This is a genomic window from Amycolatopsis sp. NPDC051071, assembly GCF_040682875.1.
Lineage (GTDB): Bacteria > Actinomycetota > Actinomycetes > Mycobacteriales > Pseudonocardiaceae > Amycolatopsis.
Map to the genome: position 1 here is coordinate 1 of NZ_JBFBBY010000025.1, position 56,790 is coordinate 56,790.

The 56,790-nt window shown below is 67.3% G+C and carries 60 protein-coding genes (1 of these 60 only partly in view); 16 read left to right on the forward strand and 44 right to left on the reverse strand.

The genetic code is table 11. The annotated features are described in order from the left end of the window. Positions 1-122 precede the first annotated feature (122 nt). From AB0M65_RS11310 to ggt, 4 genes are all read right to left on the reverse strand, one after another. A complete protein-coding gene (locus tag AB0M65_RS11310; RefSeq protein ID WP_364025051.1) occupies positions 123-638 on the reverse strand; it encodes a flavoprotein in 516 nt (171 codons plus the stop codon). Next, entirely contained in the window at positions 635-2,074 is a 1,440-nt protein-coding gene (locus tag AB0M65_RS11315; RefSeq protein WP_364025054.1) for an RsmB/NOP family class I SAM-dependent RNA methyltransferase, read from the reverse strand. Before AB0M65_RS11315 ends, AB0M65_RS11310 begins: the two co-directional genes overlap by 4 nt. Beyond that, positions 2,071-2,997: a methionyl-tRNA formyltransferase gene (gene fmt, locus AB0M65_RS11320; RefSeq protein ID WP_364025057.1), complete on the reverse strand. Its 927-nt coding sequence runs from the start codon at positions 2,995-2,997 to the stop codon at positions 2,071-2,073. Before fmt ends, AB0M65_RS11315 begins: the two co-directional genes overlap by 4 nt. Before the next feature lie 319 nt (positions 2,998-3,316). Next, positions 3,317-5,128 (reverse strand): gamma-glutamyltransferase, encoded by a 1,812-nt coding sequence (ggt, locus tag AB0M65_RS11325; protein WP_364025060.1) that lies wholly within the window; start codon positions 5,126-5,128, stop codon positions 3,317-3,319. A gap of 97 nt (positions 5,129-5,225) precedes the next feature. Between ggt and AB0M65_RS11330 the strand changes: the two genes are divergently transcribed. Together AB0M65_RS11330 and AB0M65_RS11335 are read left to right on the forward strand one after the other, a co-directional pair. Then, positions 5,226-6,614: a hypothetical protein gene (locus AB0M65_RS11330; RefSeq protein ID WP_364025063.1), complete on the forward strand. Its 1,389-nt coding sequence runs from the start codon at positions 5,226-5,228 to the stop codon at positions 6,612-6,614. Positions 6,615-6,952: 338 nt separating this feature from the next. Next, on the forward strand, positions 6,953-8,656 hold the full coding sequence (locus AB0M65_RS11335) for a recombinase family protein (RefSeq protein ID WP_364025065.1): 1,704 nt from the start codon (positions 6,953-6,955) through the stop codon (positions 8,654-8,656). A gap of 54 nt (positions 8,657-8,710) precedes the next feature. Here the strand turns inward: AB0M65_RS11335 and AB0M65_RS11340 are convergent, their stop codons facing one another. The 8 genes from AB0M65_RS11340 to AB0M65_RS11375 are packed head-to-tail and all read right to left on the reverse strand — an operon-like array spanning position 8,711 to position 16,662. Continuing rightward, on the reverse strand, positions 8,711-8,896 hold the full coding sequence (locus tag AB0M65_RS11340) for a hypothetical protein (protein ID WP_364025068.1): 186 nt from the start codon (positions 8,894-8,896) through the stop codon (positions 8,711-8,713). Next, the gene (locus AB0M65_RS11345) at positions 8,889-9,182 is read right to left on the reverse strand and encodes a hypothetical protein (protein WP_364025071.1); all 294 of its coding nucleotides are present in this window, start codon (positions 9,180-9,182) and stop codon (positions 8,889-8,891) included. The genes AB0M65_RS11340 and AB0M65_RS11345 overlap by 8 nt, the downstream gene beginning before the upstream one ends. Before the next feature lie 5 nt (positions 9,183-9,187). Then, on the reverse strand, positions 9,188-9,331 hold the full coding sequence (locus tag AB0M65_RS11350) for a hypothetical protein (protein WP_364025074.1): 144 nt from the start codon (positions 9,329-9,331) through the stop codon (positions 9,188-9,190). After that, positions 9,313-10,281, reverse strand: coding sequence for a LysM peptidoglycan-binding domain-containing protein (locus tag AB0M65_RS11355; RefSeq protein WP_364025077.1), 969 nt, complete (start codon positions 10,279-10,281; stop codon positions 9,313-9,315). The genes AB0M65_RS11350 and AB0M65_RS11355 overlap by 19 nt, the downstream gene beginning before the upstream one ends. Next, positions 10,278-10,595: a hypothetical protein gene (locus tag AB0M65_RS11360; RefSeq protein WP_364025080.1), complete on the reverse strand. Its 318-nt coding sequence runs from the start codon at positions 10,593-10,595 to the stop codon at positions 10,278-10,280. Before AB0M65_RS11360 ends, AB0M65_RS11355 begins: the two co-directional genes overlap by 4 nt. 15 nt (positions 10,596-10,610) lie before the next feature. Next, positions 10,611-12,872, reverse strand: a complete 2,262-nt coding sequence (locus AB0M65_RS11365; RefSeq protein WP_364025083.1) for a hypothetical protein — start codon at positions 12,870-12,872, stop codon at positions 10,611-10,613. 3 nt (positions 12,873-12,875) lie between these two features. After that, the gene (locus tag AB0M65_RS11370; protein WP_364025086.1) at positions 12,876-13,718 is read right to left on the reverse strand and encodes a hypothetical protein; all 843 of its coding nucleotides are present in this window, start codon (positions 13,716-13,718) and stop codon (positions 12,876-12,878) included. 22 nt (positions 13,719-13,740) lie between these two features. Beyond that, the gene (locus tag AB0M65_RS11375) at positions 13,741-16,662 is read right to left on the reverse strand and encodes a hypothetical protein (protein WP_364025089.1); all 2,922 of its coding nucleotides are present in this window, start codon (positions 16,660-16,662) and stop codon (positions 13,741-13,743) included. Positions 16,663-16,774: 112 nt separating this feature from the next. On the opposite strand from AB0M65_RS11375, the gene AB0M65_RS11380 reads away from it, so the two are divergent. Genes AB0M65_RS11380 through AB0M65_RS11395 form a run of 4 tightly spaced genes read left to right on the forward strand, consistent with a single transcriptional unit; the run spans position 16,775 to position 19,102 of the window. Then, on the forward strand, positions 16,775-17,176 hold the full coding sequence (locus AB0M65_RS11380; RefSeq protein WP_364025092.1) for an SseB family protein: 402 nt from the start codon (positions 16,775-16,777) through the stop codon (positions 17,174-17,176). 34 nt (positions 17,177-17,210) lie between these two features. Next, positions 17,211-17,555 carry a hypothetical protein gene (locus tag AB0M65_RS11385; RefSeq protein WP_364025095.1) on the forward strand — a complete coding sequence of 115 codons (345 nt, stop codon included), beginning with the start codon at positions 17,211-17,213 and terminating at the stop codon, positions 17,553-17,555. Then, complete coding sequence (locus AB0M65_RS11390) at positions 17,555-18,763, forward strand: putative T7SS-secreted protein (RefSeq protein WP_364025098.1); 1,209 nt, start codon at positions 17,555-17,557, stop codon at positions 18,761-18,763. The genes AB0M65_RS11385 and AB0M65_RS11390 overlap by 1 nt, the downstream gene beginning before the upstream one ends. A 3-nt stretch (positions 18,764-18,766) precedes the next feature. Further along, on the forward strand, positions 18,767-19,102 hold the full coding sequence (locus AB0M65_RS11395) for a hypothetical protein (protein WP_364025101.1): 336 nt from the start codon (positions 18,767-18,769) through the stop codon (positions 19,100-19,102). Between the two features lie 49 nt (positions 19,103-19,151). Here the strand turns inward: AB0M65_RS11395 and AB0M65_RS11400 are convergent, their stop codons facing one another. The 16 genes from AB0M65_RS11400 to AB0M65_RS11475 form a co-directional block, all read right to left on the reverse strand. After that, a complete protein-coding gene (locus AB0M65_RS11400) occupies positions 19,152-19,433 on the reverse strand; it encodes a hypothetical protein (protein ID WP_364025104.1) in 282 nt (93 codons plus the stop codon). Positions 19,434-19,558: 125 nt separating this feature from the next. Beyond that, positions 19,559-19,837 (reverse strand): hypothetical protein, encoded by a 279-nt coding sequence (locus AB0M65_RS11405; protein WP_364025107.1) that lies wholly within the window; start codon positions 19,835-19,837, stop codon positions 19,559-19,561. A gap of 76 nt (positions 19,838-19,913) precedes the next feature. Then, positions 19,914-20,564 carry a hypothetical protein gene (locus AB0M65_RS11410; RefSeq protein WP_364025110.1) on the reverse strand — a complete coding sequence of 217 codons (651 nt, stop codon included), beginning with the start codon at positions 20,562-20,564 and terminating at the stop codon, positions 19,914-19,916. Between the two features lie 12 nt (positions 20,565-20,576). After that, positions 20,577-20,999: a hypothetical protein gene (locus AB0M65_RS11415; protein ID WP_364025113.1), complete on the reverse strand. Its 423-nt coding sequence runs from the start codon at positions 20,997-20,999 to the stop codon at positions 20,577-20,579. Further along, a complete protein-coding gene (locus AB0M65_RS11420; RefSeq protein ID WP_364025116.1) occupies positions 20,996-21,307 on the reverse strand; it encodes a hypothetical protein in 312 nt (103 codons plus the stop codon). Before AB0M65_RS11420 ends, AB0M65_RS11415 begins: the two co-directional genes overlap by 4 nt. A gap of 3 nt (positions 21,308-21,310) precedes the next feature. Beyond that, on the reverse strand, positions 21,311-21,640 hold the full coding sequence (locus tag AB0M65_RS11425; RefSeq protein ID WP_364025119.1) for a hypothetical protein: 330 nt from the start codon (positions 21,638-21,640) through the stop codon (positions 21,311-21,313). A gap of 15 nt (positions 21,641-21,655) precedes the next feature. Beyond that, the gene (locus AB0M65_RS11430; protein WP_364025122.1) at positions 21,656-21,925 is read right to left on the reverse strand and encodes a hypothetical protein; all 270 of its coding nucleotides are present in this window, start codon (positions 21,923-21,925) and stop codon (positions 21,656-21,658) included. A gap of 557 nt (positions 21,926-22,482) precedes the next feature. Then, positions 22,483-22,662: a hypothetical protein gene (locus AB0M65_RS11435; protein ID WP_364025124.1), complete on the reverse strand. Its 180-nt coding sequence runs from the start codon at positions 22,660-22,662 to the stop codon at positions 22,483-22,485. Beyond that, on the reverse strand, positions 22,662-23,645 hold the full coding sequence (locus tag AB0M65_RS11440; protein ID WP_364025127.1) for a DUF5309 family protein: 984 nt from the start codon (positions 23,643-23,645) through the stop codon (positions 22,662-22,664). The genes AB0M65_RS11435 and AB0M65_RS11440 overlap by 1 nt, the downstream gene beginning before the upstream one ends. A 60-nt stretch (positions 23,646-23,705) precedes the next feature. Continuing rightward, positions 23,706-24,377, reverse strand: a complete 672-nt coding sequence (locus AB0M65_RS11445) for a hypothetical protein (RefSeq protein ID WP_364025130.1) — start codon at positions 24,375-24,377, stop codon at positions 23,706-23,708. A gap of 666 nt (positions 24,378-25,043) precedes the next feature. Further along, complete coding sequence (locus AB0M65_RS11450) at positions 25,044-26,561, reverse strand: phage portal protein (protein ID WP_364025133.1); 1,518 nt, start codon at positions 26,559-26,561, stop codon at positions 25,044-25,046. An 18-nt stretch (positions 26,562-26,579) separates the two neighbouring features. Further along, on the reverse strand, positions 26,580-28,325 hold the full coding sequence (locus AB0M65_RS11455; RefSeq protein ID WP_364025136.1) for a terminase TerL endonuclease subunit: 1,746 nt from the start codon (positions 28,323-28,325) through the stop codon (positions 26,580-26,582). Continuing rightward, entirely contained in the window at positions 28,285-28,746 is a 462-nt protein-coding gene (locus tag AB0M65_RS11460; protein WP_364025139.1) for a phage terminase small subunit P27 family, read from the reverse strand. Before AB0M65_RS11460 ends, AB0M65_RS11455 begins: the two co-directional genes overlap by 41 nt. Before the next feature lie 896 nt (positions 28,747-29,642). Then, entirely contained in the window at positions 29,643-30,059 is a 417-nt protein-coding gene (locus AB0M65_RS11465; RefSeq protein WP_364025142.1) for a hypothetical protein, read from the reverse strand. After that, positions 30,043-30,747 (reverse strand): hypothetical protein, encoded by a 705-nt coding sequence (locus tag AB0M65_RS11470; RefSeq protein WP_364025145.1) that lies wholly within the window; start codon positions 30,745-30,747, stop codon positions 30,043-30,045. Before AB0M65_RS11470 ends, AB0M65_RS11465 begins: the two co-directional genes overlap by 17 nt. Positions 30,748-30,816: 69 nt before the next feature. Then, entirely contained in the window at positions 30,817-31,050 is a 234-nt protein-coding gene (locus AB0M65_RS11475) for a hypothetical protein (protein WP_364025148.1), read from the reverse strand. 791 nt (positions 31,051-31,841) lie between these two features. Here AB0M65_RS11475 and AB0M65_RS11480 point away from each other — a divergent pair. The 4 genes from AB0M65_RS11480 (at position 31,842) to AB0M65_RS11495 (ending at position 34,972) form a co-directional block, all read left to right on the forward strand. Then, entirely contained in the window at positions 31,842-32,189 is a 348-nt protein-coding gene (locus AB0M65_RS11480) for a hypothetical protein (protein ID WP_364025151.1), read from the forward strand. Positions 32,190-32,226: 37 nt separating this feature from the next. Next, positions 32,227-32,700 carry a hypothetical protein gene (locus AB0M65_RS11485; RefSeq protein WP_364025154.1) on the forward strand — a complete coding sequence of 158 codons (474 nt, stop codon included), beginning with the start codon at positions 32,227-32,229 and terminating at the stop codon, positions 32,698-32,700. 96 nt (positions 32,701-32,796) lie between these two features. Beyond that, positions 32,797-33,213, forward strand: coding sequence for a hypothetical protein (locus tag AB0M65_RS11490; RefSeq protein WP_364025157.1), 417 nt, complete (start codon positions 32,797-32,799; stop codon positions 33,211-33,213). Between the two features lie 691 nt (positions 33,214-33,904). Then, the gene (locus AB0M65_RS11495) at positions 33,905-34,972 is read left to right on the forward strand and encodes a DUF932 domain-containing protein (protein WP_364025159.1); all 1,068 of its coding nucleotides are present in this window, start codon (positions 33,905-33,907) and stop codon (positions 34,970-34,972) included. A 459-nt stretch (positions 34,973-35,431) separates the two neighbouring features. Here the strand turns inward: AB0M65_RS11495 and AB0M65_RS11500 are convergent, their stop codons facing one another. From AB0M65_RS11500 to AB0M65_RS11520, 5 genes are all read right to left on the reverse strand, one after another. After that, positions 35,432-36,139 (reverse strand): hypothetical protein, encoded by a 708-nt coding sequence (locus AB0M65_RS11500; RefSeq protein WP_364025162.1) that lies wholly within the window; start codon positions 36,137-36,139, stop codon positions 35,432-35,434. Further along, positions 36,136-36,687 (reverse strand): hypothetical protein, encoded by a 552-nt coding sequence (locus AB0M65_RS11505; protein WP_364025165.1) that lies wholly within the window; start codon positions 36,685-36,687, stop codon positions 36,136-36,138. Before AB0M65_RS11505 ends, AB0M65_RS11500 begins: the two co-directional genes overlap by 4 nt. After that, entirely contained in the window at positions 36,684-37,925 is a 1,242-nt protein-coding gene (locus AB0M65_RS11510; protein WP_364025168.1) for a hypothetical protein, read from the reverse strand. The genes AB0M65_RS11505 and AB0M65_RS11510 overlap by 4 nt, the downstream gene beginning before the upstream one ends. A gap of 78 nt (positions 37,926-38,003) precedes the next feature. After that, positions 38,004-38,441 carry a hypothetical protein gene (locus tag AB0M65_RS11515; protein WP_364025170.1) on the reverse strand — a complete coding sequence of 146 codons (438 nt, stop codon included), beginning with the start codon at positions 38,439-38,441 and terminating at the stop codon, positions 38,004-38,006. Then, positions 38,438-38,776, reverse strand: coding sequence for a hypothetical protein (locus AB0M65_RS11520; protein WP_364025173.1), 339 nt, complete (start codon positions 38,774-38,776; stop codon positions 38,438-38,440). The genes AB0M65_RS11515 and AB0M65_RS11520 overlap by 4 nt, the downstream gene beginning before the upstream one ends. Before the next feature lie 281 nt (positions 38,777-39,057). Between AB0M65_RS11520 and AB0M65_RS11525 the strand changes: the two genes are divergently transcribed. From AB0M65_RS11525 to AB0M65_RS11540, 4 genes are all read left to right on the forward strand, one after another. Continuing rightward, positions 39,058-39,495 carry a hypothetical protein gene (locus AB0M65_RS11525; protein WP_364025176.1) on the forward strand — a complete coding sequence of 146 codons (438 nt, stop codon included), beginning with the start codon at positions 39,058-39,060 and terminating at the stop codon, positions 39,493-39,495. A 68-nt stretch (positions 39,496-39,563) separates the two neighbouring features. Beyond that, entirely contained in the window at positions 39,564-40,082 is a 519-nt protein-coding gene (locus AB0M65_RS11530; RefSeq protein ID WP_364025179.1) for a hypothetical protein, read from the forward strand. Continuing rightward, the gene (locus AB0M65_RS11535; protein ID WP_364025182.1) at positions 40,082-41,272 is read left to right on the forward strand and encodes an MAB_1171c family putative transporter; all 1,191 of its coding nucleotides are present in this window, start codon (positions 40,082-40,084) and stop codon (positions 41,270-41,272) included. Before AB0M65_RS11530 ends, AB0M65_RS11535 begins: the two co-directional genes overlap by 1 nt. Further along, positions 41,253-41,888, forward strand: coding sequence for a hypothetical protein (locus tag AB0M65_RS11540; protein ID WP_364025185.1), 636 nt, complete (start codon positions 41,253-41,255; stop codon positions 41,886-41,888). The genes AB0M65_RS11535 and AB0M65_RS11540 overlap by 20 nt, the downstream gene beginning before the upstream one ends. 39 nt (positions 41,889-41,927) lie before the next feature. Here AB0M65_RS11540 and AB0M65_RS11545 read toward each other — a convergent pair whose 3' ends face one another. The 3 genes from AB0M65_RS11545 to AB0M65_RS11555 form a co-directional block, all read right to left on the reverse strand. Continuing rightward, positions 41,928-42,125: a hypothetical protein gene (locus AB0M65_RS11545; protein WP_364025187.1), complete on the reverse strand. Its 198-nt coding sequence runs from the start codon at positions 42,123-42,125 to the stop codon at positions 41,928-41,930. Positions 42,126-42,922: 797 nt separating this feature from the next. After that, positions 42,923-43,810 (reverse strand): SAM-dependent methyltransferase, encoded by an 888-nt coding sequence (locus tag AB0M65_RS11550; protein ID WP_364025190.1) that lies wholly within the window; start codon positions 43,808-43,810, stop codon positions 42,923-42,925. Then, positions 43,797-44,060 (reverse strand): hypothetical protein, encoded by a 264-nt coding sequence (locus tag AB0M65_RS11555; protein ID WP_364025192.1) that lies wholly within the window; start codon positions 44,058-44,060, stop codon positions 43,797-43,799. The genes AB0M65_RS11550 and AB0M65_RS11555 overlap by 14 nt, the downstream gene beginning before the upstream one ends. Positions 44,061-44,777: 717 nt before the next feature. Here AB0M65_RS11555 and AB0M65_RS11560 point away from each other — a divergent pair. Together AB0M65_RS11560 and AB0M65_RS11565 are read left to right on the forward strand one after the other, a co-directional pair. After that, positions 44,778-46,094, forward strand: a complete 1,317-nt coding sequence (locus tag AB0M65_RS11560; protein ID WP_364025195.1) for a hypothetical protein — start codon at positions 44,778-44,780, stop codon at positions 46,092-46,094. A gap of 29 nt (positions 46,095-46,123) precedes the next feature. Then, on the forward strand, positions 46,124-46,663 hold the full coding sequence (locus AB0M65_RS11565; protein ID WP_364025198.1) for a GNAT family protein: 540 nt from the start codon (positions 46,124-46,126) through the stop codon (positions 46,661-46,663). Between the two features lie 507 nt (positions 46,664-47,170). Here AB0M65_RS11565 and AB0M65_RS11570 read toward each other — a convergent pair. The 8 genes from AB0M65_RS11570 to carB all read right to left on the reverse strand — a co-directional run. Continuing rightward, positions 47,171-49,264 (reverse strand): primosomal protein N', encoded by a 2,094-nt coding sequence (locus AB0M65_RS11570; RefSeq protein ID WP_364025201.1) that lies wholly within the window; start codon positions 49,262-49,264, stop codon positions 47,171-47,173. Positions 49,265-49,380: 116 nt separating this feature from the next. Then, positions 49,381-50,583, reverse strand: a complete 1,203-nt coding sequence (gene metK / locus AB0M65_RS11575; protein WP_364025266.1) for a methionine adenosyltransferase — start codon at positions 50,581-50,583, stop codon at positions 49,381-49,383. A 95-nt stretch (positions 50,584-50,678) separates the two neighbouring features. After that, positions 50,679-51,899, reverse strand: coding sequence for a bifunctional phosphopantothenoylcysteine decarboxylase/phosphopantothenate--cysteine ligase CoaBC (gene coaBC, locus AB0M65_RS11580; RefSeq protein WP_364025204.1), 1,221 nt, complete (start codon positions 51,897-51,899; stop codon positions 50,679-50,681). A 59-nt stretch (positions 51,900-51,958) separates the two neighbouring features. Continuing rightward, complete coding sequence (gene rpoZ / locus AB0M65_RS11585; RefSeq protein WP_364025271.1) at positions 51,959-52,225, reverse strand: DNA-directed RNA polymerase subunit omega; 267 nt, start codon at positions 52,223-52,225, stop codon at positions 51,959-51,961. A 5-nt stretch (positions 52,226-52,230) separates the two neighbouring features. Continuing rightward, a complete protein-coding gene (gene gmk, locus AB0M65_RS11590) occupies positions 52,231-52,887 on the reverse strand; it encodes a guanylate kinase (RefSeq protein ID WP_364025206.1) in 657 nt (218 codons plus the stop codon). Beyond that, positions 52,884-53,201 (reverse strand): integration host factor, actinobacterial type, encoded by a 318-nt coding sequence (gene mihF, locus AB0M65_RS11595; RefSeq protein ID WP_364025209.1) that lies wholly within the window; start codon positions 53,199-53,201, stop codon positions 52,884-52,886. The genes gmk and mihF overlap by 4 nt, the downstream gene beginning before the upstream one ends. A 107-nt stretch (positions 53,202-53,308) precedes the next feature. After that, the gene (pyrF, locus tag AB0M65_RS11600) at positions 53,309-54,148 is read right to left on the reverse strand and encodes an orotidine-5'-phosphate decarboxylase (RefSeq protein WP_364025211.1); all 840 of its coding nucleotides are present in this window, start codon (positions 54,146-54,148) and stop codon (positions 53,309-53,311) included. Then, positions 54,145-56,790 carry the 3' portion of a carbamoyl-phosphate synthase large subunit gene (gene carB / locus AB0M65_RS11605; protein ID WP_364025214.1) on the reverse strand. The gene runs 669 nt beyond the window's last position, so 2,646 of the gene's 3,315 nt are visible here — the last part of the coding sequence; the start codon falls outside the window, past its right edge; the stop codon is at positions 54,145-54,147. Before carB ends, pyrF begins: the two co-directional genes overlap by 4 nt.

The following is a 56,790-nucleotide window of genomic DNA, read 5'->3' on the forward strand; positions in this document are numbered from 1 at the left end:
AGGCGCAAGGAAGGGGGCCTTCCTGTACTGGGGAAGGTGTGAAGGTCGAGTTTCTCCGGCTGAGCCGAGGGAAGGGGTCCTTCACGCGCCGCCGTGGTGACTGGAGGTGCGAACGGCCCAAATCACTCACGAGCCACCGCGGGAAGCAGGTCCAGCACGGACGTCCATGGCGCTTCCGGGGTGAGGCGCACGGTGGTGACTCCGGCGGAGGCGAGCGTGTCGAGATGCCGCTGCCAGGCCGGGTGGTGCACCCGGGTGTCCTGGATCTGGTAGCCCAGCACGATCGTGATACCCGGCGTGCCGAGGACGTCGCCGAGTAGGGTCAGCGCCTGGTTGTCGGCGATGCCGAGCGCGAGTTTCACCACGGAATTCGCGGACGCGGGCGCGAACAGGAACACCGTGGGATCCGGATGCGGGCGGGGTTCGCCGGGCAACCGGGAAGCGCTGCGGACCGGCAGATCGGTGACCTTCTCCAGGTCGCCGATCCCGCCGGTCGTCTCCAGCCAGCGGGCCGCGGTCGGGGTCAGCGTGATCGCGAGTTCCCAGCCCCGGTCCGCGGCCGGTTCCGCGAGCTGCGCGGCGAACCGGGTGTCCAGTCCACCGCACGAGCTCGCGACCAGGCCGAGCACCCTGCTCACCCGGCGGTGTCCGGCTTCCGCAGGACCGCGCAGAACATCGCGTCGGTGCCGTGGCGGTGCGGCCACAGCTGGACGTATGGGCCGTCGCCGAGCTGCGGGACACCGGGGAAGAACTCCCGCGCGTCGACGACCTCGGCACCGGCGCGGCGCGCGGTCTCCCCCACGACGCCTTCGGTCTCGGCCAGATGCGGCGAGCAGACGACGTAGGTGACGATGCCGCCGGGGCGGGCCAGGTCCAGCGCCGCGGTGATCAGCTGGCCCTGCAGTTTCGTCAGATCCGAGATGTCGCTGGGCTGACGGCGCCAGCGTGCCTCCGGACGGCGTCGCAGCGAGCCGAGGCCGCTGCACGGCGCGTCGACCAGGATCCGGTCGTAGCCCGGTTTCAGGTCGGTCTCGCGGCCGTCGGCGACGTGGATGGTCACCGGAAGCCCCTGGACGGCGTTCTCGATCAGCTTCGCGCGGTGCGGCGCCTTCTCGACGGCGTCGACGGTCGCGCCGCTGATCGACGCGAGCGCGCCCAGCAGCGCGGCCTTGCCGCCAGGGCCGGCGCACAGGTCGAGCCAGCGTTCGTCGGAGCCGGTGAGCGGGACCTTCGTGACGGCGACGGCGCACAGCTGGCTGCCCTCGTCCTGGACGGCGGCCAGCTTTTCCTTGATCGGCTCGACGTCACCGGGGTCACCGGAGCCCGCGGGCATCCGGACGCCGTAGGGCGAGTACGGGGCGACGTCACCGCCGGTGATGGCGGCCAGCTCGTCGGCGCTGATCTCGCCGGGCCGGGCGACCAGGTGGACGTCGGGCCGTTCGTCGTCGGCTTCCAGAGCCGCCTTCAGTTCGGCTCCCTTGTCCCCCAGCGCTTCCGCGAACGACCGCGCGACCCAGCGCGGATGCGCCGTCCGCAGCGCGTAGGCGCCGATCGGATCGACGGCCTCGTCCGGGGCCAGTTCGTTCAGCCAGGTCTCTTCGTCCTTTTCGGACACCGAACGCAGCACCGCGTTGACGAAACCCGCGATCCAGGAACCGACCTCGGCGCGAACGAGGTCCACAGTGGACCCGACGGCGGCGTGCTCGGGGATACGGGTGCGCAGCAGCTGGTACGCGCCGAGGCGCAGCCCGTCCAGCACGATGGCGTCCACCTTGGCCAGCGAGCGGTCGACGAGGCAGGCCTCGATGACGGCGTCCAGCATGCCGACCGCGCGGCAGGTCCCGTAGGTCAGTTCGGTGGCCAGCGCGGCGTCCCGGCCGGAGATCCGGCGGGTGCGCAGCAGTTGCGGCAGCACCAAGTTCGCGTACGCGTCGTCTTCCCGGACGGCGCGCAGGACGTCGAAGGCGACCTGACGGGCCGGGTCGATCTCCGGCGGGCGGCTGGGCCCTTCCTTACGCGGGCCCGGACGGCCTCGCTCCGGCCTCGACGGCCGGCGTTCCCTACGCTCGTTCACTGCAGGCGCTCTCCTTGTTCGATCCTCGTACCACGCGCCCAATCGGTGGCCGCCATCCGCTTCTTGCCCTGCGCCTGCACTTCACCCAGCCGCACCGGTTTCGACGCCGTGCCGACCAGGACCCGCTTGCGTTCCACGACCAGTTCGCCCGGCGGGGGCCCCGGCTCGTCGACGACCGTCACCGGGCCGAGCTTCAGCCGCTCGCCGCGGAACTCCGCCCACGCACCCGGCTCCGGGGTGACCGCGCGAATCTGCCGGTCGACCGCCGCGGCCGGGTCGGCGAACGACACACGCGCGTCCTCGACGGTCACCTTTGGCGCGTAACTCACGCCCTCCGGGGGCTGCTCGACAGCGCGCAGCGTGCCGTCGGCGATACCGTCCATCGTGGACACGAGCAGCTTCGCCCCGGACTCCGACAGCCTACCGAGCAGCTCGCCGGCGGTGTCGGTGACGGCGATCCGCTCGGTGATCACGCCGTAGACCGGGCCCGCGTCGAGTTCCTTGACGATCCGGAACGTCGAGGCGCCGGTGATCTCGTCACCGGCGCGGATCGCGGCCTGTACCGGCGCGGCGCCACGCCACGCGGGCAGCAGCGAGAAATGCAGGTTGACCCAGCCGTGCTCCGGGATGTCGAGCGCGGCCTGGGGCAGCAGCGCCCCATACGCGACGACAGGGCACGCGTCGGGGGCGATCTCCGTGAGCCGGGAGAGGAACGCGGGGTCGCTCGCCTTGGGCGGGGTCAGCACCTCGATCCCGTGCTCGTCGGCCAGCGCGCCGATCGGTGACCGGACGACCCGGCGGCCGCGGCCCGCCTGCGCGTCCGGACGGGTCACGACGGCGACGACCTCGTGCTGCTCGGACGCGAGAAGCGCACGCAGCGACGGGACGGCGGGTTCGGGGGTGCCGGCGAAGACGAGGCGCATCAACGCACCTCCGCCGGGGGGGACGGGTACCTCTGACTGGGCGAACATCGCCGCTCAGTCTAGAAGGGCCCCGGTGCCGGGGCGCGCTCGCTGTCCCCTACCCCGTCGCGGATGTCTTGAAAGGGTCTTTCAGGACGAATTCTGCCTTGAAAGACCCTTTCAAGACACGGACCTGACCCGTCGCCGAAGGCCGGCCAGTCAAGTACCGCTGCCTCACCTCGCGTGAGCTGAAAAGGCCTTCCCCACGTCTTAAGCGGCGAAGGGCGCTTTCCCCGCATCGCATGCGGGAAAAGTGCCCATCAGCCCCGCCCTGTCCGACCTACCCGCGTGGCCAGGGCAGCACGACGGCAGCCGAGCCCCCGCCTCGCCGGGTCGGTTCGGCCGCGGCGAGCCAGCGCCCGTCCCGCAGCCGCTCGACGCCGGTCGCGGCGCCGATCTCCGCGGGCGCCGTCGAGAAGCCCTGCTGCTTGGCCTTCAGGATCGCGAGCACGTCGGCCTGGTCGAGGAATGACTGCTCCACCTGCGCGGCCGCCGAGTTCCGCTGCGACGCGCGCGGTTCGGCGATCGCGTCGACCAGCTTCAGGCCGCGGTCGATGCGGCCGGTCAGGATCTGCAGGACGGTGGTGATGATCGACGCGCCACCGGGCGAGCCGACGGCGAGCAGCGGTTTGCCGTGGTCGAGCACGATGGTCGGCGCCATCGACGAACGCGGCCGCTTGGCCGGGCCCGGCAGGTTCGGGTCAGGCACGCCCGGCGTCACCGGGGTGAACGAGAAGTCGGTCAGTTCGTTGTTGAGCAGGAACCCGCGGCCCGGCACGACGATGCCGCTGCCGCCCTCCTGCTCGATGGTCAGCGTGTAGGCGACGACGTTGCCCCATTTGTCGGCGACGGTGAGGTGCGTGGTGTTCTCGCCCTCGTACGGCGTCGGCGCCGCGTTCGTCCCACCGGCGCACGGCACCGGGTTACGCGGATCGGCGGGCGCGACCGGGCTGACCCCGGCCCGCGCGGGATTGATCAGGCACGCGCGGCTGTCGGCGAACTTCTGGCTGATCAGTTCCTTCGCCGGGACGTCCACGAAGGCTGGGTCGCCGATCCACCGGTTGCGGTCGGCGAAGGCGTACCGCGTCGACTCCAGGAAGTAGTGCAGGTAGTCGGCCTTCTCCAGCTTGCTCAGCTTCTGGTTCTCGAGGATGTTCAGCGCCTCGCCGACGGTCAGCCCGCCGGACGACGGCGCGGGCATGCCGTAGACGTCGAGACCGCGGTACTCGGTCTTGGTCGGCTTCCGCTCGACGACGCGGTACTTGGCGAGGTCGGCCGCGGTCAGGTCGCCGGGCCGCACGTTCACCGTCGAGGCGGGGTCGACCGGCGGCTTCCGCACGGTCTTCACCACGTCCGCGCCGATCGGGCCGCGATAGAGGGCGTCGGTGCCCTTCGCGGCGAGTTGCGCGTACGTACCGGCGAGGTCCGGGTTCTTGAATGTCGTGCCGACGGCGGGTGCCGCGCCGCCTGGCAGGTACAGCGACCGCGTCGAGGGGAACGTGGAGAAGCGGGCGGCGTTGTTGGTGATCTGGGTGTTGAAGGTCTGGTCGACGGTGAAGCCCTTGCGGGCGAGTTCCTCGGCGGGCTTGACCGCCTTCGCCAGCGACTTGGTTCCCCACTTGCGCAGGGCTTCCTGCCAGGTGGCGGGCGTCCCCGGGACGCCGACGCTCAGCCCGCTGGTGACGGCGTCGGCGAACGGGATCGCCTTGCCGTTCTCGACGAAGAGATTCTCGTTCGCGCTCGAAGGCGCGGTCTCGCGGCCGTCGAGGGTGTGCACCTTGCCGGTGCGCGCGTCGTAGTAGACGAAGAAACCACCACCGCCGACACCGGCGGAGAACGGGTCTGTGACGCCCAGCGCGGCGGCGGTCGCGACGGCCGCGTCGACGGCGTTGCCGCCCTCGCGCAGGATCTTCGTGCCGATCGCGGTCGCGTCCGCGTCGATACTCGACACCGCGCCCAGATAGCCGACGGCGACCGGTGACTTCGGTGTCGGTGGTGCCGCCGCCGCGATGCCCGGCACGGCTGCGCCGACGACGGCGGCGATCGCGGTGACTGCGGTGATGCGTCCCAAAGTGCTTCTGTGCGCGGCCATGGCGCGAGTCTGCCCCGCCTGTCCACCCCGGACAAGACCCGTCCAGACCTGCGAAGGTCGGTAGTGCGTGCCTGCCCTGATGAGAAGAATGCGGTCCATGAAGACTCCCGGCAGGCGATGGGGCGCGCTCCTCCCGCTGCTCATCGCTCTTCCCGTTCTCGCGGTCCCCGGCGTCGCGCAGGCCGAAAACGCGCGTAGCTGCTTCGACGACTCCGCGGCGATCACCGTCGAGGAGAAACGCCTCACCGCGACGCTGCCTTCCGGCGGCCCTGCGGTCGGCCCGGAACTCGTCCGGCTCGCGGGCTTCGACAAGCTCGTCTCCGACTTCACGTCGCGTCTCTGCGCGACCAAAACCACTCCGCGCGCCGAAAAGCTCGCGGAGACCGCCGGTGACGGGCTCTGGCGGACCGCCGTCGACCGCGCGCAGGGCCGCCGTCCCGGTCTCGGCAGCATCGACAAGGCCGACGACCGGCCGCTGTACTGGGCCCGCCTGCGGATGAGCAAGGCGCTGCGCCAGTGGACGCCACGCTTCCCTCTTTCGGCTTCCGCCCGCGCGGGACTGCTGAAGACGTTCGACCTCGGCGCCCGCGGCCTCGACGACTCCAGGTTCCCGCTCGGCCCGTCGACGCGCCGGGTGCTGGTGAGCGGGTTCGACCCGTTCACACTCAACGGCGCGGGCGTCCGCATCGCGAATCCGTCCGGCGCGGCCGCGCTGCACCTTGACGGCAAGGTGATCCAGACGCCGACCGGCCCGGCGCTGGTGCAGGCCGTGTCGTTCCCGGTGGTGTGGAGTTACTTCGACACCGGCATCGTCGAGGCGGCCTACGGCCAGGCGTTGAAGGGTCGCTTCCGGCGTCCGGAACTGATCATGACGATCAGCCAAGGCCGTCCCGGCCAGTTCGACATCGAACGGTGGGCCGGTGCCTGGCGCGGTGGTTCGCCGGACAACCTCGACGAGTCCGTCCGCGGCCAGGTCCCACCCGCGCGCGGCTGGCCGCAGCCGGACGTCCAGTTCATCGAAACCACGCTGCCGTACGAAAAGATGCTCGCCGCGCCCGCCGGGGCGTACCAGGTGCGGTACAACCAGGCGTTCTGCGTGTGGCCGGACAGCGGTCACCCGGGGGCGGGGACGGCGGTCTGCCGGACGGACGCGCCGAAGCCCGGCGAGATCGCGGCTTCCGGCGGCGGCGGCAATTACCTGTCGAATGAATCGATGTACAGAAGCAACCGCTTGCGGACCGGACTCGGCCTGACCGGGGTCGCGGGCGGGCATCTGCACACCCCCGTGCTCGGCACACCCGCCGATCCGGCGGCACTGACCGACGCCGGCTTCGAGGCACGGCGGGTCGCGATCTCCTCGCAGATCGTCAGCCTTCTGACCGCCGCACTGGGCGGCACCGCCACGAAACCCGCCACGCCCTCCACAGGCTCCACGGGCTCCGCGGCTCGCGCCGACGTCCTCGCCATCCCCGGCACGACGCTCTAGCCCCGGCGTTTCACACGCGCGTTTAGTCCTCTAGTTGCGGTGGTTCGGCATCGAACTACCGCAACCAGAGGACTACTTGCGGTGATCCGGATGCCGCTGGGCGCGTGGGCGGGGCTGGGAGCGGTTCCACGTGTTGCGAAGGGCACTTTGGCTGCATTTCAACTTAGGTTCCCAAACCATGAACGGAACCCAAGCAGATCAAGGTGCTGGACCTGCGGAAACGCGGGTCCAGCACTCCATCAATTCCCCTGTGTTGCCTGGCTCGTCGGCTAGACTCGGCGTGCACATGCAGGGGTCCAATGGCGACCACCGCCCGGCGAGATGCTGGGGGTTTGTTCGTGGGTAAGGCACTGAACCGCAGGCTGGCGCGGTCGATCACTGGGGAGCTTCCGCCGCTGTTCGCGGTGATCTACGCCAGGGCGTCGAACGAGACGAAGGCCCGGAAGGTCGCGGTGTCGACGCAGATCGCGGTCGGCCGCAAGTTCTGCGAGGACAACGGCATCACTGTCGTGGCGGTCCTGGTGGACAACAACCTCTCGGCATCGCGGTACGCGACCGAGGAGCGGCAGGACTACAACGAGGCGTTGCGCCTGTTGTCGACGGGGCGGGCGAATCTGCTGTGGACGTGGGAGAACTCGCGGGCTCAGCGCAATCTGTCGATGTTCGCCCGGCTGCGGGAGATCCTGGAGAAGGTCGGCGGCTTCTGGGCTTATGACGACCGGATCTATGACATGAACGATCCGGACGACCGGATCGACACCGCAGAGGATGCCGTCGACGCGGAACGGGAGTCGGAGAAGATCCGCAAACGGACCCGCCGGGGAGTCGAGGCCCGCGCGCTCGAAGGTTTGTGGGCTGGTCCGCTGGGCTACGGATACCGGATCGTCTATGACCAGCGGACGGGCGAGGCACATCGCGAGGTCGACCCGGAGACGGCGCCGATCGCGGAGGCGATCGTGGACCGGCTGATCGAGGAACCAAACGCGTCGGTGCTGGTACGGGAGCTGATCGAGGCGGGTGTGCCGTGCGCTCGCGGTCACGTGTGGCGGGCCGACCATGTGAAGAAGCTGCAACACCTGTCGAAGGACCCGCACGGCTGGGCGAAGCTCTTCGACTCGCTAACCACCGAGCAGCAGGAGGCCGCGTATGAGGCACTGGTTCGGGTGCGGGAAGACACGCCGTCGCAGGTCGCGCAGCAGCTGAACCGGGAACAGTGGGTGCATCCGCTGCCCGGGGAGTGGAATGTGTCCAAGGTCCGCAACATCGCGCTCAGCCCCGTGATCGCCGGGTTGCGGGTGTTCCGCAAAAAGATCATCGGCAAGGGCATCTGGCCGCCGATCATCAGCGATCGCACACGCGCGCTGATCGTGGCCCGCCTGGGCGATCCGAGCCGCAGCACGGTGCGCGACGGAACGCGGGTCAAGTACTTGCAGACCGGGATCCTGTTGTGCGGGATCTGCGAGACCCCGACCCGGTCCACTCCGCTGAACCGGGCGCGGCCCGGCTACCGCTGCCCCTCGGGGCATCTCACGCGGGACATGGAACGCACGGACGCCTATGTGGTGGAGGCGATGCTGACCCGGCTGGAGTCCGACGACGCGCGGGAACTGTTCCGCTACGAGGACCAGGCCGACGAGCTGACGAAGGCCGTCGCGACCGCTCGGGAACTGCGCGCCCGGCTGGACGGGTTCACCGACTCGGCCGCCAACGGCGGAATCGGCCCGGAACGGCTGTCCCGAATCGAGGCGAAGCTGGTGCCTCAGATCGAGGCAGCGGAGGAACGCGTGCGCCAAATTGGAGTGTCGCCGGTGGTGGCGGACCTTCTCGGCGCGGACGCCAGGACGGTGTGGGCGGGGCTGTCGCTGTCGCAACAGCGGGAGGTGCTGCGGGCGGTGGTCACTCCCCGCTTGCTGCCGACTAAGGGCGGGCGTGCACCGTTCAACCCGGACGACATCATGCTGACCTGGCTGGGCGCACCGGCAGCCATACCGGGCGTCGACGAGCCGTTCGACGATGCGGAGCTGCTCGCCGAGGTCAGCTGATACCGAGTAGGGCGTGGCCCCGGCATCCTGTGAGGATGCCGGGGCCACGTGCTGTCAGCCGACTGCTCGGCCCAGGTGGACCCGGCGCACGGTCGGGCCGAAGATGCAGGAAAGCCGGTCACGCTGAGCCGTGGTGAACGGCGGTGCGGTGGCCGCCGCAGCTCGGGCGGCCTGGAGAACGGCGGGGGTGAGCACGGAGGCCGGATCGGTGATCGCCGTGCCGGAACGGGTGTCAGCCACGGCCGGTCTCCCTGCCCTCGGTGGCCCGGTAACGGATGTCTCCGGCGGTCTCAGCGGGCACCAGCGGTGCCCCCTGCCGGGTACGGGGATCTACCAGCGGGGTGACCTTCCTTTCGGCGGACACCACCAGACCGAAGGTGGCCAGCAGGGTCACCAGGCCGGTGATCACACCGGTGACGGCGCCGCCCTGGTCGGTGGTGATCAGTCCGGAGCCGACGAGGCCGGACACGATCGCGGTGAGCGCGCCGACGATGGATCCGGCGACGCGCAGGGGGTAACGAGACACGGTGCTTACTCCTTGGGGTTTCGGGGTGGGAGGGAATCCAGGTAGTCGTAGGCGCGGACGAACGCGCGGGCGGTCTTCCAGGCCAGCCAGACGAACAGGACGAGCAGGAGCAGCCAGCCGCCGTTGCCGGTCACGGGATCGTCAGCCACTGGCCCGCCTGAATCCGGTCCGGATTTGAGATGTTGTTCCGCGCAGCCAGCGCGGCGACCGTGGTCCCGAACTGGGCGGCGATGCCCGAGAGGGTGTCGCCGGACCGGACTTGGTAGCGCTGTCCGCCCGGTGTGCCGCCGTGGATGCGGATCTTTTGCCCGGCGTAGATGCGGTTGGGGTTGGAGATTCCGTTGAGCGCGGCCAGAGCGGCCACGGTGGTGCCGTACCTCGCGGCGATACCTGAGAGGGTGTCGCCGGAGCGGACGGTGTAGATCTCGGTGTCGGCCGGTGGCGTCGGTGTCGGCGGAACCGGTTGCGGAGCCGGGGTGTTCCCGCCGTTGATGGTGAGGTGCGACAGCGCGAACTGTCCGATAGTGGCGTTGCGGTCGACGTGGCCGCCGATGCCGGGAACGGTTCCGCTCTGGGTGTGCTGGTGCAGCGCGAGTTTCGGATGTGTCCAGCCTGGATTGCCGGGGTTGCCGTTGTAGCGCGCGATCCAGAGGAGCACCCCGTCATCGGCCCACTTGCCGGGGTCGAGGACTCGGGTGAACCAGTCCAGGTTCGCGTAGACCAGGACGCGATGGACGCCGGTCGTGGCGCGCAGGCGTGCGATGAACCGCGGAATGAAGGCGTTGGCGGTGCCGCGCAGTTCGGCGGCTTCCATGTCGAGCATCGGCGCCATGGATCCGTTGGTGTGCAGGTTGTTCAGGCGCAGGTGGTTGGCGAAGTGATCGGCCTGGGCGTCCGGGTCGCCGGGCCGGGCGAAGTGATAGCCGCCGGGGACGACGCCGGCGAGGCGGGCGGCCGGGACGCGGGGGCCGCTGGTGCGGTCGGTGTAGCCGGTGCCTTCGGTCAGTTTGAACGAGCAGTAGGTGATTCCGTTGCCTCGCACGGCGTTCCAGTCGTGAACTGGGTTCCAGTGGGAGACGTCGATGCCGTAGTCGGTCAAGGGGTGGAGGGTCCTTTGGGTGGGCGGTTCATCTGGGCGCGCAGGGCGCCGACTTCGAGCAGCAGCCGCGCGTTCTCCTGGCGCACGGCGGACAGTTCGGTTTTCACGGCCGTCAGTTCGGCCAGGACGTCGCGGGTGTGCGTGGCGCGGTCTTTCAGCAGCGCCTGATACCCGGCGTGCAGCTCGGCCAGCGCCTGGTGATCGGCCGAGGTACGGGCGGTACGGATAGCGCGCCGCGCCGTAAGAAGGCCGGTGAGGGCACCGGTGGCGGGGCCGAGGAACGCGGCCAGCGCGGTGAGCCACTCGGCAGTCACGGGCGGCTCCAGGGGTCAGCGGCGGACGCGCAAGGTGAGCTGATCGGTCAGTCCGTTGCTGGTGTTGAGGGTGCGGCGGTGGCCGATGACGACGGCCGGGATGGGACCGCCGAGCCCGGACGGGTCCGCGATGGTGACCGGGTCGAGCAGCTGCCCGCGCGGATCGCCGGTGACGGTGATGTCTTTCAGGACAGTGGTAGGCCGGGCGAGATCGGCCAGGAGCGACGCCGCGATGGCCTGGGCCGAGTCCAGGGTCTGCCGGAACGGGTTATCCGGCACGGCCAGTGTCCGGTGTCCGTAGCGGGCGATCGAGGTGTCATCGGCGACGCGATGGACCTGGGTTCGGCCGTTGACGATCGGATAGTCCACGAGCCGGAACGCCGGGGTTCCGTCGCCGAACCCGTACCGGAGCGGGCCGCCGCTGTTGTTGACGAACGTCAGCCGGACCCGATCGTCACCGATGGCGGTTCCGGTGATGGTCAGGCCGCTGGTGATCTCGGCGCCGGTGTCGGAGCGGTAGGCGCGGCACGCGGAGTTGTAGTTGTAGGCCTCGTTCCGGTATGCGCTCTCCGTCATTGTCGAGAAGGTTTCGGTGTCGACGGGGCACCGCGTTTGCAGAGTGATCACGCGTGTGCTGGTGCCGTTGGGAGTGGCGAGTTCGTCGACGGTGGCGGTCTCGTAGACGTTGGCCCACAGCCGTTGTTGCAGCCGGGGCGTGACCGACAGGGTGATCTCGTTGCGGACCGAGTCCAGCGACGTCGACAGCGACAACGCTTGAAGCTCGCGGGCGGCGCTCAAGGTCGCGACCGGCGGGCGGCTGGCCAGCGCTCGGACCGTGTCCCGGTTGAGGAACCGGAACCGGCCGTCCTCGGTGAAGGTGACCACCCCGAACTCCGCGCCGACCGCTTGCTTGAGCACGTTGAACGAATCGGCGGCGACGACGTCGGGCAGCCCGGTCATCCAGTTCAGGCCGACGTCGATCTCCGCTTGCGGCGTCCAGGACACCACCCAGTCGGACGGTGCCTGTGCCGCGCGGCTGATCTGCACGCACGCCACCGGAACCGGGGTGGTGACCGTGACGTCGGCGAACTCGTCGGCAGCCAGCGACGCGATCGTGACCGAGGTTGTGGTGATCGCGCCCGCTGTGGTGTCGAGCAGCCAGCGCGTGTCAACCTGCTTCGCGTCCGCCCGGTAGCGGATCCACAGGCCGATCCGGTGCCACGCCGCAGGCCCGGTCAGCTGTGGGCCGTTGAGGGTGGCGACGGTGGTGGAGTCGGAGTAGATCTTCGCCCAGAGCTGACCGGTTGTGCCGATGCCGACGTGGTAGGTCACGCCGGTACTGGTGGCGTACTTGGAGGCGATCTCCAGGACCCTGCCGTCTCGCTGGGGCGCGAAGGTGTTGGACGCTCCGGCCTGGCACCAGAATTCGAACAGGTATCCGGCGTTGGGTGCACCGGGAAGGAACTGCCCGGTTGCCAAGGCGGAGGTGTTCGAGGCCATGGCGGGTGTGGCGTTCGCGGCCAGCATCCCGAACGGGCCGGGGATGAACGGCGGAACCCTTGCGGCGTATGCCTGCCCGACGCCGAGATCTGTTTGGGTGGCGACGTCGGCGATGAGCCCGCCGTGACAGGTCATCGAGAACAGGCACCCAGGGCGTGGCGGTGGGGATGCGTAGATTCCGTTGCGCCGCAACACATAGTCGACAACCCACTGTGTGTTGATTCGTTGCTGATACGGCCACTCGCCGGTGTTGTACGCCTGCTCCTCGTCCTGCGCGACGGGAGGCAGGGTGATCGAGGCGCGGAGCTTCTCCGCGGGATCGAGCGCGGACAGGGACACGGTCCGGTCCGCTGCGGACAGGGTGAGCGTCCGGGTGGAGCCGGTGAACTGGCGCGGCAGCTCGCGGCCCCGGCTGGTGAGGAATCCGATATCGCAGGTGACGTCGGCGTCGACGAGCTGCTGTTCGGTTAGCGTCGAGTCGGCCCGGTAGGGGCTGAGCATCTGGGCGATATCGCGGGGGTCGCCGGGTCGCTGTCCGGCGAGGGTGGTGGTCAGGGTGGCGGTGGTGTAGCCCTCGATGAGGGTGCATTCCTCGGGCAGGTCACCGGTGATCTGACGGTCGATGACGATCTCTCCGGCCACCGTGGACAGGTTGGCCAGCGGGTGGTTGAACCCGTGGTCCCAGCCCACCATCAACCGGGCGCGGGGTGCGCGCTCGGGCGCGGTGACGGCGTCGGCCATCGCCTGGGCGGCGGCCGGGTCGGTGGGTGTCTGCAACGGCTAGACCTCCTGGAGGGTGAGGGTGGTGGAGTACGAACCGGGAATCGGATAGGTCCAGGGCAGGGAGTCCAGGAGCACGACGGCCGCGCCGCCTCCAGCGGTCCAGGACGGCACGTCCGTGCCGGTGGTGATCGACCAGGCCGACGTCGTCACCACGCCCGGCAGCTCCCGCACCAAGGCGGGACGGACCGCCGCCGCCCCGTCCGACGCCGGGACGGTCAGCGACATGCGCGTACCGCCGGAGCCGGGTATGGACGCGGTCCCTTGCACGGTGGTGCGGACAACGCCCGCGCTGTCGAGCACGAACGCGGCGAGAGACACCGCGACCGTGGCGGCCACGCTGGCGGTGAACGTCACCGTCTCGCCCGGAAGCACCGGCGTGGGGTCGACGGCCGACAGCGAGCCACCGCCGCTCGGAAGCACCCACAGCAGCGCCGACGAACCAGCCGGGACAGCTGTACCGGGCGGCACCAGCGGAGCTTGCCGCCACACCACGCCCCCGACGGCGGTGGCGATACCGTCCGGGGCGTGCTCCACCGCTCCGGCCGTGGCAACTTGAACCGGCAACCTGTTCTCCTCGGCCGGATCGATCAGCCACAACGGACCGGGAATGAGACCGTTGTGCAGCAACGACAACCAGCCCCGTAGCTCGGTGTCGAGGTAGGGCCAGGACAACGTCCACGTGCGCTTCATCCCGAGCCGGTCCAGGGTGGGGCGCCCGGTGAGGGAGCGGTGCAGCCCACCGAAGCGGACCGGCACCATTTCCGGTGGACCGCCCAGCGACGGCGAAGGCAGAGCCTGTAACCCGCCGAGCGGCCCGAGCCAGAACACCGGATCAGCCATTAGGTTCACCCCAAATGGTTGGTCAGCGTCGTGCGTTGGCTGTGTTCACCGCGTTGACCAGCCGGGCGGTTCCGTCGCCGTCGACCCGCAGCCGCGCGCCGTCCAGCGCGAGCAGCACCCCCGCCGTTACCGCCGCCGAGATCGAGGCGGCGTCCAACGCGGACGTTCCCGGCGGGAACACCGGCCGGACCGGTGCAGCCGTCTGACCGTTCGCCGCTGGTGCGGTGCCGAGGGCGGGCGGGGTGTCTACTCGCAGAGTGTTGGTGAGGCCGGTCAGGTAGTCCCGGATCTGCGGTTCGCCGTCTTCCAGCCCGGTCAGCAGACCGCGCATGATCAAGCGGCCGTTCCCGGTGAGAAGGACCCGGTCCCGGGCAGGTGGGCCCTTCCACGAGGTGATCCAGTCGGTGAGTTCGCCGAGCCGGTCTTTCACCCAACCGAAGCCGGAGGTGATGCCGTCGACCAGGCCGCTGATCACGTTCCGTCCCGCTTCCCACAGCAGCGACCCGAGGTTGCCGAGCGCGTCGAGGATGCGGCCGGGAATGCTGGCGACGAGGTCGAGCACGCCGCCGATGCTGTGCGCCACGATGCCTTTGATCATTCCCCAGGCGCCGGACACGATGTTCTTCACGCCGGTCCATGCTTGGTCCCAGTTGCCCGAGATCAGGCCGGTCACCACAGAGATGACGCCGGAGATCACGGTGAGCGCGCCGGAGATGACGTCCACGATCGCCGAGAATTTGCCCTTCACCAGGCCGAAAAGCTCCAGGATGATGGGCATCAGGAGCTGGCTGATCTGGACGATCAGCGGGGTCAGCGCTACGGCGAGCTGGGTGAACAGCCCGGCGGCCTGCACGATCACCGGCAGCAGCGACGTCACCAGGTCCAGCAACGGCGGCAGCAGCGCGGAGACCAGTTGCAGCAGCGGCGGCAGGATCGGCAGCAGCGACGTGACGATCCCGAGGAACGCTTCCGCCAGCGGCGGGATCACCGGCAGCAGCGCGGCGAGGATCTGACCGGCGATCTCGCCGAGCAGCCCACCGACCTCCGACAGCACCGGCGTGGCCGCAGCCAGCGCGGTCGACACCACCCCGGCGAGTTGCTGGATCGCTTGCACCACAACGGGAAGCACCGGCATGACCGCGTTCAGCGCGGCCAGCAGTACCGAGGTGAACACCCCACCCAGCGTGGACAGCACCGGCAGCACGGCCGAGAGGGCTTGCAGCAGCGCGCCACCGAGCTGCCCGATGATCGGTGCCAGCGCGGTCAGCAACTGCCCGAGTGCCGGAGCGGCGAGCCGCAGCGCCTGTACCAGGAGCCCGCCGAACTGCGTGATCAGTGGGGCAAGCGTCCGCGCGAGTTCTACCAGGGCGGGAGTCAGCTCGGTGACCGCCGCGCCGAGAGCGCCACCGAGCTGCCCCACCAGCTCCGCGACAGCCGGGGCCAGCGCGCCGACGATCGGGGCCAGCGCGGCAGCCGCGGGAACCAGAACCGCCGCCAACGCCTGGGCCGCCGTACCCAATACAGGAGCGAGGGCGGCGAGGACCTGCCCCAACGGTGCGATCGCGGGGGCCAGTGCGGCGAACGCCGCACCGATCATCGGTCCCAGCTGCGCGATCGCCGGAGCGATCGAGCCGATGATGGCTTGGCCGAGCGCAACGAGGATCGGCATCAGGCCGGTGGTGACGGCATGCAGGCCGGTAAAGATCTGGCTGAGCGCGCCCGCGCCTTCGGCGGAGCGCACGAACTCGGCCATCTGGCCGGTGACGTCGACCAGGACCGTGAGCAGCCCTCCACCGCCAGTGTTGGCGGCGGAGAACACGGCGAACACGACTTGCCCCAGGTTCTTCAGGACCGTGACCAGGTCGCCGACAGCCGACAGGCCCGCTGAGAGCCAGTCGCGGAGCTGCCCGGACTCGCGTGCCGCCGCGATGAAGTCGGCGAACTTCTGCGCGGCGTCGGCGAGGCCGGATCCGAAGCCGGGCAGGAACTCGGCGCCCACGGCGGCGATGTCGCGCAGCCCTTGCAGGAACGGCTGCACCGCCTGCGCGAGCTGGTGCATGGTCGCCGAGGTGTTGCCCAGGATCGAGCCGACGTCGGAGACCGTGCGGCCTTCGCGGGCGAACGCGGCGAAGCCGAGAGCGCCGGCGTTCAGCCCCTCGGAGATCCCGCCCAAACCGTGCCGCAGCAGCGGCAGATACGTGCCGGACAACGTGGTGATTTCCGCCGACAGGCCGGTGAACAGCCGTTGCTGAACCTCTTGCCGCAGCCCCAGGAACTCTGGTCGCAGTGCGCGGACCGCGTTCGCGGCCGCCGCCATCGCGGGTGGAAAGTCCTTGATTGCCTCGGCGTACTTCTTCGGGTCCTCCTGCTTGAGCGCGTCGGAGAACCCGGAGATCCCGAGCTTGAGTGTTTGCAGGATCGCGACGGCCGCGAGCCCTGCGGCCGGGACCGCCAGGAGCGACCCTGAGGCGGTGGCCGCGATCGAGCCGAGTCCGCCCAGCGCGGTCACGGCCTGCCCGGCACCGGCCGCCATTGCCCCGTACTTCAAGGTGGCCAGGCCGACCGCGCCCGAGTGCAGCGCTATCGCGCCGGTCGCCGACCGCATCCGGGAGTCGACTTCGGACAGGCCGCGGATGCTTGCGCCGACCGACTTGTCCAGCACGACCTTGAGCGTGATGTTCTGCTCATCGAGGCGCCGTTTCAGCGCGGCGAACCGGGTTTCGACAGGTTCGGCGTCCAGCTCGGCCAGTAGCCGGATCGCGGTCTGATCACCCTCGCGGGCAGCGGCGCGGAGCTGTTCGCGCAGCAGCGCGGTTTTCACCTCGGCCGACAGGCTGACCTTCGGTGCCTGCCCTTCGGCCTCACGGACCTGGTCGCGCAGGTGCCGCCCCAAGCCCTGGAGGGACGGCATGATCTTCAGATAGGCGTGAGCAACGGAAGTCACGGGCGTTCACCCCGCCCGGACCAAGGTCAGCCGCTACACGTCCACAGCGCGGTCTTTCGGAAGCTCGTCAGACCTACGGTTACGTTCCGTTGTCGTATGTACACTGGTCGCCGTGACTCGGGAGGCGGAGGCGAGGCTGGCAGCCGTCGCACAGGACGTGCGGAGAGGCACGCGGGGACCGGGTGATCTGACGGACGTCTTCGCCGGTGCCGTGGTGTATGTGCAGCGGCCCGAGCAGCCTGGACTGTGGGTGACCGATCTGGGCGAGCGCGGCCGGTGGATGGTGGTGTTCTCCACGCTGGAACGCCTAGCCCGCCACACCGGGGAGTGTGACTATCTGTCCACAACCGGGGCCGACTTCCTGGAACTCGTACCGCCGGGAATCGGTCTGATGGTTGATCCCGATGATGAGCATCGGTTCCCCGTCTTGTCGCGTATGGCGCCCCCGGACGTCGTCGCGAGGACATGGGCGCAAGCAGGGAAACGGCCTCCGCGACTCGATATCACCGGATAACGACGCAGAGGCTGGAAATGGAGGGGGCTCCACGATGGATGGTCCAGGTTTTCACGTCGAGATCGAGGTACTGGAAGGCGCCTCGAAGAACATGAGCCAGATCGTGCACGACCAGGACAGCTTCGAATTGCGTGGCCTGTGTGGCGAGCCGCCGCTCTACGGCCACGATGGTGTGCACGCCGCTTTGGCCGAATTCTGCGGTAGCTGGAGCGTCGGAATCGACGCGCTGTCCGACCGCGCGAGCGACCTCGGAGACCTACTCGGCAAAGCCGCCCAGGCATACCGCGCCGTCGAGCACGACAACACCAGCGCGTTGAAGACCGATCCGGGTATCGACGCGATCACACCGGACGCGGCACCCCGGATCGGTGGCCGCTGATGGCGGAGCTGGGCCAGACAACCGACCCGAAAGCGCTGATCCCCGGCGACCCTCCAGCGGTCTATGAGAACGCCAGGGTCCTCGGGGCACGGGCGCGCTCGGCTGGCGCGGTCGGTGATGCGTTGAAGCGGATCGATACCGGCAGCTGGCGTGGTCCGGCTTCAGACCGATTCCACGACGACCACCAGACCGAAGTCCCGCGCTGGCTGCAAGCAGACGACTCGCTCGACAACGCCGCGCAAGCCCTGACCGCCTACGCCGACACGCTGGCGTGGGCACAAGGCCAGGCCGCCGAAGCGATCGCCCAATGGCAGCAAGGCGAGACCGCGACCCAGCAGGCCACACAGGCACACGACCACGCGGTGGCCGACGCGCAGACACGAACACGGGCCAACGCCGAGCGCGGAGACCCCACCGTCGTCCAACCGCCAGCGTTCACCGACCCTGGCGAAGCGCTACGGCAGGCAGCCCGCGACATCCTGAACCGGGCACGCCAGCAACTCGTCGAGGCTGGTGCCCGCTGCGCGGATGCCCTGCGGGTCGAATCAACACTGGCCCCGCAGGACTCCCGCAAGCAAGCCGACGCCAACTTCTACGGCGGTATCTGGGACTCGATCTCCGGCGCCGGTGAAGCACTCTGGGGTGCGGTCAGCGACCCGGGCGGAACAGTGGCGGCGATGGCGAACAACGTCCTGCACCCCGTCGAGACCTTCAAAGCCATCACCGCCTGGGACGACTGGGCCAACGGCCACGGAGACCGCGCCCTCGGAAAGATCACCGGTGGAATGCTTCTGGGCCTCGGGTCAGGAAAGCTCCTCAAAGACTTGATCGGCCGGAAACACCACGACACAGACACACCGGCCGAACACCGTCCCGGCACCCCAGCCAGCACACCCGAAGCCCGCATTGAGAGGGTGCAACAGGCTGTCACCGACGACCATGGCAATCTGCTCGGCGTCGAGGACAGCAAAGGGGTACGCATGGTCAACGAGGCGCAGCTGAGCCAAGTCCGGCAACACTTCCACGACAACCTCGGTGAACCAACGAAGGTCATCCAGACACCGAAAGGCACAGTCGAGTACTGGAAAATCAGCGACGACCCCAAGCAGACAGTCTCATTCCGCACATACAGCGACTCAGGGGGAAATACCATTGACGTTAACGATGTATCCGGTGTTGACATGAAGAGATTCCACGTGGGCGGCTGACCAATGAACACTGAATCCGAGAAGTACCAAGAAGATCTGGACTACTTCACCGACTACGCCCGGGACGACTGGGTACCCATTCATAACGTGTTCGTGTCCGCAAGCAACATCCTCGGCGCTGGCGCGAGCTTGCAGCAAATCACCCTGACTGCCGAGACGATGCTGAAAGAGCTGTTCGCGCGGAAGGTCTGCGTTGGAGACCTCACCCATCATGATCCCGGCTTTGAAACGTGGAGCGGCACACCGGCCGATTGGCTTGAGCGAGTCCGCGAGGATGTCAAAACGCGCGGCGACATTCCCGACCCCGGCGAACTCGGCTGGCTGCACATCCCGAAATAGCCGAACACCGCCGGTGCAGCCAACCCCGACGCAGCGGACGGTATCGGGGTCAACCTCCGCGCATCCAGACAGCGATCTCGCGCAACGATTTCAGTTCCGCGCCGTCGCGGCCGGGCGTGGTACTCGGCGTGGTGCGCGTGGGCGGAGTCCAGGTGTCCAGCGGGCCGGACAGCTGGTCGTCTGTGACGTCCTGGCCCAGCGCCACGGCCACGGTCGCCCACAGCGCCGTGACGCGCCGTTCGACCGTGGCAAGCACGAGTTCAGCGCGAGTCATCGCGCCGAACGGATCGTGCACCCGCCAGACCGCCGCATCGTCAGGCAGGTGCGTCACCAGCGCGCACACCCGCCGGTAGGAAAGGAATCCGCGGTAGAGGTCGAGTAGATCGACCCCGTACCGCAGCAGATCGGTTTCGAGAGCTTCGGCGGTCGCCTCGTCCGCGAGGAGCCGGGCGACCGTTAGAGGTTTCCCCGCCCCAGCTCCTTCATGACCACGGCGGAGAAGTCTTCGGCGTCGGCGGCCGTAGAGGCCAGGCCGCGCCACTTGGTGTACTGGTCGAGCCCGAGAATGAGTTTCAGCGCGGTCAGGTGTTTGCCCTCTTCCTCGGCTTCGAGCGCTTCAAGTGGGAACTCCTGCGGGTTGGGCAGAGTGAACCGCTTGCCGCGCCAGCTCACGGCCAGGGCCGCGCCGGGCGAGGCGGGCTTGCCGGTTGCTTCCGCGCGCTGTCGAGTCGCCATCAGGGGTGTGCTCCTTCGGTGAGATGTGTTCGGGTGAGGCTCTGTCGGCGTGGTATGAACCGAACTGGGTGTTGCGTCACTTCACGCGCGGCTGATCCTCGGTGAGCACATCAAGCGCTCCCGTGGCGACGGCAGGTGCCCCGAACAGCACAGCGGGATCGTTGGTGAGCCACACGGCGATGTAGGTCTTGCCCTTCGGCGGCGCGAGTGCGGAAAACTTCATGCCCCAGCGTGCTTCCTGGGTGCGGCCCCACTGAGCATCTTCGGTCTCGGAGACCTCGGCACGCGGCAGGTAGAGACGGTGGTTATAGACCTCGGTGTCGGAAATGCTGTCGACCCAGTCCACGCAGAGGGCACGGACGTCGCCCTTGGGGATAGAGCTGATCTCGGCCCGGTAGACCTTCGGAGTTCCGGTGCCGACAGCCGCGAACTTCATGCCACCGAAGTAGACGGACAGGACTTCGCCCTTCGTTTCCTGGAACACCGACGCCACGGTGAGTTCCTGGGACTTGTAGATGTAGCGAGCGGGGGTGAGCTGCTGCCAGTGCTCGGTGCCCTCTTTCTCGACCTTGCGGGCCAGAGTGGTGCCGTCCGAGGTGGACAGCCCGAGCCCGGCCCACGGGGCCGCGAGTGGGGCGATGGGGTCGGCGGGTTCGGGGGTGTCCGCTGGTGCCAGCGACACCTCACCGGTACCGGGGACGCGGACGAGCGCGGAATTCATGGCCATGTATGGGAAACCTCAAACGGTGGGGGTGCGCGCGAAGACTGCGGCAGCGCAGGTGGCCAGCGGTGCGGCCGTGTGCGGATCGATCCCCGCCAGCGGAGCGGCGATCGGTTCGGCTCGGATGATCTGGCTCGGCGATGCGGGCGCGCAGAGCAGGCCGAGCGCGAGCCCGGCTAGAGCTTTCGAAGTGTGCGGACTGTGGTGCCACACGGTCAGCCGGATGATGGCACGTTGTACGGCGGGCCAGGTCCAGCTGTGGCCGTCCTCGGCGACGAGCAGCCACGGCAGCGACGGCGGCCCGCCGTCCAGTCCGGCGCCCGTCTCGGTCGAGACTTGAACCCGCTCGGCGACCGCGAGGACCTGGCCGGCGAGCAGAGCACGAAGCCGCCGCACGACCAGTGCGGCCACGTCGACCGGCACCGGCACGCGACCGGTCACGTGGCGCCGTCCTGCTCGTCGCCGAGCGACAGGCCCGCGGTTTCCGCCGCGCGCTTGAGCAGCCCGTAACGCGCTTCCATACCGAGCCCGGCGGGGTGGCGGATGGCGACCGACCAGCCCACGCGGTCGGTGTCGGGATCGGAGTAGACCTCGATCGGCAGCGGCTCACCCGAGGTCACCACGTGCCCGGACGACCGCGCGACCTCACCGACCTTCTCAGCGGCGGCCTTGATCACCCCCTCGAACTCTGGTGAGTGCAGCAGTCCCGCCACTGCGTTGTAGTCGATCGTGATCTTTTCCAGGGCCATCGCTCAGCCCTCCACGTGGGTCAGGGTGAGTTCGTAGTGGACGTAGCCAAACCGCGGTGACCACCGCGCCGGTTCCCCGGACACCTCGAACGTCCGCCCGTCCCACTCGATCCGCTCCCGCGCGGTGACCGGAACGGCGGTGAACGCCCGCCAGCCGGTAACCACCACCTGACGGCCGGTCGCGGCAGGTTCCGTCGAGCCGCCCGGCTGCACGAGCCCGGCCACGATCCGGCGGGGCGCATCCGGGCCGTAGGTGAGCCGAGGAACCGGGTTTTCGTACTCGTCCGGGACTGGAACCGGGGTGACGACGATCAAGCGGTGCGGGAAGCGCACGAGGGGTTCACCGCCTCACACCGTCCAGATGGTGAACGCCGCACGGGGCGAGAGAACCGGTGGACGCAGCAGGTCCAGTTCGTCTTCGGTGAAGTACAGGCCACCCCCGGCATGGGCGGCGGTCCGGGAGTGTCCACCCACCGTCTCGGAGGTATTGCCATCCGGTGGCGAGGCCAGCGCCCGCAGCACGGCCGTACAGATCACTCCGGGGGCGGTGTCCGGCGGCGGGTCCGGCAGGTCAGGCACCTGCTGTCTGACCCGCGCTGAGGCGTCTCTGATCAGCACGCTGGCACGAGCCTGCTGGTCCTCGTTCAGAGGTTCGACAGACCGTGCTCGAAGGTCGGCCACTGTTGCCAGCGGGAGCGGGGACGACACGACTGAGCTGCCCTCCCTCGTGCCGGTTCACCGTCGGCTACACTCGTGTCAACCCAACTGGCGCGATGCCAGAATCGGTGCGATACCGATGGGTTATCAGTTGGAAGGCGCCGATCTAATCGGCGACTCCGCCAGGGAAAAACAGGCACTGGATACATCTCAGGCTGCCCAGCCAGCCGGATCAGATGCTCAGCCTGTATTCCATGGAGTACGCGGCCGCGATGGCGCGTAGCTGGCAACGCACAACTGAATGCAGCAACCAAGCACTCAATCTCCCACGAGGCCGGGCTCGCGGGCAATCGATGACGTGTGAGGGTTAATGCTCGCTTCAGTGACTACCGGATTTGTTGTCTGTTTTCTGACAGCCATGGGAGTGTGCGTGTACATCGTGCGCAGGGACGGCGCGAAGGGTTTGCACTACTTCGCCGAGGTAATTCGCGCTTTCTGGAGGCGCAAGGACTAGCCACCTATTCGTCGAGCGTGCTCTTCTGGGGCCTTCCACCGGCCGCACGCACTCCTACCTCAGGTGGAAGAAGTTTGAGCGCGTCGATGGTTGCCTTGTCGGCGACTTCAGCTTCGCCGTCGACGAAGGTCACGCCGAGATCGTGCACGGTGAGTGCCGGGTACTTGGTGCTGGTGAACTTCATCAGGCACCCGCCACGGTGAGGCCGGTGATCTTGCCGTGGGCGTTCTCCGGCCCGTACTCCAACCCGATCTCCCCGTAGATCTGGGCTTTGTCCACCGAGCCGGTCTTTGCCAGGGGCTCGGAGAACAGGAAGCCCTTGCCGGGCGTCTCGAGCAGCACCGGCGCGCACTGGTCCAGAGAGACCACTTCGACGGCATCGGCGGGCATGTAGCGGTTGAGCATCACGTTCAGCGTGCCGAAGTCGGTTTCGATGGTGGTCACGGAGACTCCGGCGACGTTGCGCGTCTGTTCGCGGTATTGCTTCTTGGTGATGAACTCGTTCGTCAGCTGCCGTTTCTGCCACGCTCCGCACATCAGCGTGGCGGTCTCCGACACCTGGATCCCGCCCGAAGTCCATACCTTTTGCAGCAGGTCCAGCACCATCAGTTCCGTGAGTGGCGCGGCGGTGGCGTTGGTGATCACGTTCGTCTTGGTCGCCTCCAGGATCCCGCGCGTCTTGCGGACCTTGGAGTTATCGGTCGGTTCCTGGAACGTGCCGGTGATGAACCCGGCTTCGACGTCGCGCCCGATCTGGATCAGCGCCTGCCGGGTCTGCCAGTCCATTTCGTTCACGACCGGGTTGGTGCCGCCGATCGACGCGGCGTTGGGGTTGGCCGAGCCGGTGGCGGCGAACATCTGCTGCGTGGCCTGGCGGGTGTAGGTGACGCCGATGGTTTCCTGGTGGATCTCCAGGACGTTGCGGTCCGTGCCCCGGACCCGGGTGTCCGGGCTGGGAGCGTCCGCGCCTTCGGTCCGCTGCCGGTTGGCGTCCGGGGCGCGCAGGTCGTAGACCTGCCAGGTGTGCACGACGGCGTTGGCGCGCTTGCCGCCGGTCAGACCCCCGATGGCGGACAGGAACGGGGTGTCGGTCGGAGTGAGAGCGAACAGTTCGCCGACGAAGTTCGGTGCGTTGTAGGTGTTGGCGATCGCGGCCACACCAGGCATAACGGTCTCCTGAAGGGTGTACGGGTGGTGTGCCGCCCATGCGGCCGGGAACGAGCGCGGTTAGCGCTTCTGAGCTGCCTGTTCGGCGAGGCGCTGGTTTTTCAGCGTGATCGCCGTCGCCCAGTCGCCGCGCTTCTCCGCGTCGGCGATCTGCGAGTCGTAGCCCGCCGGGCCGGACTGGCGTGCGCCCTGCGACGGGTCGGGCGCGGGTCGGCGAGGACCGGCCGGTTCGCCGGTCCGGGCGAGATGGGGACGGGCGAGGAGAACCGCGGCGAGGTCGGCCGTGATGGTGGTGGTGTCGATCTCGCCGTCGGTGGTGACGTAGCGGTCGCGGTCGTCGAGGTAGCGGGGCGCGTCGGTCGGATCCGCCCAGCCCGATGCGGCGGCCCGAATTTCCGCGTCCACCGCCCGACGCCGCAACACGGTCAGCTGCTGTTCGGCGGACTCCGCGCGCTGGGCGGCCTTCTCCGCGTCGGTCTGCTGCTCGGCCTCGATCGCGTCGAGCTTCGCCGCCTTGCTCTTGTGGTCCTTGGCGGTCTTCTCGGCCTTGCTCAGCTTGGCTTGTGTCTGCTCGAACAGGGCCTTGTAGTCCACTTCAGCGGCCTGTCCGGCCTCGGGCGGGGTGCCGGTCTGCTCGGTCTCGGGCGGGGTCGCGCTGGTACCGGGCGCGGCCGGATCCGGCGCGGTCTGCGCGGTCTGGCCAGTGTCGGCGGGAATGCGAGTATCGGTCACAACCTTGTCCTCAAGCGGTGTCGCGGAATGCCTCGAAAGGCGTCTTATGAGAAACTGGCGCCGTGAATGCCAAGCCGACACGGACGCAGATTGCTGCCGTGTTCGTGGCGTGCTCAGGCGGAGCTCAAGTCTTGGCAGGCGTCAACGGCGGTATCACGTTGTGGCAGCTCATCTGGCTTCTGGGGACCATGAGCGCGGGTGCGGCCGGTGTCGCGTTCGCGACCGAAAGCCCTCAAAAAAAGGCTATTACTTTACTCCTGGCAACAGCACGGTTCAAGTAACTAGCGTGCTTGCAAAGCGTCCGCCAACATCCATTGCCGGTGTGGCGTGCCGCCAGCGCCTGGGGTTCCCAGCGTGAAGGTCACGAACCCAACCCAGTGACCGGTTGTCGTCGCAGCCCAGGCGCTGAGCGTCCCGGGCACCAGCCCAGTGAGGTCCAGTCCGTCTGGAAGGAACCCCTTGGGCGCGGCGACCGGGAAGGCACGGCGCAAGTCGACCCACACGGGACGGCTTGGTTCCACCATATGCAGGTAGTTCGCACCCTGGGGTGCAGCACCTCCACGATCGGACATGTGTTCGATTATGCATTCGGCTCGCTGCGTCGGCCTATGAGGTGACCTGCACGAAAGAGTCATGCGCGTGTTATGCCCGCGAGTCCACGAGGACTTAAGACGTGCTCGCTGGTTCGCGGAACTGCACCGCGAGCGCTGGGCGCAACCGCGACCCGGCAAGCACACTCGGCCGCTCTTGTTCCTGGCGGTCGGGCAGCTCGGCCGGGTCGCTGTCGACCTTGGGACCGCTTTCGGTGGTGACGTCCGTGCCAGTGTTCCGGCCGCGTGATTCCTGGTCCTCGATCTCCATGTCGCGGATCTGGGCGTCGGAGTACCCGAGTGCTCGGCGGGCGGAGCGGCGCGGCAGCAGCTTGTCCGCCGAGTACAGCTTGACCACCCCGTCGGCCTGCGCGGCGAACGTCGGCGTAGCGGGATCGACCCACTGGGTTTCCACCCGCAGTGCCTCGTCGGGCACCTTGCCGTCGCGCACGTGCAGGATGCGCTGAGCCACACGGTTCCAGCCGCTGCCGAACGAGCGCTGCCGCCGTTCGGCCCGCTTGATGTGGCGGGACTCCGAGGACCGGATCCCGTCCGCGCTGGCGGGGTTCTCGGTGCTGTAGCCGAGGAAGTGCGGCGGGAGACCAGACAGGCTGGCGACGAGGCGGGCCAGAGTGTTGAGCGTGTTGTGAAAGTTCGACAGGTCCGCCTCGGGGAACTGCCCGACCGCCACCCCGTCATCCTTCGGCGACTTCGAGGACGCCCAGAGAACGCCGGCGACAGCCTCCCACGGCGTGAGCGGGTTTCCCTTGCCGTCAACGAAATCATCCTTGTCGAACCCGAGTGCGTAGCGTCTCGGCATCGCGTGGAACTCAGCGGACACCATCATGTCGGTGGCGATTTTGCAGGCCGCGTCCGACAGCGGGAGGACGCTCGCCAGCTCCGAGCGACCAAGCCGCGGGGGTGCGCTGCGGCGCCGCCGCGTGCGGGGCCGGTTCACCAGCGGCACGACGGGCACGACGCCCATGCCGTGCCCGTCGCGGTCGGTTTCCTCCCAGACCCCGCCACCGTTATCGGAGGAGTACCAGATGGTTTCGTTCGGCAGGTACAGCGTGGCGTAGGCCTCGGACTGGTCCCCGTCGCCGTCCTCGGAGAACTGCCGCTTCAGCGCGGCCCGGACCTCGCGGGTACGCGGGTCCATGTCCACATGGACGTCGAACGGGGACTCGACCGTCACCAGCGGCATCGACGGCCGGGCCTCGTTCGTGCCGACGATCGCGAAGGACCGGCCGAGCACCAGGGCGTCGATGTGCGCCTGCTCGGAGTGCAGGCCCAGCTCGTTCCCTGCCCAGATGTTCCACAGCTCGCGATCGGCGGCCTGCTCACCGCCGAGCCGGAACCCGGTCACGTCGAGGCGCTCATCCAGGGAATCCACGACCAGCTCAGGCCAGTTGATCACGACCTGCCGCACGCGGGTATCCAGGCGGCGCAGCAGCTCCGGGTGCATGTACGACAGCGACTGCTCACCCTCGTAGTAAGCGTCGAGGATCTCCAGCCCAGGAATCTGCGCATCGTGCTGGCGAGTGATGCGGGTGACCCACTGCTCAGACGTCAGCTCAGCGAGGTTCACAGCCACGGCGACCCCCGACCCTGGTCAGCCCATGACGACCATGTGACCGGACTTCTTCGGCTTTTGCCCGCGCAGCCGCCACCCAGAGACCGCCATGGCGGCGGTGGGTACCGCGTCGATGCGCTTGCCGGTCTTCCCGCGTAGGGGCTTGTCGGGTCGGATGAGATCGGGTTCTCCTGGTGGATGGCGTACCTCCACCGAGTCGAAGCAGAACGCAGCTACGGGATTCCCGTGATGCGACCACGAGCGGGAGCGGGTCAGCGTCATGAGTTCGGTCATGCCGTGGGTCATTCCGCGGAACGTCTGCGGCACCGGGTACATCTCCACGCGAGTGACGCGCTCCAGGCGCTGGCGGACGGGTTCGCCGCTCCACTCGTCATAGTTGATATCGGCGACCCGCAGCGCCGCGCAGTCGGCGGCGATGTCGGCCTCGATCACCTCGTAGTCGATGACCTCGCCCGGCGTGGTGGTGATCCACCCCTGCTCGACCCATTGAGACACCCGGTGGTCGGTGTGCTCGTCGAGGAAATCCACCCCGGATTCGGGTAGCCAGAACCGCCAGAGCGCCGAGACGTGTCCGTCGATGCCGTCCGGCACGATCAGGCACCACGCCGTCAGGTCCAGCTTGGACGCGAGATCCAGGCCGCCCCACGCTGGCCGCCGAGCAACCAGCTCCCGCAACCGCGCCGGTTCAGCGAACTCGGTTCCCGTGCACGCGGTGTAGAGGTGCATGGGCATCCACCGCGTGGACTGCGCTACCCATTGGTTCAGCCGGTACTGGCGGAAGCTGTTCTCCCGTGCGGGGTCGTTGCGCGCTTCCAGCGCCTCTTCCCGCAACGCGGCCAGGGAGAGGAAGTCCCCCAAGGCCGGGTTGGCGTAGTACCAGTTCGCTTCGTCCCACGGGTCCGCATCCTGTGGGAGGTTGCGGAGGTAGACGAACCGGTGCGGGGCGCGGGAGGGGTCTTCGGCGATCTTCACGCACTCGTCGTGCTCGGACTTGGCGAAGCTGGTGGGGTCGTTGCCCGCCGTCGTGGCCGCGAGCAGCAGTGGCTGCACGCGGGTTCCCATGCCGGTTCGCAGCGCGGCCCACAGGTCACCGTTGGGTTGGGTGAGGACCTCGTCGAAGATCACGCATGACGGGTTCGTGCCGAGGTTGCCCAGGGCGTCGGCCGCGACGACCTGATAGACGCTGTTGGTTTTCTCGTCCACGATCCGGGCGGCGTGCTCGACTACTCGCAGCCGTTTCGACAGGACCGGCGAGAGCGCGACCATGCGGGCGGCGACGTTGAACACCAGCCGCGCCTGGTCCTTGTCGCGGGCGGCGCCGTAGACCTCGGCGGACTCGACCCCGTCCCCGACGAGCATGTACAGCGCGACGAACGCCAGCAGCTCGGACTTGCCGTTCTTGCGGGCGAGCTCGATCCAGCCGGACCGGTATCGGCGGACGTAGGTCTGCCACTCCGGATCCCACCGGACCTCGCCGAACAGCGGCCGGACAATGTCGTCACGCTGCCAGTCGGCGAGGATGAACGGGGTCCGTGCCCACCGGTCTTTGGTGTGGACGCAGATCTCTTCGGCGAACGCCTGCGCATGATCGGCGCGCTGATGGCAGAGGTGGTCGCCGCGTTGGCGGCAGGCACGTCCATCGAAGGACCAGCCGCACACCGGAAGCCGCGGGGCCTTCGGCGTACCGGTCTTAGAAGTGGGTTTCCGCGTGCGGGAACGGGGTTTAGGAGAGGAGGCGGCCCGCGTCGCCCGAGGTGCCGCCATCGGCGCTCACCTCGGCCTTGATCGCCTGCCGGTCCGACGGCGTCAACCCGAACCGCGCGGCGAACGTCAGAAACGTGCGCTCGGAATCGGCCTGCACCTTCAACGCCGGATTCGGCACCAAGCCGCCGCCGCCAGGGACCAGCAGCGCCGAGCCGTTCACCAGCGCGGTGGCCACGGCGTAGCGGGCCAGCGCCTCGCACAAGACGCCGAACGCGTCGACGTCCCACGCGGTCAGCACCTTCCGGGTGATCATGCTCGGCGCGAGCCGATCCCAGATCGCCCGTCCCTTCTCCGACAGCCACTCCGGTGGCACGATCTCCACCGTCGGCGGCACCGGCTCCGCATCGTTGATCCGGTCCTTACGGTCACCGTGCAAGATCCGCAGCGAGGTCGGCTTCCCCGCAGGTCCACGCCTTCCCACGAGGCATCACCACCAGCGGGACGTGAAGCGAGCAAAGCTCTAGCCTTACGAAAGACTAGTCAAGACTAGTTCTGAACTAGTCTTAGAGACGCGTAATAATCCAAGGTTTAAACCCGAAGAGTAAGCAGACTTAAGATCCCAACGTAGCTGTAACTTATAAAGTACAAGCCGACTTAGCTGTCAACTAAAAGTTACACCGACCTTAGTGTCAACCAAATCTAACATCGTGGCGAGCAAACTTGTTGCGCTGCAACAAGTTTGCGCGGTCGCAAACGACCCCGAGTCACCGGGCCGTTTGGGGTCGGTTATTCTCGTGCGCGCCGTCACTCGCTTCGTGGTCTCCTCGTTCTCGATCGTCCGGGGTAGGCGATCGGAAGACCGGCAGATCGCCTGGAAAGGAGAACACGAATGAGTGAACGACGAAAGGATGGAGACGGCTCCGGTGAACCACCGCCGGACAAGTGTCGCGGTTCGTCGCCGGAGAAACCCGGCGGCCGACCGTTGGATCACGTCTCCAGTCGGGACAAAAATCCCAACTGGAGACGCAACCTCATCACGGTGACCCAGCTCCTTAAGGCGCTGGCTGACCTGGCCCACGAGTTAGCGAGACTGCTGGGCTAGACAGGAGGCGGCGTTCGTCCTAGACGGGCGCCGCCCTCACCTGGACACTGCTGTTTTGATGCTTAAGCGTCAAAACAGCAGTGGCCCGAGACTACCGCGTAGTTACGCGTAGCTCGCACGGCGCCCTAACGCTGGCACTGCCGCTAGATCTCAGCTGGATCCGCTGGACGCCTTGCCGCGCCCCTTCGCCTTGGGGGCGGTGGTGGCCTTCTTGCGGGCCGCGCCGCGCTTCTTGGCTGCGGCGGCGGTCTGTCGCTTGCGTGGAGGCATTCAGTTCACCCCCTCTCCGCGTCGTCGCGTTCCGGCATCGTGACGCCGAGCAGTTCCGCGGTGGCGTAGCCGTCGAGGTACTTGTCCCCGATGACGACGAGACCGGCGGCGGCGAGGAAAGCGTCCTTGTCATCCTGGCTCTTGAAACAGACGCAGAACCAGTACTCGCTTTCGGTCGCGAGCTGCATCCGTTCCAGCTCGCGGGCGGTGCGTTCGCGGAAGCCGCGGTGCAGGGCGTCGAGCTCGGCGCGCGCGTCGTCCTCTTCGTCGCCCGTGTACTCGACGCCGGCGAGTGGATCGGGATCTGGCTCGGCCGTGAGCAGGGCCAGCACGTCGTCATTGGAGTTCATGCCGGACACGGATGACGCCATTTTGAGCTGCGCGAGCAGCGCGGCGTTCGGGTCGTCAGCGGGTGAGGTCATGGCGCAGCAACTCCAGCTCGGCGAGGGGGAACCAGTCCAGGACTCGGGCGTAGTCCTCGGGTGCGTGACGGCTCAGCGGTTCGATGAACCGGTAGTCCAGGCCGTCGAACGAGCGGCCGTACCACTCGTAGTCGATCGGCAGAGGGCAGCTGTGCCGGGTGAGCGCGGCCCGGACGTCGGCGATCTGCCAATCCCAGATGGCCGAGACCTTGCGCGTGTCGTGGCGGATCGGGCCGTGGGTGGACATGGCCATGCGCCGCATCGGGCTGTCGGTGGCCCGGACGCCGTCGACGTTCCACGCATCGGCGGGCAGGCCGAGGTCCTGGCGCAGCGTCGCGGCCACATCCTCGTAGGTGAACTCGGTCAGACCGGCCGCGTCGATGATCCGCCACCGCTCGGGCGGGCAGAACACGTAGTTGACCAGCCACCGGTAGAGGCTGGGGTGGGGAAGGTCGTAGATCTTCTGCCCGAAGAAGTCCTCATACAGCTTGAGGCTGTCAGCGACGAACCGCAGGCCGGGCACGCTGTACAGGTGATACGGCACCACGGGGATGCCACGTTCACGCAACGCCAACCACGCGCTCAGCGAGTCCTTACCTCGGGAGAAGGCGAGCAGAACCGGTTTCCCCTCGGCCGCCATCTCGCCGAGGATCTGTTCCGACGACGGCAAGCCGTCGATGGTGATCACAGGTACCTCCGTAGCTCGTGGTGTGCACCGAGTGCACGAATGTGCACCAGGGCAACGGTTTCTCCGGCCTCATCCGTCCCGCTCTCGGCGGACGATCTTGCCGACGCCGGACGCCGAGAGCCGCGCGGGCACAGCGGTGTCGCGGTAGGACTCGCCCGCCGCCACCAGCTCGATGACCAGGCGGTTTCGTTCCGCGTGCCACGCGTCCGCCTGCTCGGCGGCGCGCTCCAGCTCGTGCGCGAGGTCGGTCCGCCGCTGCTCGGCGCGAGCGATCGGGTCGGACGTCGGGGAAGGGGCGCTCAAAACCTGGCACCACCCCTCCGGGGCTCAGGGGCTTGTGCGCTGTGGCGTCGCTGAGGGGTCCTCCCCCTGGGGCGTGACGCTACCCACCCGCGACTCACCGAAAAGCCCGCGCCATGCGAACCGGACCGAAGTCTGTCCACTCTGGACCGACTAGTGCGGGCGGTTCCACCCTCCTCGGGTTGCCGGATTCCGGGCGGTCACCCTGCTGTGGCACGGGGAACACAAACCCCTGCCGTATCGCGGGTCATCTGGATCACGGCCAGCAGTGACCAGGTCCTTGCGGATCATCGGCCAATGGTCAGCCACAGTGGATGGCTGACCACAGTCACGGCCTGGGTGCTCCGGACAGTCGGCCAGATCGCACCGGCAGACAGGATCACGACCTAGCACGCCAGGTCGGAACGTGGAGCGATGCCCTGCCGTATATCCGCGTTGTGCCGAGCTGCCAAAAGCCAACCGGGCACGCGCCACACAATCACGACAACGACCGCCAGAGTGGGTCACATTCCCGCACCCCGGACGAGTGCAAGACCGATAAGCACGTCCGGGCATAAAACCGGCCCTTCGACTTAGTGAGACACTCGACATATCGCCAGTAAATAGAATAACTGGGCTATTCGGGTGAACTTTTACTTGACATGTTGACTAGTGCCTTCTGCAAATACACTCTAGCTCGGCTAATTGATTACGGGGTGCAGCAACACCCCGGCAAACGAAAAGAGGAATCAATGTCTCGTGATATTCCAGCGCCAGAGCGAGAGTATGGTTTGAATTACTCTCGAACCGCACACTTGACCGATCTTGCAAAACTTGCCGCACATCTACTCAAGGATTTGCATCTGCGCGCAGATAAGGATCTGGCCCATGGTGCTGACGTGAGCATTCATATCGCGGAGCGTCGGCGACTGACGCTGTGCATCGGCGGTCTGAGTAACGAATTTCTGTTCGCCTGCCTGCGGACTCGCCGCTTGAGCGCGGCTGCACACGAGATGGCGGATCGTGCGTTGGGCATCCTTGAAACCTACAACTGGCGCACCTTGTATGACGTGCGCGATGTGCGGTTTCTGCCGCACGTGGTAGTGGTGTCCGAAGAAGATTACGCCAGCGACAGGTGGACTCCTGGCGTTGTTACCCATTAGCACCGTTCGTGCAGTCAACGACGAAAGGCAAGGTCGCATGTTCACGCTGCCCAGGCCGGACGAATGCGAACAGGTGCGCATGTTCGGAGATCGAGTTGTAGATACCGCGCACATCAAGCGTTTGCCCGCTCTTGCGCGGGCCATCGTGCGGGACATGAATGCGAAGTTTCGGTCCAGCGTATCGACGCCGGAGCGATTCGGCATCAACGCCTGGATCTACGGCGAACGCGTTATCGACCTGGAGATCGCCGGTTTCCTTGACTCAGAGTTGGACGACCCCGAATTCCTGTATGTAACCCGGCAGGAGTTCTGCGACTTCGTCGATCGGTACAACTGGACCCACCCAGGCGACGAACGGGACCAGAGGTTCCAAGGCGCGGTGTTCCTCTGCAATGAGGAGGAGCAGCGCATTCGGCGCCACTGCGGACGCGTTCGTACCTACCGGAAGTGGCGTCGCTGTCTCGGTCGCCGCCATCGGCCGTTTCTGCCGCTGGCGCGCGGCTGGCTCTGACGTCCGTCTCCACTCCTAGACGTGACTGCGCCCCCGGTCAACCGGTGCAGCAACACCATCCCGGGGGCGCAGCGCGGAACCCACGAAAAGAGGAAAATGAGCTCCGACGAGTACGACTTTAGCGCCTTCATCCCTGGCTTGTCGCCGACTGATGCGCATCAGGTCTACCAACTGGCGCGCAGTGTCTTCGTCAACGCGCTACGGGACGCCCTGCGTGACTGCACGGAGACGCAGGAGCAGTACTACGCTGCGGTCAGCGGCAAGGGCCTTGTCCTACGAGTTCTCCATCTGATCTCCGCTGGCTACGGCGGCGCGCCGAAGTTCAATGTGCCGGAACTGGCGCCACCGCTGTGGCAGGCCGTCCTGTCGAACTACGTGACTTTCGATGAGGGCCAGCAGGTTCACGTGATGACCGAGAAGGGACGCGGGGTACTCACACGGTGGTATGAGTTGGTGGAACCGATCAAGGATCACCCGAGGTTCGCGCCGCTGTGGGCCGAGGTGACCGACTAGCAAGCCGGGCAGGCGGGCCGGTGGCGCTGAGACGCCACCGGCCCGCGCCCGTGATGATGGAGAGGGGTCAGCCAGTGCCGAAGTCGCACAAGGAGCCCACGGATGAAGAACGCCTCGACGCGATCGACGCGCAGGCCGCGCGAGTGCGCGAGCTAGACGCGCAGCGGGCTGCGGCGGAGCGTGCACTTCGCGAACTAGTCGCCGACGCCCGCCGCGCCGGGCTGCTCACCAAGGATCTCGGGCAGGCGACAGGGTGGTCTAAAGGAAAAATGGCGACGGTCTTGACCGAAGCGGGGGTCCCTGGGGATCGGTCCGCACCGCGAAAGCGTCCAGCCATCTCGTAGGCTCTGACCTGCGGTTTTCACTCCTTCAGTCTATTGACTAGTCCCCAGCATGTAGACACTGTGGAAGGGTTCTGAACGGCTTCGGGGGTGGGTGCAGCAACACCCGCCCCTGGAACATCACGAAAAGAGGAACAGCAATGTCTAACCCTGGAAAGCCTGCTCCCAAGCAGGCCAGTAAGACCCCTGGTAAGCCCCCTGCGGCTGCCAAGGCTCCAGCGGGCAGCAAGGCACCAGCCGGGCGGCCTAGGAAGCCTGTGTCAGCCTCCAAGGCTCCGGTTACTGACGGTAAGATTTCGGCTACCGGGAAGGCTGGGACTGAGTCGGCTCCGGCGGCTGTTCCTGCTCCGGTGTTGCCGAAGGTGCGCGACGCGTGGTGCACCCTTGCTACCCAGGTCAATGGGTCGCGCACTGCGGCTGAGTTGGTCGCGAAGGCTGGTTTGAAGGATTGGGATGTCCGTCCGGAGCCTGCGTTCGCGTTCGTGCCGACGGGTGCGTGTGTCGAGTGTGGCAAGGCGATCGGTGTGAAGCACAAGGCGGGCTGTTTCCTGGGTGAGGCCGAGCCGGGTGAGGAGTTCGACGGCAAGGTTGATGAGAACGACACGACCGAGCCGATGGAGGTTCCGGGCTACTACGCGCTGGTGCGCACCAATCCGAGCACAGGTAGGCGCGAGGCGATCGGGGGTTCGGCTCGGCAGTTCACGCCTGCCGCGATCGAGGACCGCGCGCAGATGCTCACCGACATGGCCAAGCAGTTGAACGCGAAGTACGGTGCCGCAGGTCCATTGTGGAGTAACACGGCTGGGTTCGTGTCGATCCGGCAGGCCGACCCGATCAAGGTCGGTAAGGCCGACGAGCTGGAGATGCGCGTGGTGGTGGTGTGCTCGCTCCTGCCGGGCAAGTCGTCGCAGGTGCTGTTCTCGCCGGTGCGTCCGGCGTCGGCAACGGTGCAGCATTTCGGGTTGGCGCCGCAGAATCTGGATGCGGTGTCGAACCCGAGTTCGCGCCTGTCCGAGGGCAGTCAGGCGATCGCGGCAGCACAGGCCGCTGTGGACGAGATCACGGAGCGCGCGGGAAGGCTGCTGGCCGCGAAGATGACGTTGACCGCCTTCGGGGAACTGTGCAACGAGTTGTGGAAGCCGCCGTCGGACACGGCGAACACCTGGTTGAAGGAGCAGCACAAGGTTCGTAAGTCGATGCTGGAGATGCTGTTCTTCGGCGACTACGACATGTTCGCCGGAATCGGCAGGACGCGATGGGCCGCGTGGCAGGCAATCCAGACCGTTGCCGAGCACATGCCGCACGTGCCGATCAAGGACGACGACAAGGACGCCGAGGTTGCCCGCCGTGCCGAGCAAGCCTTGTTCGGCCGGTCAGCCAGCATTGCGGCGGAAGCACTGCGGAAGCTGGAGAAGTGACCATGCAGCCGTAGCCGTCTCAACGGCAACCAACCACCCCAGGGGGACCGGACACTGTCTGGTCCCCCTGGGGCTTTTTCGGGGCTCTGCGGGCCACTCAGAGCCGGAAACAGCCGGTGGATTCAGGGCAAGCTGCCATCCTCACCAGCCACTCCAGGAGCTCGGGCAAGAGCCCAGGCCCCTGGGTTCTCCGGGCCGGGGCCTCTTTCGGGCTGTCTGGTCCTCTCAGGGCTGGAGACGGTCGGAAGGATGGGGTGTGTGCGGACAGCGGCTCACCGCGTGCGGCCTGCTGTGTGAGGGATGCCGGGGCCAGCGTCCGGTGGCCGCTGCCCGCACATGACGAAGGCCCCGCGCCTGAGGGGGAGGAAGCGCGGGGCCTTCAAGAAAAGCTGTCTGCTTGGTGGGTATAGCTCCGCCAAGCCCTGTCAGTATCGCTGGTTCGTGATCATCGTGTCAAGGTTATTCGCAGTCCTGGGCAAGGGTTTCCGCTCGTTGATTGTCCAGGATCTGGCCGAGGTGGGCCCAATGTTCCAGTCTCCACCGCGAATCGCAGGCCGCGCAGACGGTTTCGACTCGGTCGGTGTCGACCGACAGTGCGGGTCTGCGTAGCCATTCCTGTTCGGTGTCGGACCACACGAGAACGGTGGTGTGTCGGCAGGTTGGGCACGCGTGCCCGCGCAGCCGGTAGGTCGGAGCGGGATTGAGCACCGATCGGCCAGCAGCCGCCCACCGCTGGGTTTCCTGTGCGGCATAGGCGAGGTACTCGGCGTCTTCCAGTTGCCAGGACTCCGCGTGTGAGGCCCAGAGCCGCAGCTGTCCGGCGAGGGACGGCCGCGCGCTGGTGCCGAAGAGGTCGTGTCCGAGCGCCGCGAGCGCGCTCCGGAGGGTTTGGCTGATCTCGGCGACCAGGGCGAGCGCGTTCAGGGACGCGGGTGGGCGCGATCCTCGCGCGGAACCTCCGGTGCGCTCGGTGCCTGGCTGTGTCGCGGTCACCAGCTGGTCGATCAGGCACGGCGCGAGCGCGTGTTCCACTGCTCCGGAGTCGCGCGTCACGGTGTGCATGTTCGGCTGGATGAGCTGATCGATCGCGGCGTCGAAGGCCAGCCGGGCGGCCAGTGGGTCGATCTGGTGCTCCTCCGCGTCGTGAGGGACGAGGGTGCTGGTCATCGCGGGGTCTCCTGATCGGGTGTGCCGTTGGTGTGCACGAGTTCGGCTTGGGCGTGGCGGAGTCGGGAGGGGTGCATCCGGTGCACGGGGTCGCGCATCTCCCGGACTCCCGCCCGGTTACGGGACAGGGGTCCGCACACCGCCCACGCTCGTGCCTTGCAGAACGGGCAGGGCACCGAGCGGGCGAGGTCGTGGTCGGCGTTGCGTTTCCAGCCCATCGCCGCGTACACGGTTCGGATCCCGAGCATCCCGGCGTGCCGGTAGTAGTCGCGGGTAGTCGCTCGTGGTGAAGCCGCGGCCTGGACGGGCACCGGTTCGCCTGTGGTGCGATCGCGGGCCGCATCGCAGCGACCGGCGATCTCTGACGGTGTTGCCCGTCGCGCGGCCGGGCCGAGCGCGGCGAAGGCGCGATGGCACTCGGCGAGGCTGTAGCCGGCGAGGCCGGATTCCCAGGCCGACACGACGTCCTCCGCCAGGTGCTTGCCAGTGTGCCGGATCAGCAGGCCCCGCACGTCGTTGCGGCTCATTACCGCGTGCAGGGTGCTCATGCGATCGCCTGGTCGAGTGCGGAGTCGAGGATCGCGGTCAGCTGGTCCGCGTCGGCGTTCCGCGGCTGTGCCTGCCGCACGGCCAGGCCGACGCCGTGTTGGTCGTCTTCGGCGATCGCGGCGGAGCGCAGGCTCTCGAACTGGTCCACCATCTCGGCGTCCCAAGCACGCTTTTTCGGGTCGGTGACCGCGATGCGGGCCGCGCGCATGCGCTCCCCGACGAGCATGGGCAAGAAGTTCGGGGGCAGGGTCTTGCCCGACCACGCCACCAGGCCCGCTCCGATGGTGTTGCTGCCGATGCCCTCGCGCAGCAGCGGGATCACCTGCGCCACGAGCTGGGCGCGGACTGGCGCCGGAACCAATGAGCCGTAGAAGTCCACCAGCCGCGCGGCCTCGGCTCGTCGCTGCTGGCGCACCGAGCCCGGCAGGGTGGTGCCCGCGGATTCGCCGGTGCTGACCTCTTGCGCCGCAGAGGTTTTGGCTGCTACCTGCGCGACGCGGGCGTCGTGCGCGTCACGCGCGGGTAACCCCACTTTCTCACTACACGAAGCGTAAGAAGCTTCTCCAGTCTCCCGCTCCCTACTCCCTTCTCCCAGGTCCTTCGCCGAAGGGTTCTCGGAGGGGTTCGCCGAACCCTCCGATCTGGGCGTAAGCCGGTCCGAGCCAGGCTCGCTCTCCTCGGCGGAATCCATGTTGGACGGTCCGTTCGAGCGCGCGGGCTCTCCGGCCGGCGAGCGGCGGCCGGACGGGCGGACCGTCATCGCGGCCTTGACGGTTTGCGGCAGTTCACGCGCTCCGGCCTCCAGCTCGTGCGCTGCGATCGCCGGGGCCGGACCGGTCACGTGGGCAGGCAGGCGCCGTAGCTCGGCGGCGAGCGCGACCCGCAGAATCGGGGACTCGATGTCGAACGCGACCCGCAGCGCGCCGCGCAGCATGTTCGGCTGCTTGTACAGCTCGTCACTGCGGATGAACGACCTGACGAGCAGTTCCTCGGTGTCCTGATCGATCACCACGAACCGGGCGGCGTCCAACTCGGACAGCGCCGCGCGCATCTCGGTCAGGTCCAGATCCTCGTGCGGCCGGTTCCAGCGCTTCACCGCCAGGTCCAGCACACCGGCATACGACAGTTTCCGCTGGGAGAACAGTTGCAGGTACAGCAGCTTCGCGGCGGTCGAGAGCGCGCGGAAGTCGTTGTTGTCCCAGATGTTCAGATCGAGGCGTGCGTGATCACGCGCCATGGAGAATCCCCCTACAGGACAAGAAAGATGGGCACGATGAACACCGCCGCGCGCCTGCGCGGCGGTATGGACCGGAGGTCAGGACGCGGCGGCCTGCGACTGTGGCTCGTGGTCGCGCAGGGCTTCGGCGTCGAAGGCGTAGACGGCTTGGAGTTTGCCGACGTTGCGGCCTGTGGAGTCGGTCGAGCGCACGTAACGGCCGGTGTGCACCAGCAGACCGGCGGCGCGGAGGCGGTTCACGGTGGACCCGATCAGCTGCGGCTGTACCCAGCTCGGCAGGAGCGTCCGCCAGCGGTTCGCGGTTGTCTCCCGGAACGGGTCGTCCAGGGCATCGCGCACGATCACGGTCACGACTGCGAGGATCTGGGCCTCATTCCGCGGTTCGGCCGTCAGCAGGGCGGCCACGGTGGCGGCGGTCTCGCCGTTGTCAGGGGCACCGGCCGGGTCGGTCGCGCGGGCCTGGGCGACCATCGCCCTGGCCAGCGCGACCAGGTCCCCGAACGGGACCGCTGTCATGCGTTCAGCAGCCGGAAGGTGTTGACCTCCGAGATATCGGAGCATTCCTTCGCGATCTCCGGGTAGCGCTCCTTGAGCAGGTTCTGATCCAGCGCGATACGCAGCGATCCGCTGAAGGTGACGACGGGGACGCCGCCGACCGTGCCGACCTCGGCCCCGGCCGCCACGAGCGCGGCCTTGATCACGGCCTCGTGCTCTTTCCGCTCCTGCGACAACTTCGCCTGCTTGCGCTTGATCCGGCGCAGCGAGGCGATCAGGTGGGCGAAGGCGTCGACCGGCCTTGTGGGCTGCTGGGTAACGTCCTCGCTAGTGCAAATGGGTGTGGCGTGGTTCACGTGAAGCGATCCCCTCGAACTCGTTAACGCAGCGCAAGGCGCCTGCGATCAACTAAGACACGGCTTGATCAATAAGAGGTGTGTACCGGCGGGCGTTCGTAGGGGAACGGGCGCCGGAAAACTAAAGAATGTTTATGGGCGTAAACACTTTCGAGTCTTGCGTGTGTGTGCTGGCGAAGCAGCGCGGTAACCCGACCATAGCCGGGTGAGGTGCAAGTTTGTCAACGCGAATGGCGAGATCGCTGGAAAGTGTTGATGGCCGTAAACAAAATGAGGGTGCGATGACGCTTGAGGGGGCCGTCTCGATCCAGGAAGCCCTGAGTTTCCTGTACGAGAATCGGCGGAGGGAAGACGGAAAACCGCACAGCGACCGGGACGTCGCCGACGCACTGAAGGCGTCGGGTGCCGACGTGTCGTACTCGTCGCTGTGGCAAATACGAAGCGGGAAGCAGCCGCATCCGCGCACGAACATCGTCGTAGCGCTGGCGGCGTTTTTCGGTGTACCAGCAGGATTCTTCCTCGACCACGAGGTCTACGAGGACTGGCGCCGGAAGCTGTCCGAGGAACTTGAGATGCCGCACCAGCGCGCGGGCTCGTCGTGGGTGACACTGCTGCGCAGCTCCAACGAGGCGATGTCGCAACGCAGCACGGCGCTACTGCGCGAGTTGACGGAGCATGTGCGCGGCCTCGAAGCCCGGGACGGTGAGCGCAGCACATGATCCGTCCCGTCATCGGGCGGGGTCTGCTGAACTGGATACGGCGGGGACGTCGACGGGGTCAACGCGTCGTGACCGGCAGTGCGCCGGTCACGAACATCGATGACGTCCGGGCCTTGGTGTGCGCTCTCGACCTGCCCGCCACGATCACGCCCGAAGACCTGGCTGTCCGTCTGTCCACAATGCGCCGACGCCCCGTCCTGATCCAGCCCTATCCCGAGAACATCGTGGCCGAGTCCAGGCGGTCGGGCGAACCGTTGCCTTACGGCGTCTGGGTTGCCGGTGCCGCTAGCGACTACATCTTCTTCCGAGAGGACACCACGCACAGCCATCGGCGGCACATTCTGCTGCACGAGGTCGGGCACATCTTCTGCCGCCACGTCGGGGACGAGGCCAGCGCCGACGGCGGCCCCGAGGACGTGCCGGACCTTCAGACGGTCCGGCGCGCGGTGAAACGCGACGGCGAGTTCGCCGAAGCGCAGGAGTTGGCCGCGGAAACCTTCGCGTACCTGATCGAGCGCCAGACCCGGCCGACCCTGTCCGCGACCGGCGAGACCCCGGCCGCGCGCTACCGCCTCTTGGAGGACTGATGATCGCCCTCGCGCAAATTCAGGGGCTGCTGACCTGGCTGGCCGCGACCAGTGCCCTGATCTACTGGTTCCGGTCCTGGCAACGGTCCCGGACACCCGGTGTCCTGGCGATGGTGCGGGCGCTGGCCGCTCTCGACGTCGCGATCGTGGTCGGACCCGACTACGGCGTCTACGGCTGGCTGTTCGGCGTCGAAACCCTGCCCAACTATGTGACGCACGTCGCGGCGCTGTTCTCCACGTACTACCTCCAGGTGTTCGTGCTGTACCTGGCGCACCCGGCCGACACGATCCCGCCCAAGATCCGGCCCCGGACCCGGCTCCTCATCGTCGCCCAACTCGTGCTCGCCGCGCTCTATCTCGCCGGGCCGGTCCGCGGAGACCACCCATCGATCGCGTCGACGTCGGGCAACCACGCGGTGATCGTGGCCTACCTCGCGGTGTTCGTCCTCTACATCGGGCTCGCCATGGTCGACGTCATCATCGTGTCCCGCCACGCCCGCGACCTCCCGGCCGGGCACCTGCGGCTCGGCCTGCGGCTGCTGCGGTGGGGCGCGATGTGCGGCCTGGCGTTCGCCGTGCACAAGGCGGTCGCCTCGCTCGTCCGGCACGTCGACCTGTGGCCACCGCTCGTTCCGCTGTTCCACAGCGTCGTGCCCGGCATCCTCACCACCGCCGGGCTGCTGCTCATGACGACGGGCATCATGGTTCCTGCGGTCGGTCCCCGCCTCCAGCTTCGGCGCCACCACCGCGCGCTCCTGCCGTTGTGGCGCGACCTGGTGGACTTCGCGCCCACGGTCCAGTTCACCGAGCCCGCCGCCCGCCGGCTGTGGTCCGGCCGTGGCGATATCGCCGCCCGCGTCCGCCACCGGCTCACCGAAATCCACGACGTCCTGGTCGGCCCGCTACAGCCGTACATCGACCCGCAGGTGCACGCCGCCGCCCTGGGCCGGGCCGAAGCCAGCCCGGTGCGCGGTGCCACGGCGGCCGCGACCGCGCAGGCAGTCACCATCGCTACCGCTCTCAACGCCGCGCGAGACGAGACGCCGGTCAACGCCGTCAGCCCGGTAGCGTTCACCCCGCCGGACGTGACCGACATTCGCGACGAGGCGGCCTGGCTCGCCTCCGTCGCCACGGTCTACGCCCACCTACACACCAAGGAGCAGCCGTCCCATGTCGCCCGTGCCCGCTGAAACCACCTCCGCGAGCGTCCGGCAGCGATCAGCCCGCATCGCCACCGAGGTACTCGCCCCCTGGGTCTGGGTGCTCCTGCTCCCGCTCGCCGTCGCCTGGCAGGTCACCAGCCACCACGTCGGTGAGACACTGCTCTGGGGCCTGATCACCGGCGTCTTCGGCTCGATCCTGCCCATGGCGGTCATCATCCGCGGAGCCAAGAAAGGCCAGTGGGACAGCCACCACGTCACCAACCGCGCCGCACGCGTGATCCCGTTCGCCGCCTGCATCGGGTTCCTCGCGATCGGCTTCGGCATCCTGATCGTCGGCAACGCACCCCGCGAACTCATCGCGCTCGCGGCCGCCGAACTCATCTCACTAGTTATCTCGGTCGCGATCACGTTCGGAGCCAAGTTCAAGGTCTCCATGCACGCGGCCGTCGCCGCCGGAGCAGTCGCCGTCCTCGTCCAGGTCTACAACCCGTGGGCTGCGCTCCTGCTCCTCGGCGTCGCCTGGGTCTGCTGGTCCCGTGTCGAACTCAAGGACCACACCACCGCCGAGGTCTCGGTGGGAACGCTCGTAGGTCTCGTCGGCGGCGGCGGCGCTTACCTCGCCCTCGCTGCCGCGCTCGTCTAACAGGGGCGGGGCGCTGTTGTTGCCAGCGCCCCACCCTGGTCAGGCCGCCTGCTCGACCTGCTCGTCGCCCTCATCCTCGGGGTCGTTCTCGGTTCGAGAACCTGTGGTCTCGGCCTGCCACCACGTGGTCGGGCCGAGCAGTGACGTGTCGGCTGCGATCGTGATGGGCTCGCACGCTACGGGTTCGGTCCTCATGAGGTACGGCAAGGCCGCGAGAAATTCCTCAATGGTGGTCACGCGCATTCTCCAGTGCAATTCGCATTTCCGCATTCGCACGGAATATCAGGGAGTACTGTTCCGTAGGCAGCGGCGTGCTCAGCTTTCTGTTCATCAGTGTAGTTACCGTCTTGCGATGTTCCGTCCGGATTAGCTTTCATTTTGCGCTGCTTCCTCCCGCCGCTTCCTGTCGGCTTCCCCCTGCTTCTCCACGTTCTCGTCTGTCCACATTTCGTTGTACCGCCAAACAGCGAATGCCAGGCGCGCGGTTCTTCACTTGTCTCCTAACTATTGGGCGACTTTCCCGGAAAGTTGAGGCTCGGAGGCGGCGGGGAGTCACACTCGCCGCCTCCGAGCACCCGCCGTCCCTACTTGACGACGGGGGTTGGACCCAGCCGTCGCGCCCGGCGGGGGGCTTCACAGGCGCGACGGCCGAGAATTAATCAATCAGAACCCTTTAGGCAGTGAGCCCTTCGTGCTGGATCTGATCCAACGGCAGCCGACCATACTGCCGGTTCCGCCGTGGCTCGCGGCAAGTCTGAGAAACGCGTCCCTTTTCCGCCTCCGAGAGACTGCGAACACACGACGTCGAGCCCTGGCTATCGCCCACCTGTAGCGCGTGGTGGGCCGCAGAAGCACGGCCTCTCTCCACGTAATTCTCACATTGTCCTCAAACGCGATATCGTCCGCAACCAGGCTGCCGACGTAGCTAATGACTTCGTCATAAATATCAGTGCGACAGTCATAAGTGTTTTCGCTGAGCCACTTTGACGGATCTTCAATCCTGATATTCATTTTCACTGTAACATCTACCGGGCTCATAGCAGCCGATCCGGGATCGCGAGGAAAGCATCAGCCTTTCCGACCTGCGCGACGACGGCGGCAGTGAGCATTCCCGCTACCGGACTGATCAGTGGCGGCCCCTCGGGATACCACATGTAAGCTGGGCCGACACCAGGCGGCAAAATCGTCGTACCGGCAAACATGGTTTCGATTTCCTTCCGGGTTGCGACCTGACCAACACCAAGCGAGCTATGGTTCAGGTGATACTCGAAGCTCCGGGCGAGTGGAGTGAGTTCCGGATGTTCCGGGTCAAGCAAATGTGTTGCGATGACAAACGAACCATCCGGAAGATGTTCTATGTGCTCTTGAACCACCCCGGCAACCTCGGCGCGCGTCCCGCCGTGAAACGAAAGAATCCCGCTCAGTATCAACGCGACAGGCTCTCGCCTGTAGGAAACAGGGACGTTCTCGATCGTTTCCCACATCCGCTTCGGGTCGTAGGGATCGACCTGCACCACGTGCGTCTGATTCTCGCTGTCCCCGATGAGTGCCCGTTGCGCCGCAGCGGCCAGGCAGTCAGCTTCGATCACGGCGATGGTCGCCGAGCGTTCACAACGTCGAATGACCTGGTGAAGGTTCTGGTCAGAGAAGTCAGGCAAGCCGTAACCCGCGATCAGCCACCGCGTTAGGCAGTAAGAACGCGCCAGATATCGGATCGCACGGCGCATGAATTCACGTTCCGAGGCGAAGACAAATCCAATGTCAGGCGACACGCTCAAGAGTTTGCCTCGCAACTCGCGTTCGATCTCATGAGCTTCTTTTCCACCGAGGAAAGCGTCATAGAGGTAGGGCAAATTAACCCTGGTGGAGTCAACGCCCGGCGGGTTGTACGTCCACTGCCGAGTTGCCTCATCGAGGGTCATAGATCCCCCCGGCACGCTGGCGCGACAAGTCCCTCGCCAGCGGACCCAGGTCGGTGAACGTGCCGTCCACCTCACCGGCGCTCCGCGACAACAGCGCACCGATGGAAACGAGTTCTTCGCCGCACTTCCGGAGGCCGGCAACCTGGCGCTTCGGCGCCTTCTGCGCCCGAGCTAACCGCGCGGCGTGCTTCGCAATCGTCGACGCGGCCTCAAGCGCGCTCGCCAGAAGCTCATGATCCTGTTCGCGCATAGCAATGCTCCTGACTCGCGGTCCGCCGGGGTTTCGGGATCTGACCGAGCCGCGGAGGAGGCTCCTCCGGCAGTTCCCCCTTACTCGGCGCCCAGGCATCACTCGGCGGCAGCTCGTAACTCGGCCTCGTCTGCGGCTCAGCGTCCACGACAAGCAGGTCAGGCCGTGTCACGTCATCCAGAAACGACCGATCGACAGGAGCCCTGTGCACCTCACGCGGCACCTGTGGCGAAGCCGTAAAGAGCGGAAGCGGCGCGGTATCCATGGTGGACCCAGAAAGGTCGCGAATCAGTCTCGCAAGACGGATCGACTTCTCTTTAGTCGCTTGCTCGTCGATGCGCCGCTTGACCGCCTTCCACGACGTGTACTCATCAGGATCGCAATGCTCGCCGACAGACCGGAAGAACTGGTCCCAGACCTTCCAGGCGGCTAGCCCCAGCGCGCATAGCCCTACAAACACGCCACAGATGACCCCGCCAACGTGCACCGTTGCGCCGCTCATCTTCATCCCTCACCGTCTCGAACTGGGCGTCTTCAGCGCCCGAACGGATTTCACTCTCTGTGCCGAGAGCACGCCTTAGCGTTGCCGCCGACTGGGTGAAGTCGGTACGTCAGGAGACTTGACGTCTGTTGACTTCTCTTGACGTCTTGTAACGGCGTTCGCCACGCAGGGTGTCCGCCCTCTAGCCTGGACAGGCCCCAAGAGATGGAGGTGCGATGGACGACAAGCTGCCGCGAACCCGGCTTGAGCAGCTAATGAGCCATAGGCACATGACGGTCAAGGACTTGACCCAGCAGGTTGTCGCGATCACCGGCGAGCACGTCTCAGACCGACAGGTGTATCGGTGGGTCGTCGGTGAGGTGCGCACGCTTCCCTTCGCCCAGTCTCAAGCAGCGCTCGAAGCGATCTTCGCGGAGCCGGTTCAGAGGCTCGTCGGTCCTCCATACGGCAGCGGGCAGGTTTCGCAGGCGTCGCTAGTTCGTGCACCCGGTCTTCAATTGGATTACGAGCGGGACAACTGGAAGCGGCAAATGATCGCGTTGAGCGCGACTCGTGCGCGCGAGTTTTTGAGCAAGAGGGAGGTCTCTACCGTGGGTCCCGAAACGATAGGCCAGTGCGCAGACGACGTCCGCGAACTGACGGTTCGATATCAGCAGGAACCGCTGGAGAACCTGCTTGCCAAGATGAGCAGTACTCAAGAGCGCCTGTTCAGCTTTCTGGATGGACACCAGAAGCCAGCAGAGAAAAGAGAGCTCTACTTACTTGCAGGCGTAGCCTCTGGGCTGATGGCTCGGGCTTCGCATGATACTGGCGATTCAGAAGCCGCAATGACCAATGCTCGGGCCGCCTTTACTGCCGCCAATAATGCGGGTCACTCGGGCCTGAAAGCTTGGGCCAAAGGCTTGCAGTCTCTCATCTCATACTGGAAACGTCGCTACGATGAATCAATTAAGTATGCGCAAGAGGGGCTCGCTTTCGCAAACGCGAACCCCAACACGTCAGCTGTATGGCTCGCATCTGGGGAAGCGCGCTCCCTTGCGGCCCTTGGACGATTTGAGGAAGCGCAGGCTGCGGTGAACCGGGCGGCTGATATACGGGACCGCGTTCAACGCGACGACCTTGATGAACTCGGAGGATTCTGCATTTTCACCCGCCCACGCGAGCTCTACTACGCCGCTGAGGCGTTGGCGTGGGGAGGCCGTAGCCAATCGGACCTTGCCGAGCGCGTCGCGCTTGAGGCAATTACCGCCTACGAGAACGCTCCGACGTCAGATCGAGCGTTCGGAGACGAGGCTGGCGCTCGCTGCGCCTTGGCGATCGCGAGGATTCAGCGCAGCGAGTTCGAAGGCGCTTCCGTCGCGATGGCAGAAGTTCTAGAGCTGCCAGCATCGCAACGAACACATGGGATCGTGACCGCCGTTGAGGACGTTCAGGGCGTCCTGAGTCGCGTAGCCATCGAGGCCAGGCCGATCAGTGAACTCGGAGACTCCATGCGCGTCTTCTCGTCCGAACGTCTGGCGCTCCCAAAATGAGCGAATCTATCGATGTAAAAGGATCACGGATGGTTGACGAGCTACGCGGCAAGATCACAAAGCTTCGCGACTTCAAAAGCTCGGACGGTGCCGCTGCCTTCAAGATTGTCGGCGATGACCGGGTCACTAGCTTTCTGTCGTTCGACAGTCGCTCGCCTGGGATGGCGCAGAAGATGGTCGACGATGCAATCGCACGTATCGACGGAGCGCTACGAACTGAGTACTACTTAGCAATCACGCGGATCGATGATGACGAGCTGATCGGTACCTGCCGCATCGCCTTCTCTGGCGTGAAGGCGGCCAAGCTCGGTTACGCCATGGCTGCGGAGCAGTGGGGCAACGGCTACACCACTGACGCTGTACAGACCATCCTCACCTTCGCCTTCGGAACCCTCGACTTGCATCGCATCACGGCCGCGATCGGCCCCGACAATCATGCATCGCAAGCCGTGGTCAAGAAACTCGGCTTTACCCGTGAGGGTGTCCTGCGGGATCACGTGTTCACCAACGGGGCGTGGCGAGACTCAGTACTCTTCTCGGTTCTGAACCGTGAATGGCCAGCGACCTAAGCGCCCACGATCAGTACATTGCCGCTCTGAGTTACGCGGTCGAAGCCTCAAGGAGGCACCTGCCACTCCCTGTGCACGGACTATGCACAGGGAGTGGCATCGGTTAACAAGCTGACAGCGTCCGACGGGTGCATGCCTGTAGGAGCACGCGCCCGCCATGCCGCAAATCACGCTTGTAGTCTCTGAGCTGCGAAAACAGCACTCAGGGTTTCACTGCCTTAGTTGAAACTTGACTTTCGCAACGTTGAAGGTTGCGAAAGTGCCCTTCGCAACACTTGCGTGAACGCTCGGCTCGTGGGCGGGCGGCGCCTTACGCCGGAGCGGGACCAGGACGCCCCCTGTGTGGATTTCAGCTCATCCAACGCGCCGAAATCCACACAGTCCTACTCCTCGATGCCACGCCGACACCACGAAACTCCCCGTCCGCGCCAGATCCTGCCGCGTTTAGTCCTCTAGTTGCGGTGGTTCGGCATCGAACTACCGCAACCAGAGGACTACTTGCGGAGGCTAGATGAGCTCAAGCGGGTCCAGCTGGATCCGGATGGGTTCGGGGGCCTTGCGGGCGTCCCGGCGCGCGGCGGCCGCGTGGATCGCGGCGGCGAGGGCCTTTCCGTCCGGACGCGCGACGCGTACCAGTGCGCGTTCGCGTTCGGCGTTGCCGTCCTCGTCGACGTCGCCGAGCGGCACCGGGCCGAGTACCTCGCCGGTCTCCGGGAGGGCGAGGTCGTCGAGCAGTCCGGCGACCGCGTCCGGGGTGCCTTCGATACTCGCCATCCGCATCACGGGCGGGAAGCCGAGTTCCCGGCGTTCCGCCAGTTCCTGACTCGCGTGCCAGCCCGGATCCCACCGCACCAGTGCCTGTACGACGGCGAGACCCGCTTCCGCGCCGACGAACACGCGTCCGCCGCCGGTGCCCGGCCGCACCAGGGCCGCGGCCGCCATCCAGCGGCGCAGAGTCTCCTCCCCCGCGCGCAGGTCCTGCCGTCCCAGCAACGCCCAGCCGTCCAGCAGCAACGCGGCGCCGTACCCGCCTTCCGCGATCGGTTCGGCTCCCGGCGTGCACACCACCAGCGCGGGTTTTCCGGGCACTGAAGCCAAAACCTCCGACGCGCCGGAGGTCCGCACCGGGAATCCGGAGAACGCGCGGCCGAGCTCTTCCGCGGTCCGCTTGGAGCCGACGACGACCGCCCGCAACCGTACGGAACCACAAGCAGCGCAATGAAAATTCGTCTCGGGGACACCGCACCACCGGCAGGCGGGCGGTCTCGGCGAGCCGTCGATCAGCCCGCCGGGCAGGGAAAGCGGGCCCGCGCACCGACGGCAGTGCGCCGACGTCCGGCAGTGGCCGCAGGCGAGGCCGGGCACATACCCGCGACGCGGAACCTGCACCAGGACAGGGAATCCGGCGGCCAGCGACTGCCGCGCCGCCTCGAAAGCGACCGAAGGGAGCCGTGCCGCCTTCGCCGCTTCGTCCCGTGCGACGTCGAAGTCCTCGCCGACCGGGGTCACGCGCGGCGCGGCGGCCCGCAGCTCGGGGCGGGCCGCGACAAGTGGTTGCGCCCAGCCCGATTCCACCAGGAACTGTGCCTCGGCCGTCCGCGCGAACCCCGCGACGAGCAGGGATCCCTTCGCGACGTGCGCGCGATCCATCAGGACATCGCGGACGTGCGGATACGGCGCGTGCTGGTCGAGGTGGACGTCGTCGCCGTCGTCCCACACCACGAACAGACCGGGGTCGGCGACCGGCGCGAACATCGCCGCGCGGGTGCCGACGACGACCCGCACGGTGCCGCGCAGCACCGCGAGCCAGCGACGGTAACGCTCGGCCGGACCCAGCCCGGCGATCAACGCGACCACCGCGTCGGAGCCCATCAACTCGGAACAGGCGTCGTGCAGCCGGGTCAGGTCACGGTGGTCCGGCACGACCATGACGACACCGCGTCCGGCAGCGGCCGCCACCGCGGCGGCTTCGGCGAGACGCCGCGGCCAGTCCTCGCCCGGCAGACCCTGCCAGACGGCGTTGGCCGGACGGCGTTGGCCGACGGCCTCCAGGAAGGCCGGACCGTTCTGGTACTTCTCCCAAGCCGCGGTGTCCGGGGCCGACGGCACGGGTGCGGGCTCGGCGGCGGGCTCTCCCTCGACCTTCGCGTGCCTCGACGGGATCGCCAGCCGCAGGACGTCGCTGAGCGTGCCGCCGTAACGGTCCGCGACCGATCGGCAGAGCGTGTGCAGCTCCGGAGGCAACACCGGCTCACTCGACGTCACCCTGTCGATGTACGCGAGCTTCCCGGTGAAGTCCGTGGTGTCGGCGCGCTCGACGAGGTAACCGTCGACGAGCTGGCCCGCGAACCGGACGCGCACCCGGCAGCCGGGCACGGCGGTCTCGTGCAGCTTTTCCGGGATCTGGTAGTCGAAGGTCCGGTCGAGGTGCGTGAGCGGGATGTCCACGACGATCCGCGCGACCGGGTTTTCGGGCGCGGGGTTCTGCGCGCCGCGACGGCTGGTCTTACCGCGCGACGGTTTGGCCTTCCGCGCCGGTTCGGCTTTCTGCGGAGGCTCCGGGAGGTCCCACAGCGGGGCCGGTTCGGGACTGCTGCTCACCCGCTGATCTCTACCAGACTCCCCCGACACAGCCTGTCACCCCGTGCGATGAAAGTCCCCTTCATGGCGAAATTTGCCATGAAGGGGACTTTCATAGCGCTACTGGACGCCGAAAATCAGGCGCCCGCGGCCGACTTCAGGTCCACCGCCCGCGCCGTGCTCTCCCACGGGAGATCCAGCTCGGGACGGCCGAAGTGACCGTACGCGGACGTCGGCGCGTAGATCGGCCGAAGCAGGTCGAGGTCGCGGATGATCGCGGCCGGACGCAGGTCGAAGACCTCCGTGATGGCGGCCTGGATCTTCGACGGGTCGACCGTCTCGGTGCCGAAGGTCTCGACGAAGAGGCCCACCGGGGCCGCCTTGCCGATCGCGTACGCCACCTGGACCTCGGCGCGCGAGGCGAGACCGGCGGCGACGACGTTCTTCGCCACCCAGCGCATCGCGTACGCGGCCGAGCGGTCGACCTTGGACGGGTCCTTGCCGGAGAACGCGCCGCCACCGTGACGGGCCATGCCGCCATAGGTGTCGACGATGATCTTGCGGCCGGTCAGGCCCGCGTCACCCATCGGGCCGCCGATGACGAAGCGGCCGGTCGGGTTGACCAGCAGCCGCACGTTGGAGGTGTCGAGCCCGAGCTCGGCGATCTCCGGGGCGACCACATGCTCGCGGACATCGACGCCGAGCATCTGCTCGAGGTCGATACCGTCCGCGTGCTGGGTGGACACGACCACCGTGTCGAGCCGCACCGGCTGGTCGCCGGCGTACTCGATGGTGACCTGGGTCTTGCCGTCCGGGCGCAGGTACGGCAGCACGCCGTCCTTGCGGACTCGGGTCAGCCGCTGCGAAAGGCGGTGCGCCAGCGCGATCGGCAGCGGCATCAGCTCGGGGGTGTCCGAGCAGGCGTAGCCGAACATGAGGCCCTGGTCGCCGGCACCCTGGCGGTTGATCTCGTCCTCGTCGGATTCGACGCGGGACTCGTAAGCGGTGTCGACACCTTGTGCGATGTCGGGCGACTGAGAGCCGATGGCGACGTTGACGCCACAGGAGTTGCCGTCGAAACCCTTGGCCGAAGAGTCGTAGCCGATCTTCAGGATCACGTCGCGGACAATGGTCGGGATGTCCGCGTAGGCCTCGGTGGTCACCTCGCCGGCGACGTGCACCTGCCCGGTCGTGATGAGGGTTTCGACCGCCACCCGGCTTCGCGGGTCCTTGGCCAGCAGGCCGTCCAGGATCGAGTCGCTGATGGCGTCGCAAATCTTGTCGGGATGACCCTCAGTCACCGATTCCGATGTGAACAGTCTGCTCGTGGACGCGGTCACGGTGGCCGTCACTTCCTCACCTAGACGTCTGATGCCCAGAAAGTTAGGCACCCCTTAGCTGTGCTCAAGCGTACTTACTATCGTTGGAGAGTCCCTCAACGCTTCATCAAGGTCACCACAGCGTCCCACAATGTGGACGCCAGCTCCGCCTTCGCGCCGAGCGGGATCGGAATCTCGGTCCCGTCGGCCCCGAGCAGCCAGCCGGAGTTGTCCTCGGTCCCGAACGCCTTGCCCTCGCCGACGGCGTTCACCACCAGCAGGTCCGCGCCCTTGCGCTTCAATTTGACCCTGGCATGGTCGAGGACGCCACCCTTATCGTCCCCTGTTTCCGCGGCGAACCCGATGACCACTTGGCCCGCTGTCCGGTTCCGGACGAGCTCGGCCAGGATGTCGGCGTTGCGGGCGAGTTCGACGACCGGATCCGGCGTGTCGTCGGACTTCTTGATCTTGTGATCGGCCCGGTTCGACGGCCGGAAGTCGGCGACGGCGGCGGCCATCACGACGACGTCGGCGGACGCGGCCTCGGCGTGCATCGCCTGGCGCAGTTCCTCGGCGGTGGACACATGCACGACCTTGGCACCCGCCGGTTCCGGCAGCGCGATGGTGTGCGCGGCCACCAGGGTGACGTCGGCGCCGCGCTGGGCGGCGACCCGGGCCAGCGCGTAGCCCTGTTTCCCCGAGGAGCGGTTGCCCAGGTAGCGGACCGGGTCCAGCGGCTCGCGGGTGCCGCCTGCCGAAATCGCCACGCGCACGCCTTCGAGGTCGCGCGGGAGGGCGTTCGGTACGGCCAGCAGGAGCCGGGCGAGGTCGACGATCTCGGCGGGGTCGGCGAGCCGTCCCTTGCCGGTGTCGGTGCCGGTGAGCCTGCCGGCGGCGGGTTCGGCGACGACCAGGCCGCGTGAACGCAGCAGCGCCACGTTGTCGCGGGTGGCCGGGTGCTCCCACATCTCGGTGTGCATCGCCGGGAAGAAGGCGATCGGGCACCGGGCGGTGAGCAGGGTGTTCGTCAGCAGATCGTCCGCGATACCGTGCGCGGCCTTGGCGAGCAGGTTCGCCGTGGCGGGCACCACGATCACCAGATCGGCTTCCTTGCCGACGCGGACGTGCTGGACCTCGGGCACCTCGGTGAACACGCCGGTGTGCACCGGATGCCCGGACAGTGCCTCGAAAGTGGCCGCGCCGACGAAGTTCAGCGCGGCTTCGGTGGGGACCACGCGGACGTCGTGACCGGATTCGGTCAGCCCGCGCAGGACCTCACAGGCCTTGTAGGCGGCGATGCCACCACCCACGCCCAAAACGATCCTGGGTTTACTCAACGGTGTTCTCGGCGGTTTTGCACGGGATCACCTGGACAGCCGCCGTGACCATTGAGTGCCTACTCACCCTCGGTGTGCTCGAGCAGGCCACCGTGGATCTCGCGCAGCGCGATGGACAGCGGCTTCTCGCGCGGGCCCGGCTCGACCAGCGGGCCGACGTACTCCAGCAGACCCTCGCCCAGCTGGGCGTAGTAGTCGTTGATCTGACGGGCGCGCTTGGCCGCGTAGATCGCCAGCGCGTACTTCGAGCTGACCTTTTCGAGCAGGTCGTCGATCGGCGGGTTGGTGATGCCTTCGAGCTCTTCGTGGATACCGAGCGTGGACATGGTCGTCACTCGTGGTGCTCCGAATCTTTGGGTGTCTGGTCGCCGACTATCAAGTTTAGCAACTGCTCGGCGGCGTCACGCACGTCGGCGTTGACGACACGCTCGTCGAACTCCCCGGCGGCGGCGAGTTCACGCTCGGCCTCGGCCAGCCTGGCCTGTACGGCGGCCTCGTTCTCGGTGCCGCGGCCGGTCAGCCTGCCGACCAATTCGTCCCACGACGGCGGCATCAGCATCACCAGCCGCGCCTCCGGCATCGCCTTGCGGACCTGCCGCGCGCCCTGGAGTTCGATCTCCAGGATGGCGTTCTTGCCCGCCGCCAGCGCCCGCTCCACGGGCTCGCGCGGGGTGCCGTAGCAATTGCCGGTGAACTCGGCGTATTCGAGCAGCTCGCCCGCGTCGACCATACGGTCGAACTCGGCGCGGTCGACGAAGTGGTAGTGCTCGCCGTCCACCTCACCCGGCCTCGGCTTCCTGGTGGTCACCGAGACACTGAAATAAATCTCCGGATCCAGCTTGCGCAGCTCCCCAGCCACGCTCGACTTCCCGACTCCGGAAGGCCCTGAGACGACCGTGAGCCGGTGCCGGGAGTTGAGTCCCGCCACCGGCTCACCGCCGCGGTCAGCGCCCGGGGTCACCGGGTGGTCCTGACCGATGCCGCTCACTCGCCGCTGAATTCGGCCAGCAGCGCCTTGCGCTGCCGGTCGCCGAGGCCGCGAAGACGACGGCTGGGTGCGATCTCCAGTCGTTCCATGGTCTGCTGGGCACGGACCTTGCCGACGCCCGGAAGAGCCTCGAGCAAAGCCGAGACCTTCATCTTGCCGAGGACTTCGTTCTCCTCGGCCTGCTTCAGCACCTCGACCAGAGTGGTACCGCCCCGCTTCAGCCGCTCCTTCAGCTCAGCACGGATGCGGCGGGCGGCGGCGGCCTTCTCCAGCGCCGCAGCGCGCTGTTCCTCTGTCAGCTGGGGAAGTGCCACGTTTTCCTCCGGTAGTTCTCAAATCTGGGTGGGTGTGGCGACGGTACCCACCCGTTACCTCGGGCCACAATGCGGGGGTGGCTGGTCATGACCGATTCCCGGGCCTGCTATTGGCCGTTTTCCAGGGGACCGAGGGAATCCCGTGTCCGCCGAACGGCCGCACGCAACGCTTCGGGAGCCGGTCCGTGCTTGAGCACGTCGCGGGAGGACGCCGGGAGCACACCCGGCAATCCCGGCCCGAAAAGGCCACGGAGATCGGCCACAGTCGCTCCCTGTGCCCCGAAACCGGGTGCCAGGACGGGACCGTTCAGCTTGCTCAGATCGAGCTCTCCCGGCGCGATGGTCGCGCCGACGACGACGCCGATGTCACCCAATGGCCCGACACCGGCGTTATGCGCGCCCGCCGTGTCGACGATGTCCTGCGCGACGGTCTTTCCGTTGGGCAGCACGGCGTTCTGCAATCCCTGCGCCTCCGGGTTGGAGGTGCGCGCGAGGACGAACAGCCCCTTGCCTTGCGCCTGCGCAAGCTCGACGGCGAAGTCCAGCGAGCCGAAGCCGAGGTACGGCGACACGGTGATGGCGTCAGCTTCGAGTTCGGCCCCCGCTGGAAGGAACGCCGCCGTGTACGCCGCCATCGTGGAACCGATGTCGCCACGTTTGACGTCCAGCAGGACGAGCGCGCCCGCCTCCCGGCACACCTTCATCGTCTTGGCCAGAACAGCGACCCCAGGAGGCCCGTAGGCCTCGAAAAAGGCCGACTGGGGCTTGATCACCGCGACCTCGGGCGCGATCGTCTCGGCGGCCGTGAGGGCGAACCTCTCCAGACCGCCCGCGTCCGCCGGAAGTCCCCACGCCTGGAGCAACCCTGGATGGGGGTCGATCCCGGCGCAGAGCGGTCCCTTTTCCGCGACCGCCCGCGCCAGCCTCGCCCCGAACCGCTCGGTCACGACTTGGCCTTCAGCGCCGCTTGGAGGCTCTGCAGCGACCGCACGCCGATGTCGCCCTTGATGACGGCCTCTATCCCGTGCACGGCCGCCGCCGCGCCCTGCACCGTGGTGATGCAGGGGATGTCCCGCGACACCGCGGCGGTACGGATCTCATAGCCGTCGATGCGCGGACCACTGTTGCCGTACGGCGTGTTGATCACCATCTGCACGCCGCCGCCGAGGATGACGTCCACGACGTTGGGCTCATCGGCGGTCGAACCCTCGTAGTACTTGCGCACGACGCTGCAAGGAATCCCATTGCGCCGCAACACTTCCGCGGTACCGGAGGTGGCGAGGATCTCGAACCCGAGGTCCGCCAGCCGCTTCACCGGGAACACCAGCGAACGCTTGTCGCGGTTGGCGACGGAGACGAACACCTTGCCCGAGGTCGGCAGCGAGCCGTAGGCCCCGGCCTGCGACTTGGCGAACGCCTTCCCGAAGGAGACGTCGACGCCCATGACCTCACCGGTGGACTTCATCTCCGGGCCGAGCAGCGAGTCGACGCCGTGGCCCTCAGGAGTACGGAAGCGGTGGAACGGCAGGACCGCCTCCTTGACCGCGACCGGCGAATCGGCGGGCATATGGCCCCCGTCACCCTCGGCGGGAAGGACGCCGGACTCGCGCAGTTCCTTGATCGACGAACCGGTCATGATCAGCGCCGCGGCCTTGGCCAGCGGCACCGCGGTCGCCTTCGACACGAAAGGCACCGTCCGCGACGCCCGCGGGTTGGCCTCCAGGACGTAGAGGACGTCGTCCTTGAGCGCGTACTGGACGTTCAGCAGGCCGCGGACGCCGACACCACGCGCGATGGCCTCGGTGGACTGGCGCACCGTCTCGATGTCGGTGCGGCCCAGCGTGATCGGCGGCAGCGCGCACGAAGAGTCGCCGGAGTGGATCCCGGCCTCCTCGATGTGCTCCATGACGCCGCCGAGGTAGAGGTCGTCGCCGTCGAACAACGCGTCGACGTCGATCTCGATGGCGTCGTCGAGGAAGCGGTCCACGAGCACGGGGTGCTCGGGGGTGACCTCGGTGGCGCGGTGGATGTAACCGGCGAGGGATTCCTCGTCGTACACGATCTCCATGCCGCGTCCGCCGAGCACGTACGACGGCCGCACCAGTACCGGGTAGCCGATCTTGTCGGCGATCCGCTTCGCACCCTCGAACGAGGTCGCCGTGCCGTACTTCGGCGCGGGCAGCCCGGCGTCGGTGAGGACCTCGCCGAACGCGCCGCGGTCCTCGGCGAGGTGGATCGCGTCCGGGGAGGTGCCGATCACCGGGACACCGGCGTCGGCGAGGCGCTTCGCGAGCGAGAGCGGGGTCTGGCCGCCCAGCTGCACGATGACGCCGGCGACGGTGCCGGACTCCTGCTCGGCGTTGACCACTTCCAGGACGTCCTCGAACGACAGCGGCTCGAAGTAGAGCCTGTCCGAGGTGTCGTAGTCGGTGGAGACGGTCTCGGGGTTGCAGTTGACCATGACGGCTTCGAAACCGGCCTCGCGCAGGGCGAGCGCGGCGTGCACGCACGAGTAGTCGAACTCGATTCCCTGCCCGATGCGGTTCGGCCCGGAGCCGAGGATCAGCACCTTCGGCTTCTCGGTCTGCGCGGTGATCTCCGACTGCGCCGCGGGATCGGTCTCGTAGGCCGAGTAGTGGTACGGCGTCTTGGCCGCGAATTCGGCCGCGCAAGTGTCGACGGTCTTGTACACCGGCCGCACGCCGAGACGGCGGCGCAGCGCGCGGACACCGTCCTCGCCCGCCAGTTCCGGCCGCAGCGCGGCGATCTGCTGGTCCGAGAGGCCGGTGCGCTTGGCGCGCCGCAGCAGCGGCTCGTCGAGCACCAGCGCGTCACGGACCTCGGAACCGACCTCGCCGATGAGGGCGATCTGGTCGATGAACCACGGGTCGATACCCGACGCCTCATGGATCTGCTCGACGGTGCCACCGAACCGCAACGCCCGCTCGACCTCGTAAAGGCGTCCGTCATGCGGCGTGCGCAGGAGGTCCAAAATGGACTCCAGCGTCGCGCCTTCCGGATCGGGGCGGGTCCAGAAGCCGGTGGCCTTGGTGTCGATGGACCGCAGTGCCTTGCCGAGTGCCTCGGGGAAGCTGCGGCCGAATGACATCGCCTCGCCGACGCTCTTCATCGTCGTGGTCAGTGTGGGATCCGCGCCGGGAAACTTTTCGAAGGCGAACCGCGGCACCTTCACCACGACGTAGTCCAGCGTCGGCTCGAAGGCCGCCGGGGTCTCGCCGGTGATGTCGTTGCGGATCTCGTCGAGGGTGTAGCCGATGGCGAGCTTCGCGGCGATCTTGGCGATCGGGAAGCCGGTCGCCTTCGACGCCAGCGCGCTCGACCGCGACACCCGCGGGTTCATCTCGATGACGACCATGCGGCCGTCTTCCGGGTTGATCGCGAACTGGATGTTGCAGCCGCCGGTGTCGACGCCGACCTCGCGCAGCACGGCGATGCCGACGTCGCGCATGTGCTGGTACTCGCGGTCGGTCAGGGTCATCGCGGGCGCGACGGTGACCGAGTCGCCGGTGTGCACGCCCATCGCGTCGATGTTCTCGATCGAGCAGACGACCACCACGTTGTCGCGCCG

Coding starts and splice junctions, on each gene's coding strand:
- fmt (WP_364025057.1), bottom strand. CDS start 2,997: ATGCGCCTCGTCTTCGCCGGCACCCCCGAACCCGCCGTCCCGTCGCTG.
- ggt (WP_364025060.1), bottom strand. CDS start 5,128: ATGGCCGCGCACAGAAGCACTTTGGGACGCATCACCGCAGTCACCGCG.
- AB0M65_RS11330 (WP_364025063.1), top strand. CDS start 5,226: ATGAAGACTCCCGGCAGGCGATGGGGCGCGCTCCTCCCGCTGCTCATC.
- AB0M65_RS11370 (WP_364025086.1), bottom strand. CDS start 13,718: ATGGCTGATCCGGTGTTCTGGCTCGGGCCGCTCGGCGGGTTACAGGCT.
- AB0M65_RS11385 (WP_364025095.1), top strand. CDS start 17,211: ATGGATGGTCCAGGTTTTCACGTCGAGATCGAGGTACTGGAAGGCGCC.
- AB0M65_RS11390 (WP_364025098.1), top strand. CDS start 17,555: ATGGCGGAGCTGGGCCAGACAACCGACCCGAAAGCGCTGATCCCCGGC.
- AB0M65_RS11395 (WP_364025101.1), top strand. CDS start 18,767: ATGAACACTGAATCCGAGAAGTACCAAGAAGATCTGGACTACTTCACC.
- AB0M65_RS11405 (WP_364025107.1), bottom strand. CDS start 19,837: ATGGCGACTCGACAGCGCGCGGAAGCAACCGGCAAGCCCGCCTCGCCC.
- AB0M65_RS11410 (WP_364025110.1), bottom strand. CDS start 20,564: ATGGCCATGAATTCCGCGCTCGTCCGCGTCCCCGGTACCGGTGAGGTG.
- AB0M65_RS11420 (WP_364025116.1), bottom strand. CDS start 21,307: ATGGCCCTGGAAAAGATCACGATCGACTACAACGCAGTGGCGGGACTG.
- AB0M65_RS11435 (WP_364025124.1), bottom strand. CDS start 22,662: ATGAAGTTCACCAGCACCAAGTACCCGGCACTCACCGTGCACGATCTC.
- AB0M65_RS11440 (WP_364025127.1), bottom strand. CDS start 23,645: ATGCCTGGTGTGGCCGCGATCGCCAACACCTACAACGCACCGAACTTC.
- AB0M65_RS11455 (WP_364025136.1), bottom strand. CDS start 28,325: ATGGCGGCACCTCGGGCGACGCGGGCCGCCTCCTCTCCTAAACCCCGT.
- AB0M65_RS11465 (WP_364025142.1), bottom strand. CDS start 30,059: ATGACCTCACCCGCTGACGACCCGAACGCCGCGCTGCTCGCGCAGCTC.
- AB0M65_RS11485 (WP_364025154.1), top strand. CDS start 32,227: ATGTTCACGCTGCCCAGGCCGGACGAATGCGAACAGGTGCGCATGTTC.
- AB0M65_RS11490 (WP_364025157.1), top strand. CDS start 32,797: ATGAGCTCCGACGAGTACGACTTTAGCGCCTTCATCCCTGGCTTGTCG.
- AB0M65_RS11500 (WP_364025162.1), bottom strand. CDS start 36,139: ATGACCAGCACCCTCGTCCCTCACGACGCGGAGGAGCACCAGATCGAC.
- AB0M65_RS11505 (WP_364025165.1), bottom strand. CDS start 36,687: ATGAGCACCCTGCACGCGGTAATGAGCCGCAACGACGTGCGGGGCCTG.
- AB0M65_RS11510 (WP_364025168.1), bottom strand. CDS start 37,925: ATGGCGCGTGATCACGCACGCCTCGATCTGAACATCTGGGACAACAAC.
- AB0M65_RS11515 (WP_364025170.1), bottom strand. CDS start 38,441: ATGACAGCGGTCCCGTTCGGGGACCTGGTCGCGCTGGCCAGGGCGATG.
- AB0M65_RS11525 (WP_364025176.1), top strand. CDS start 39,058: ATGACGCTTGAGGGGGCCGTCTCGATCCAGGAAGCCCTGAGTTTCCTG.
- AB0M65_RS11535 (WP_364025182.1), top strand. CDS start 40,082: ATGATCGCCCTCGCGCAAATTCAGGGGCTGCTGACCTGGCTGGCCGCG.
- AB0M65_RS11540 (WP_364025185.1), top strand. CDS start 41,253: ATGTCGCCCGTGCCCGCTGAAACCACCTCCGCGAGCGTCCGGCAGCGA.
- AB0M65_RS11550 (WP_364025190.1), bottom strand. CDS start 43,810: ATGACCCTCGATGAGGCAACTCGGCAGTGGACGTACAACCCGCCGGGC.
- AB0M65_RS11555 (WP_364025192.1), bottom strand. CDS start 44,060: ATGCGCGAACAGGATCATGAGCTTCTGGCGAGCGCGCTTGAGGCCGCG.
- AB0M65_RS11560 (WP_364025195.1), top strand. CDS start 44,778: ATGGACGACAAGCTGCCGCGAACCCGGCTTGAGCAGCTAATGAGCCAT.
- AB0M65_RS11565 (WP_364025198.1), top strand. CDS start 46,124: ATGGTTGACGAGCTACGCGGCAAGATCACAAAGCTTCGCGACTTCAAA.
- rpoZ (WP_364025271.1), bottom strand. CDS start 52,225: ATGTCCACGCTCGGTATCCACGAAGAGCTCGAAGGCATCACCAACCCG.